General features: G+C 74.0%; 35 protein-coding genes, 1 rRNA gene and 2 pseudogenes. 8 read left to right on the forward strand and 30 right to left on the reverse strand.

Going from position 1 to position 42,080, the window contains the following annotated elements; translation table 11 throughout:
• Window positions 1-264: 264 nt before the first annotated feature.
• A complete protein-coding gene (locus tag AB0399_RS30960) occupies window positions 265-648 on the forward strand; it encodes a hypothetical protein (RefSeq protein WP_366413585.1) in 384 nt (127 codons plus the stop codon).
• A 184-nt stretch (window positions 649-832) separates the two neighbouring features.
• Here AB0399_RS30960 and der read toward each other — a convergent pair whose 3' ends face one another.
• The 4 genes from der to AB0399_RS30980 form a co-directional block, all read right to left on the reverse strand.
• Window positions 833-2,290, reverse strand: a complete 1,458-nt coding sequence (gene der / locus AB0399_RS30965; protein ID WP_329370820.1) for a ribosome biogenesis GTPase Der — start codon at window positions 2,288-2,290, stop codon at window positions 833-835.
• Window positions 2,291-2,390: 100 nt separating this feature from the next.
• The gene (locus AB0399_RS30970) at window positions 2,391-2,978 is read right to left on the reverse strand and encodes a lysophospholipid acyltransferase family protein (protein ID WP_328473928.1); all 588 of its coding nucleotides are present in this window, start codon (window positions 2,976-2,978) and stop codon (window positions 2,391-2,393) included.
• 113 nt (window positions 2,979-3,091) lie between these two features.
• On the reverse strand, window positions 3,092-3,769 hold the full coding sequence (gene cmk / locus AB0399_RS30975; RefSeq protein ID WP_328462481.1) for a (d)CMP kinase: 678 nt from the start codon (window positions 3,767-3,769) through the stop codon (window positions 3,092-3,094).
• A gap of 196 nt (window positions 3,770-3,965) precedes the next feature.
• Window positions 3,966-5,051, reverse strand: coding sequence for a prephenate dehydrogenase (locus AB0399_RS30980; RefSeq protein WP_366413586.1), 1,086 nt, complete (start codon window positions 5,049-5,051; stop codon window positions 3,966-3,968).
• 243 nt (window positions 5,052-5,294) lie between these two features.
• Between AB0399_RS30980 and AB0399_RS30985 the strand changes: the two genes are divergently transcribed.
• Window positions 5,295-6,038: a nucleotidyltransferase domain-containing protein gene (locus AB0399_RS30985; protein WP_366413587.1), complete on the forward strand. Its 744-nt coding sequence runs from the start codon at window positions 5,295-5,297 to the stop codon at window positions 6,036-6,038.
• 49 nt (window positions 6,039-6,087) lie between these two features.
• On the opposite strand, the gene AB0399_RS30990 is transcribed toward AB0399_RS30985, so the two are convergent.
• The 10 genes and pseudogenes from AB0399_RS30990 to AB0399_RS31035 all read right to left on the reverse strand — a co-directional run bounded on the left by AB0399_RS30990 (window position 6,088) and on the right by AB0399_RS31035 (window position 18,615).
• Entirely contained in the window at window positions 6,088-6,906 is an 819-nt protein-coding gene (locus tag AB0399_RS30990; protein WP_366413588.1) for a nucleotidyltransferase domain-containing protein, read from the reverse strand.
• Window positions 6,907-7,023: 117 nt separating this feature from the next.
• Window positions 7,024-8,097 (reverse strand): pseudouridine synthase, encoded by a 1,074-nt coding sequence (locus tag AB0399_RS30995; protein ID WP_366413589.1) that lies wholly within the window; start codon window positions 8,095-8,097, stop codon window positions 7,024-7,026.
• The gene (gene scpB / locus AB0399_RS31000) at window positions 8,097-8,813 is read right to left on the reverse strand and encodes an SMC-Scp complex subunit ScpB (RefSeq protein WP_366413590.1); all 717 of its coding nucleotides are present in this window, start codon (window positions 8,811-8,813) and stop codon (window positions 8,097-8,099) included. Before scpB ends, AB0399_RS30995 begins: the two co-directional genes overlap by 1 nt.
• 170 nt (window positions 8,814-8,983) lie before the next feature.
• Window positions 8,984-10,042 (reverse strand): annotated as a pseudogene (locus tag AB0399_RS31005) (segregation/condensation protein A); the annotation flags it as partial.
• A 199-nt stretch (window positions 10,043-10,241) separates the two neighbouring features.
• Window positions 10,242-10,898: a hypothetical protein gene (locus tag AB0399_RS31010; protein WP_329370809.1), complete on the reverse strand. Its 657-nt coding sequence runs from the start codon at window positions 10,896-10,898 to the stop codon at window positions 10,242-10,244.
• A complete protein-coding gene (locus AB0399_RS31015) occupies window positions 10,883-11,974 on the reverse strand; it encodes a ParA family protein (RefSeq protein WP_328462497.1) in 1,092 nt (363 codons plus the stop codon). Before AB0399_RS31015 ends, AB0399_RS31010 begins: the two co-directional genes overlap by 16 nt.
• Window positions 11,975-12,233: 259 nt before the next feature.
• Window positions 12,234-13,349 carry an alanine dehydrogenase gene (gene ald, locus AB0399_RS31020; RefSeq protein ID WP_328473930.1) on the reverse strand — a complete coding sequence of 372 codons (1,116 nt, stop codon included), beginning with the start codon at window positions 13,347-13,349 and terminating at the stop codon, window positions 12,234-12,236.
• A gap of 226 nt (window positions 13,350-13,575) precedes the next feature.
• Entirely contained in the window at window positions 13,576-16,029 is a 2,454-nt protein-coding gene (locus tag AB0399_RS31025; protein WP_366413591.1) for a tetratricopeptide repeat protein, read from the reverse strand.
• Between the two features lie 253 nt (window positions 16,030-16,282).
• Window positions 16,283-16,906: an NUDIX hydrolase gene (locus AB0399_RS31030; RefSeq protein ID WP_329370804.1), complete on the reverse strand. Its 624-nt coding sequence runs from the start codon at window positions 16,904-16,906 to the stop codon at window positions 16,283-16,285.
• A 53-nt stretch (window positions 16,907-16,959) separates the two neighbouring features.
• Entirely contained in the window at window positions 16,960-18,615 is a 1,656-nt protein-coding gene (locus AB0399_RS31035; RefSeq protein ID WP_329370802.1) for a CTP synthase, read from the reverse strand.
• A gap of 535 nt (window positions 18,616-19,150) precedes the next feature.
• On the opposite strand from AB0399_RS31035, the gene AB0399_RS31040 reads away from it, so the two are divergent.
• Window positions 19,151-20,977: a glycoside hydrolase family 15 protein gene (locus tag AB0399_RS31040; protein WP_329374395.1), complete on the forward strand. Its 1,827-nt coding sequence runs from the start codon at window positions 19,151-19,153 to the stop codon at window positions 20,975-20,977.
• A gap of 18 nt (window positions 20,978-20,995) precedes the next feature.
• On the opposite strand, the gene AB0399_RS31045 is transcribed toward AB0399_RS31040, so the two are convergent.
• From AB0399_RS31045 to AB0399_RS31075, 7 genes are all read right to left on the reverse strand, one after another.
• Window positions 20,996-22,081: a glycosyltransferase family 4 protein gene (locus AB0399_RS31045; RefSeq protein ID WP_329374394.1), complete on the reverse strand. Its 1,086-nt coding sequence runs from the start codon at window positions 22,079-22,081 to the stop codon at window positions 20,996-20,998.
• A 174-nt stretch (window positions 22,082-22,255) separates the two neighbouring features.
• Entirely contained in the window at window positions 22,256-23,086 is an 831-nt protein-coding gene (locus AB0399_RS31050) for a hypothetical protein (RefSeq protein ID WP_328462505.1), read from the reverse strand.
• A gap of 141 nt (window positions 23,087-23,227) precedes the next feature.
• On the reverse strand, window positions 23,228-25,006 hold the full coding sequence (recN, locus tag AB0399_RS31055) for a DNA repair protein RecN (protein ID WP_366413592.1): 1,779 nt from the start codon (window positions 25,004-25,006) through the stop codon (window positions 23,228-23,230).
• A gap of 142 nt (window positions 25,007-25,148) precedes the next feature.
• Window positions 25,149-26,033 (reverse strand): NAD kinase, encoded by an 885-nt coding sequence (locus tag AB0399_RS31060; RefSeq protein ID WP_366413605.1) that lies wholly within the window; start codon window positions 26,031-26,033, stop codon window positions 25,149-25,151.
• 77 nt (window positions 26,034-26,110) lie between these two features.
• Window positions 26,111-26,917 (reverse strand): TlyA family RNA methyltransferase, encoded by an 807-nt coding sequence (locus AB0399_RS31065; RefSeq protein WP_328462509.1) that lies wholly within the window; start codon window positions 26,915-26,917, stop codon window positions 26,111-26,113.
• A 7-nt stretch (window positions 26,918-26,924) separates the two neighbouring features.
• Window positions 26,925-27,230, reverse strand: a complete 306-nt coding sequence (locus AB0399_RS31070; RefSeq protein ID WP_366413593.1) for a hypothetical protein — start codon at window positions 27,228-27,230, stop codon at window positions 26,925-26,927.
• Window positions 27,223-28,395 carry a hypothetical protein gene (locus AB0399_RS31075; protein ID WP_366413594.1) on the reverse strand — a complete coding sequence of 391 codons (1,173 nt, stop codon included), beginning with the start codon at window positions 28,393-28,395 and terminating at the stop codon, window positions 27,223-27,225. Before AB0399_RS31075 ends, AB0399_RS31070 begins: the two co-directional genes overlap by 8 nt.
• A gap of 151 nt (window positions 28,396-28,546) precedes the next feature.
• Between AB0399_RS31075 and AB0399_RS31080 the strand changes: the two genes are divergently transcribed.
• Window positions 28,547-28,894 (forward strand): SCP2 sterol-binding domain-containing protein, encoded by a 348-nt coding sequence (locus AB0399_RS31080; RefSeq protein ID WP_329370792.1) that lies wholly within the window; start codon window positions 28,547-28,549, stop codon window positions 28,892-28,894.
• Here AB0399_RS31080 and AB0399_RS31085 read toward each other — a convergent pair.
• The 3 genes from AB0399_RS31085 to AB0399_RS31095 form a co-directional block, all read right to left on the reverse strand.
• On the reverse strand, window positions 28,842-29,873 hold the full coding sequence (locus AB0399_RS31085) for an ABC transporter ATP-binding protein (RefSeq protein ID WP_366413595.1): 1,032 nt from the start codon (window positions 29,871-29,873) through the stop codon (window positions 28,842-28,844). The genes AB0399_RS31080 and AB0399_RS31085 overlap by 53 nt on opposite strands.
• A gap of 146 nt (window positions 29,874-30,019) precedes the next feature.
• On the reverse strand, window positions 30,020-31,051 hold the full coding sequence (locus AB0399_RS31090) for an iron chelate uptake ABC transporter family permease subunit (RefSeq protein ID WP_366413596.1): 1,032 nt from the start codon (window positions 31,049-31,051) through the stop codon (window positions 30,020-30,022).
• Complete coding sequence (locus AB0399_RS31095; protein WP_366413597.1) at window positions 31,048-32,115, reverse strand: iron chelate uptake ABC transporter family permease subunit; 1,068 nt, start codon at window positions 32,113-32,115, stop codon at window positions 31,048-31,050. Before AB0399_RS31095 ends, AB0399_RS31090 begins: the two co-directional genes overlap by 4 nt.
• A gap of 55 nt (window positions 32,116-32,170) precedes the next feature.
• Here AB0399_RS31095 and AB0399_RS31100 point away from each other — a divergent pair, with 55 nt between their 5' ends.
• Window positions 32,171-33,226: an ABC transporter substrate-binding protein gene (locus AB0399_RS31100; RefSeq protein ID WP_366413598.1), complete on the forward strand. Its 1,056-nt coding sequence runs from the start codon at window positions 32,171-32,173 to the stop codon at window positions 33,224-33,226.
• A gap of 4 nt (window positions 33,227-33,230) precedes the next feature.
• Window positions 33,231-34,136: a siderophore-interacting protein gene (locus AB0399_RS31105; protein ID WP_366413599.1), complete on the forward strand. Its 906-nt coding sequence runs from the start codon at window positions 33,231-33,233 to the stop codon at window positions 34,134-34,136.
• A 49-nt stretch (window positions 34,137-34,185) separates the two neighbouring features.
• Here AB0399_RS31105 and AB0399_RS31110 read toward each other — a convergent pair whose 3' ends face one another.
• The 4 genes from AB0399_RS31110 to AB0399_RS31125 all read right to left on the reverse strand — a co-directional run bounded on the left by AB0399_RS31110 (window position 34,186) and on the right by AB0399_RS31125 (window position 37,943).
• Window positions 34,186-35,424, reverse strand: a complete 1,239-nt coding sequence (locus tag AB0399_RS31110; RefSeq protein ID WP_366413600.1) for a mannosyltransferase family protein — start codon at window positions 35,422-35,424, stop codon at window positions 34,186-34,188.
• Between the two features lie 250 nt (window positions 35,425-35,674).
• A complete protein-coding gene (locus AB0399_RS31115) occupies window positions 35,675-36,235 on the reverse strand; it encodes a hypothetical protein (protein WP_366413601.1) in 561 nt (186 codons plus the stop codon).
• Window positions 36,228-36,725: a SigE family RNA polymerase sigma factor gene (locus tag AB0399_RS31120; protein ID WP_329370776.1), complete on the reverse strand. Its 498-nt coding sequence runs from the start codon at window positions 36,723-36,725 to the stop codon at window positions 36,228-36,230. The genes AB0399_RS31115 and AB0399_RS31120 overlap by 8 nt, the downstream gene beginning before the upstream one ends.
• A 195-nt stretch (window positions 36,726-36,920) precedes the next feature.
• Window positions 36,921-37,943, reverse strand: a complete 1,023-nt coding sequence (locus tag AB0399_RS31125) for an HAD-IIA family hydrolase (protein WP_366413602.1) — start codon at window positions 37,941-37,943, stop codon at window positions 36,921-36,923.
• 75 nt (window positions 37,944-38,018) lie between these two features.
• Here AB0399_RS31125 and AB0399_RS31130 point away from each other — a divergent pair, with 75 nt between their 5' ends.
• On the forward strand, window positions 38,019-39,353 hold the full coding sequence (locus tag AB0399_RS31130) for a DUF1015 domain-containing protein (protein ID WP_366413603.1): 1,335 nt from the start codon (window positions 38,019-38,021) through the stop codon (window positions 39,351-39,353).
• Between the two features lie 505 nt (window positions 39,354-39,858).
• Here AB0399_RS31130 and AB0399_RS31135 read toward each other — a convergent pair.
• Window positions 39,859-40,494 (reverse strand): annotated as a pseudogene (locus tag AB0399_RS31135) (hypothetical protein); the annotation flags it as partial.
• A 150-nt stretch (window positions 40,495-40,644) separates the two neighbouring features.
• On the opposite strand from AB0399_RS31135, the gene AB0399_RS31140 reads away from it, so the two are divergent.
• On the forward strand, window positions 40,645-41,889 hold the full coding sequence (locus AB0399_RS31140; protein WP_366413604.1) for a hypothetical protein: 1,245 nt from the start codon (window positions 40,645-40,647) through the stop codon (window positions 41,887-41,889).
• A gap of 99 nt (window positions 41,890-41,988) precedes the next feature.
• Here the strand turns inward: AB0399_RS31140 and rrf are convergent.
• Window positions 41,989-42,080, reverse strand: a 5S ribosomal RNA gene (rrf, locus tag AB0399_RS31145); the annotation flags it as partial.

Here is a 42,080-nt window from a genome sequence, read left to right on the forward strand (position 1 = left end):
AGCGGCGCCGCCGGGCGCTGGCCGCGCTGTCCCTGGTCGGCCTCGCCGACCGCGTCGACCACCGGCCCAACGAACTGTCCAGCACGCTGTGCGCGCCCCTCGCACGTCCGCCCGCCGCCAATACCGCCAACACCCTGTTGACCTGGTCAAAGATCGGCAATTCAACCGCGCGGCCCGCATCCCGCCCGGCGCCGGGTCGTTGGCAGTTACGTGTACAGCTTCGACGCCTCCTCCCGAGCCCCTTACCAGCGCTACATCCCGTCCATGCGCACGGCGCAGGACGCGACCGGAGGCGGTGCGTCGAACACGCCGATCTACGATGCGCTGTACTCGGAATACCGCAGGCTGTTCCGGGCCCTCCCCGGCGATCGCAGCGGCGAGGAATCGCTGCAGTTCAAGGGGTTCGCGGCCTGGCACGCGGAGTACCCGCCCTTCGCGCCGGGCGGCCGCCACCGCGGTGACCCGGGCGGCGCGGCCGGGACCGGAAACGGCGGGGTGAGCGGGGCGAACGGCGGCCCGGGCGGCGGGGCGAACGGCTCGGGCGGCGCCGCGAACGGGTCCGGCGGCCGGACCGGGCGGCGCGGCGGCGCGAACGACGACGGCCCGGCGGCTCTGCCCCCGGGCCGCGGCGACAACCGGATGCGGTAGCGGGAGCCGGCGGGCGGCACGGGCACATCCGGCAGCGGCCCGGCGCGGCGACCGCCGACAACCAGCGCGACCGCCGCGACCGCCGCCGACAACCGCCGCGACCGCCGACAATCACCGGCGACCGCCGATACGCGCCGGGGAGGTCCGTGGGCCGCGGCTCGTACCGCCGCGGCCCGCGGCGCCGTTACTTCTTCCGGCCCCGCTTCTCCCGCACCCGCACCGACACCTGGATCGGCGTGCCCTCGAAGCCGAACTCCTCGCGCAGCCGGCGCTCGACGAACCGGCGGTAACCCGCCTCCAGGAAGCCGGACGCGAAGAGCACGAAACGCGGCGGCCGGGTGCCCGCCTGGGTGCCGAACAGGATGCGCGGCTGCTTGCCCCCGCGGATCGGGTGCGGGTGGCCGGAGACCAGCTCGCCGAGGAACGCGTTCAGCCGTCCGGTCGGCACCCGGGTCTCCCAGCCGGCCAGCGCGGTCTCGATCGCCGGGACCAGCTTCTCCATGTGCCGCCCGGTCCGCGCCGAGACGTTGACCCGGGGCGCCCACTGCACCTGGACGAGGTCGCGCTCGATCTCGCGTTCCAGGTAGTAGCGGCGCTCCTCCTCCATCAGGTCCCACTTGTTGTACGCGATGACGACGGCCCGGCCCGCCTCGACCGCCATCGAGATGATCCGGGTGTCCTGCTCGGTGAGCGTCTCGCTCGCGTCGACCAGGATCACCGCGACCTCGGCCTTCTCCAGCGCTGCCGCGGTGCGCAGGGAGGCGTAGTAGTCGGCGCCTTCGGTGAGGTGCACCCGCCGCCGGATGCCCGCCGTGTCGATGAACTTCCAGGTCACGCCGCCGAGCTGGATCAGCTCGTCGACCGGGTCGCGGGTGGTGCCCGCGACCTCGTTGACGACCACCCGGTCGCTGCCCGCCACCTTGTTCAGCAGCGACGACTTGCCGACGTTGGGGCGGCCGATCAGCGCGACCCGGCGCGGGCCGCCGAGGGCCTCGCCGAAGGTCATCGCGGGCGCCTCGGGCAGCGCCTCCATGATCGCGTCCAGCAGGTCGCCGGTGCCGCGGCCGTGCAGCGACGAGATCGGGTGGGGCTCGCCCAGGCCGAGGCTCCACAGCGCGTACGCGTCGGCCTCGCCGGAGGGGCCGTCCACCTTGTTGGCGGCCAGCACCACGGGCTTGCCGGCCCGGCGCAGCAGCTTCACGACCGCCTCGTCGGTGTCGGTGGCGCCCACGGTCGCGTCGACCACGAAGACCACCGCGTCGGCCGCCTCGATCGCGAACTCGGCCTGCGCGGCCACGGACGCGTCGATGCCGAGTACGTCCTGCTCCCAGCCGCCGGTGTCGACCAGCTTGAAGCGCCGGCCGTTCCAGTTCGCCTCGTAGCTGACGCGGTCGCGGGTGACGCCGGGGCGGTCCTCCACGACGGCCTCGCGGCGGCCGATGATCCGGTTCACCAGTGTCGACTTGCCGACATTGGGGCGGCCGACGACGGCGAGCACCGGAAGCGGGCCGTGGCCGGCCTCCGCGAGGTCGTCGGCGACCTCCTCCGGGTCGAAGCCCTCCTCCTCGGCGAGCTGCATGAACTCGGCGTATTCGGCGTCGCCGAGCGCGTCGGCGTCGCCGTGTTCGTATCCCTGGTCCATGAGGTCTCTCCGTCGATCAGCAAGAAGTACGTGGGCGCCGTTCCCGGTGCGGCCGGGCGGGCGCGCGGCCCGCGGGCCGGGTCGGCCGGCCGGGCCCGGGTCACGCCCGGCCGGTGGCCCGCCTGGCCTCGGCGAGGTGCGCGGACAGGTGCGCCTGGATGCGGGTGGTGGCTTCGTCGAGCGCGGTACGGGTCCGCCGCCCGCTGCCGTCGCCGGCCTCGAAGGGCTCGCCGTAGACGACGTCGATCCGGGCGCGCAGCGGCGGCAGCCCGCCGACCAGCCGGCCGCGGCGGGCGCTGCCGAGGACGGCGACCGGGACGACCGGGGCGCCCGAGCGCACCGCGAAGTACGCCAGTCCGGCCCGCAGCTGGGCGAAGTCGCCGTCGCCGCGGGTGCCCTCGGGGAAGATGCCCAGCACGCCGCCCTGCTCCAGCACGCCGAGCGCCGCGGTGATCGCACCGCGGTCGGCGCCGGAGCGGTCGACCTTGACCTGGCCGATGGAGCGCAGGAACAGGTCGAGCGGGCCGACGAACGCCTCCTTCTTCACCAGGAAGTGCAGGGGTCGCGGGCAGGTGCCGATCAGCATCGGCCCGTCGACGTTGTGGCTGTGGTTGCCCGCGAGGATGACCGGGCCGTGCGCCGGCAGCCGCCAGTCGCCGAGCACCCGGGGACGCCACAGGCCGTTCATCAGCCCGATGCCGATGCCGCGGGCCACCGCGGCGCCGCGCGCGCTCGGCAGCGGCGGCGCGGACGGCGCGCCCGCCGGTGCCGCGGGCGCCGCCAGGGTCTCGCGCTGCGTACTCACCGAGCCGCTCGCTTCTCCCCGACCAGTGCGACGACCTGCTCGACGACCTGCTCGAGGGTGAGCTCGCTGGTGTCGACCTCTATGGCGTCGTCGGCCTTGGCCAGCGGCGAGGTCTTGCGGCCGGAGTCGGCGGCGTCGCGCCGGACCAGGGCGGCCTGGGTGTCGGCGACGGACTGCGCGCCCTTCAGCTCGCCGCTGCGGCGGGCGGCGCGGACCTCGGCGGAGGCGGTGAGGAAGATCTTGACGGTGGCGTCGGGCAGCACGGTGGTGCCGATGTCACGGCCCTCGACCACGATGCCGGCGGGCGCGGCGGCGGCCGCGGCGCGCTGGATCTCCACCATCCGGGTGCGCACCTCGGGAACGGCGCTCACCGCGCTGACCGCGGCGGTGACCTCCTGGGTGCGGATCGGGCCGGAGGCGTCCAGGCCGTCCACGGTGATCGCGGGGGCGGCCGGGTCGGTGCCGGCCACGATCGCCGGCTTGCCCGCCTGGTCGGCGATGGCCAGCGGGTCGCCGACGTCCACGCCGTTGGTCAGCATCCACCAGGTGATCGCGCGGTACTGCGCGCCCGTGTCCAGGTAGCTGAGGCCCAGCCGGGACGCGACCGCCCTGGACGTGCTGGACTTGCCCGTGCCGGAGGGGCCGTCGATCGCGACGATCACCGGATTTGACACAGCGGGTGGCCTTCCTCGTGCACGGATGCGGGTGCGGGCGGGCCGGCGGGCGCCGGATGCCATCCCTCAAGGTTACCGGCCCCCCGGGTGGCCCAGCGCCACCCCGGCCGGGCGGGGCCGGGCCGAGCCGAGCCGCCGCGCCGGGGGCGGGGCGGCGCGGAACCGGTCGACGGGGCCGGGCGGGCCCCGACCGCGGCTACTGCCGCAGCGCCCAGCCGCGCTCCCGCAGCGCCGCCGACAGGACGGTGGCGCTGCGCGGCTCGACCGTCAGGTTCACCAGGCCCGCCTGCTGCCCGGTGGAGTGCTCGATCCGCACGTCCTCGATGTTGACGCCCGCGGCGCCCGCGTCCGCGAAGAGCCGGGCCAGCTCGCCGGGCTGGTCGCCGATGAGCACGGCGACGATCTCGTACGGCTTGGGGGCGGCGCCGTGCTTGCCGGGGACCTTGGCGCGGCCGGCGTTGCCGCGGCGCAGGATGTCCTCGATGCCGGCCGCGCCGCCGCGCCGCTTGCCGTCGTCGGCGGACTGCAGGGAGCGCAGCGCGGTGACGGTCTCGGTGAGGTCGGCGGCCAGGGCGTCGAGCACATCGGCGACCGGACCGGGGTTGGCGGCCAGGATGTCCATCCACATGCCCGGCTCGGACCCGGCGACGCGGGTGACGTCGAGGATGCCCTGCCCGCACAGGCGTACGGCGGCGTCCTCGGCGTGTTCCAGGCGGGCGGCGACCATGCTGGAGACGAGCTGCGGGGTGTGCGAGACGAGCGCGACGGCGCGGTCGTGCGCGTCGGCGTCCATCACGACGGGGACCGCGCGGCACAGGGCGACCAGTTCCAGGGCGAGGTTGAGCACCTCGGTGTCGGTGCCCGCGGTGGGGGTGAGCACCCAGGGGCGGCCCTCGAAGAGGTCGGCGCTCGCCGCCAGCGGGCCGGAGCGCTCCCGGCCTGCCATGGGGTGGGTGCCGATGTAGCGGGTCAGGTCGCAGCCCGCGGCGTCCAGCTCGCGGCGCGGGCCGCCCTTGACGCTGGCCACGTCCAGGTACCCGCGGCCCAGGCCCGCAGCGATCACCTCGGCGAGGGTGGTGGCCACATGGGCGGGCGGCACCGCCACGATCACCAGGTCCACGGGGTGCGGCGGCTGCCCCGAGGAGCCCGCGCCGAGCGCCTCCGCGGTACGCGCTACGGATTCGTCGTGGTCCCTCAGGTACACGTCGACACCGCGGTCGCTGAGGGCGAGCGCGGCCGAGGTGCCCATCAGGCCGGTTCCGATGACGAGGGCGGTCCTCACGAAGGTGTCCTTGCGGGGTGCGGCGGCGGGAGTACGGGCCGGCGGTACGGTCCGCGACCAGCGTAGCCAGGGCGCGGGGCCGGCGCGGGGCGGACCGCGGACCGAGACGGGGCGGAGCCGTACGGCGGGGCCCCGGGCTTCCCTGGCGTCCCACCGGTCCCGCCCGTTGCGGGTCGCCCGTGGTCACCGCGGGGAAGGTGAAAATCGCGCGCCCGGTCCGATGAGATGACCATAATCGCCCTCATGCGCGATTCGCTGGGGGACGACGTGGGGCACGAACTGGTCAGGGACCACACGGTCTACGCGTGCGTGATGGGCTCGCGCGCCTTCGGACTGGCCACGGACGCCAGCGACACGGACCGGCGCGGGGTGTTCGTGGCGCCGACCCCGCTGTTCTGGCGGCTGGACAAGCCGCCCACCCATGTCACCGGGCCGCGGGACGAGCAGTTCTCCTGGGAGCTGGAGCGCTTCTGCGTGCTCGCGCTGCGCGGCAACCCGAACGTGCTGGAGTGCATGCACTCCCCCATCGTCGAGCACGTCGACGCGACCGGCCGCGAACTGCTCGATCTGCGGGGCGCGTTCCTCTCCCGCCGCGCCGAGGCCTCCTTCCGCGGGTACGCCGCCCAGCAGCTCGGCAAGCTCGAAGCGGACCTGCGCACCCACGGCCGGCCCCGCTGGAAGCACGCGATGCACCTGCTGCGGCTGCTGCTGAGCTGCCGCGACCTGCTGCGCACCGGCCGGCTCGGCATCGACGCGGGCGAGCACCGCGACCGTCTCCTCGCGGTCAAGCGCGGCGAACTCGGCTGGGACGAGATCCGCGCCTGGACCCGCACCCTCCACGAGGAGATCGACGCCGCCTCCAGCCGCACCCCTCTCCCGCCCGAGCCGGACCGCACCCGCGTCGAGGACTTCCTGATCCGCGTCCGCGGCACCTCCGCCGTCCCCGCCCTGCCGCCGCTGGTGCCCGACGCCAGCCACTCCTCGTGACCGCTCGTCCTGGGCGCACCTCGTAACCGCTACTCCCGGCCGCTCGCGCTCACACGGCGGCCTCGCGGGTGCGGACCACCAGGTCGTGGAGAGCGTCCTGGGCGGTGGGGCGGTCCGGGAGCCGGGAGGTGTCCTGGGCAGCGGTCAGGGTGCCGTGCAGGGCTTCGACGTCGGCGCCGAGCCGGCCCGCGGGCAGTCCGGGGGTGGGCGCGTGCTCGGCCTCGGCCTTGGCCGCGATCAGGTCCGGGAGGTAGGCGGGCGCCTCGGGTACTTCCGCCAGGAGGGTGGGGAGGTGGGACAGCACGCGCCCGGTGCGCATCAGGTGGATGCCGGTGAGCAGCACCCGGAACGTGTAGAGGAGCGGCTTGAGTTCGCCGTTCTTGAGGTGCAGACGCCACTGGGTGGCGGCGAAGCCGCGGTAGTGGTGGGCGTGGCCGGCGGTGATCACGCCGGGCGCCAGCGCGGCGAGCTCGGCGTGGACACCGGTGGTGTGGACGACCAGCGGGGAGAGCAGCTGCTCCAGCACGTAGCCGTTGCGGCGCAGCATCAGCCGGACGAACTTCAGCATGTCGTGGGTGACCAGGTCCAGGTCGAGGCTCCCGCGCTGCCACATCCGGGTCCTGGTCGGCTCGCCCTCGTGCAGGCCGATCACCTCGCGCAGCGGCAGCAGGTGCACCCCGCGCAGGTCGACGTCGGAGTCCTGGGAGGGGAATCCGTACAGGTGCGCGCCGGAGACGGTGACGAACAGCAGCTCGGGGCCGCTGCCCAGCAGGTCGCTGACGGCGGGGGCGAGGTCGGGCACCTGTGCGGCGGAGAGCGTGGCCAGAGCGGCGACGGGGGCGGTGGCGGAGGAGGCGGGCGCGGTCATGCGCCCATCCAACCGCCAGACGCGGACGCGTGGCGAGGCGGCGGGCACGGGTAAGTGGCCGCCGCCTGGAGGGCGCCCCTTACCGGGGGGCGCCTGCCGTCGCGTTCCCGTCGCGTTCTACAGGTCGACCTCGCCCATGAGCATGCCGACCTCGGTGTTGGTGAGGCGGCGCAGCCAGCCGGACTTCTGGTCGCCGAGGGGAATCGGCCCGAAGCTGGTGCGCACCAGCTTGTCGACGGGGAAGCCGGCCTCGGAGAGCATGCGGCGGACGATGTGCTTGCGGCCCTCGTGGAGGGTGACCTCGACCAGGTAGTTCTTGCCGGTGTTCTGCACGATCCGGAAGTGGTCGGCGCGTGCCCAGCCGTCCTCCAGCTCGATGCCGTTCTTGAGCTGCTTGCCCAGGTCGCGGGGCAACGGGCCCTGGATGGCGGCGAGATAGGTCTTCTTCACGCCGTAGCGCGGGTGGGTCAGCCGGTGGGCCAGCTCGCCGTGGTTGGTGAGCAGGATCAGGCCCTCGGTCTCGGTGTCGAGCCGGCCGACGTGGAAGAGCCGGGTGTCGCGGTTGGTGACGTAGTCGCCGAGGCACTGCCGCCCGTCGGGGTCCTCCATGGTGGAGACCACACCGGCCGGCTTGTTGAGCGCGAAGAACAGGTACGACTGCGTGGCGACGGTGAGCCCGTCGACCTTCACCTCGTCGTGGTCGGGGTCGACCCGCATGCCCTGCTCGGTGACGATCTCGCCGTTCACCTCGACGCGGTGCTGCTCGATCAGTTCCTCGCAGGCCCGCCGCGAGCCCATGCCGGCCCTGGCCAGCACCTTCTGCAGCCGTTCGCCCTCCTGCTCGGCGCCGGGGAAGGTCTTGGGCGTCTTGACCTGCGGCTTGTTGTGCCGCTCGCGGTTGCGCTGCTCGATCTGGGCGTCGAGTTCGCGCGGCCGGGCCGGGACCGGCTTGCGGCCGCGGTTGCCGGTCGGCCGGGCACCGGGCTTGGCGCGGCCCGCGTCCTTGGTGCGGGGCATGCCGCCGGGCTTGTTCGCACCGGACTGGCCGGTGCCGCCGACGTCGTAGCGGCGCTCCTCCGGACGCGGCTTGCGGGGACGCCCCGGCTCCTCGCCGCGCCGGTCGGCGGAGCCGCCGCCGCTGCCGCCGCGGGGTTTCCGGTTGCCGCCGCTGTTCCTGTCGCTGCTTCGCATCAAGGTTCCGTAATCGAGGTGATCGAGTTCGAGTTCGTCGGTGGATCGTCCGGGGCGTCCGGATCGAAGGACGGGAGCCCTTCCGCGGACTCCGCCTCGACCGCTTCCGCCTCCGGCAGGAACGGGGCGAGCTCGGGCAGCTCGTCAAGGCTGCGCAGGCCCATACGTTCCAGGAAGTAGTTCGTCGTCCTGTACAGGATCGCACCTGTCTCGGGTTCCGTCCCACCTTCCTCCACCAGCCCGCGCTGGAGCAGGGTGCGCATCACGCCGTCGCAGTTCACTCCGCGCACCGCCGAGACCCGGGACCGGCTCACCGGCTGCCGGTACGCCACCACGGCCAGCGTCTCCAGCGCGGCCTGGGTCAGCCGGGCCTGCTGGCCGTCCAGCACGAAGCTCTCCACTGCCGGCGAGAAGGCCGGCCGGGTGTAGAAGCGCCAGCCGCCCGCGACCAACCGCAGGTCAAAGCCCCGGCCCTCGCGGGTGTAGTCGTCGGACAGCTCGCGGAGCGCCTTGCCGACCGCCCGCCGAGGCCGGCCCAGCACCTTCGCCAGGTGCTCCTCGGTCGCGGGCTCGTCCACCACCATCAGCACCGCCTCCAGCGCCGGCCTCAGCTCCAGCTCGGCGGTCGCGGCGGCGAGCAGCCCGGCCGGGGCGGCCTCACCGGCGGCGGCAGCGGCTTCGGCGGCGGCTCGCGTGAGGTCGGTCACGTCGGTCATCACTGCTCTCCCTTCCCGGCGGCGCCGGGCTCGGTGGTGTCGTCGGCAGCGGTGGCGGCCTGAGCGCCCGAGGCAGGGCCGCTCGCGCCAGGGCCGGCCCCGGGACGACCGGCCCCGGTACGGCTGGCCTCCGTACGACCGGCGTCCGTACGGCTGCCCGCCGGGGCGGCCTCCTGGTCGAACTCGTCCGTCACCAGGGGCGCCGCGTCCTCGGCCGTGCCCGTCCAGCGCACCTGGAGCGCGCCCAGCGCCTCCTCCTGGTCCAGCGCGACCGCCTTCTCCCGGTACAGCTCCAGCAGCGCCAGGAAGCGGGCCACGACCGTGAGCGTGTCCGCCGCGTCGGCGGTCAGCTCCCCGAAGCTCGCCGCGCCCCGCTCGCGCAGTATGGCGATCACGTGCTCGGCCTGCTCCCGCACGCTCACCAGCGGCGCGTGGATGTGGTCCACGTACACCTGGGGCTTCGGCTTGGGCTGCATCGCCTTCACCGCGAGGCGCGCGAACCGCTCGGGGCCGATGCTCAGCACCACCTCCGGCAGCAACTCCGCGTGCTGCGGCTCCAGTCCGACGGTACGGGGGTGGCGCAGCGCCTCCTGCTCCAGCCGCTCCGCGAAGATCGCCGCGATCTGCTTGTACGCGCGGTACTGGAGCAGCCGTGCGAACAGCAGGTCCCGCGCTTCCAGCAGCGCGAGGTCCGCCTCGTCCTCCACCTCCGCGGCGGGCAGCAGCCGGGCCGCCTTCAGGTCCAGCAGGGTGGCCGCGACCACGAGGAACTCCGTGGTCTGGTCGAGGTCCCAGTCCGGGCCCATCGCGTGGATGTGCGCCATGAACTCGTTGGTGACCCTCGACAGCGCGATCTCGGTCACGTCGAGCCGGTGCTTCGAGATGAGCTGGAGCAGCAGGTCGAACGGCCCCTCGAAGTTGGAGAGCCGCACGGTGAAACGGTCGCCGGCGGTTGGAGGTTCGGCTTCACCCGCTGCCTCGGGTACTTCCGGCACCACGGGTTCGGCTTCGCCCGTCCCCCCGGGTACTTCCGGCACCACAGGTTCGGCTTCTTCCGCCGCCTCGGCCACCTCCGGCACCACGGGCTCGGCTTCACCCGCTGCCTCGGGCACCTCCGGCACCACAGGCTCGGCTTCTTCCGGCGCCTGTTCCGGGGCAGCAGCCGGTTCCGGCTCGGCGGCGGCGCCGCGGCCGAGGCTGCGACGGGGGCTGGCGGGTGAGGTGGGCATCGAGGTCCTGATCGGCGACGTGGTGTAAGCAGGCTACTCGCCACAGCAGGTCGCGCCCCGTGCCCGAGCGCCGCGCCATCGTGTCTTGCCGCGCGGTTCCCCGCGCCCCTTCGGCGTGACCGCCTCCGCGCGGAGCAGCGGAGCAGCCGCACAGTCCCATGGGCGCCCCGGCGGGTCAGGGCGCCGCTGCCCGCAGGGACTAGCGTCCCCGCAGCCGACGGACCAGAATGCTCGCGTCCCCACGGGATTCGAGGTCGGCCAGCACGACGGCGACCGCCTCCCGGACGATCCGCCCGCGGTCGATCGCCAGTCCGTGCTCGCCGCGCAGCACCAGGCGGGCGTGCTCCAGGTCCATCAGCTCCTCCGCGGAGACGTAGACCGTGATCTTCTCGTCGTGGCGCTCGCGTCCGCTGGGCCTGCGGTTCTGCCGGGCCGCCTTGCGCCGGGCGGGCGCGGGCGGCTGGGGCGTCGCGGTGATCGGCGGCGGCGTGGGCTTCTGCGAGGTGACGGTCGCGGTGGCCACGGGGGTGGCCGTGGCGGCGGCCTGCACCGTGCCGTTGCGCTCGGTACTGCGGTCACCGACGCGCTCTCCGGCGCCCGGGCGGCGCTGGCCGGGCGGGACCGGGTGCGTGCCGTCGCGACCGGTGTGCTCGTCGCTCCGCGCGGGCGCGGACCCGTTCGCCGTGGGGACGGTGGAGGCGCCGGGCGCGCCGCCGTTGCCCTGCGAGCCCGGTCCGCCGGACCGCGCGTCGGCGTCCGCCTCGGCGCCATGGGACGGCGGGGGCGCCTGGAGCGCCGCACCACCGGTGGTCCGGAACAGCTCGTCGGCGCCCGGCAGACTCACTCGGCGTGGCACCGGGCGAGCACCTCCCTGGCGAGTTGGCGATAGGCGGCGGCACCGACGGAGTTGGACGCGTAGGTGGTGATCGGCTCGCCGGCCACGGTGGTCTCCGGGAAGCGCACGGTACGGCCGATGACGGTGTGGAAGACGTGGTCGTCGAACGCCTCGACCACCCGGGCCAGCACCTCGCGGCTGTGCACGGTGCGGGAGTCGTACATCGTGGCGAGGATGCCGTCGAGTTCGAGTTCGGGGTTGAGCCGCTCGCGGACCTTCTCGATCGTCTCGGTGAGCAGCGCGACCCCGCGGAGCGCGAAGAACTCGCACTCCAGCGGCACGATCACCGAGTGCGCCGCGGTCAGCGCGTTGACGGTGAGCAGGCCGAGCGAGGGCTGGCAGTCGATGACGATGTAGTCGTAGTCGGACATCAGCGGCTTGAGGGCGCGCTGGAGCGCGGACTCGCGGGCCACCTCGCTGACCAGCTGCACCTCGGCGGCGGACAGGTCGATGTTGCTCGGCAGCAGGTCCATGCCGGGCACCGCGGTCTTCAGCAGCACCTCGTCGGCGGCGAGGCCGCGTTCCATCAGCAGGTTGTAGACGGTGATGTCGAGTTCCATCGGGTTGACCCCGAGGCCTACCGACAGGGCGCCCTGCGGGTCGAAGTCGACGAGCAGCACGCGACGGCCGTACTCGGCGAGCGCGGCACCCAGGTTGATGGTCGAGGTGGTCTTGCCGACCCCGCCCTTCTGGTTGCACATCGCGATGATCTTCGCCGGGCCGTGGTCCGTGAGCGGGTTCGGGATCGGGAAGTACGGCAGCGGGCGGCCGGTGGGGCCGACGCGTTCGCGGCGCTGACGGGCGGCGTCGGGCGCGAGCGTGGCGGCGTACTCCGGGTCCGGCTCGTATTCGGCGTCCGGGTCGTAGAACTGACCGTCTTGCAGGTCGTGGTCGTCGTCGTAAGGAGCCATGGCGTAACCGGGGATTGTCTCCGTGGTCGTCGTCTCGGGCCGGCGGGACTCAAAGGTACGGACCGCAACGGAACCGACGGTCGTTCCTGGTTGACCACCTCCGGGAGCAAATGTCGACTCGTTCACAAGTCGTCTTACCTCCTTGGTGACCAGGAAACATCTAGATAGGTCAGCGTGACTACAGCCGACGTTTCGCGACTCTATGGCGTGTCGGTGGTCCGCAGCAACACAATCCGCCGGACACGGCATGATGTGTCGGGAACCGAACACCCCGCTGTCAAGGGCGTAACCACGCGAACGGCGGGGTCTCGATGGACAAGACCCCGCCGTGCAGGCGCAGTTGGCGCAACGTGCCGATGAGTGACGTTTTTTCTGCTGCCGGAGCTCAGCCCAGCACGGTGTGCAGGTCAGTGGCGTCGAGGTCGTGCGCCTCGGCGACAGGGCCGTAAACGACCTGCCCCTCATGGGTGTTGAGGCCGAGGGCGAGTGCCGCGTCGCGCCGCAGCGCCTCGCGCCAGCCGCGGTCGGCGAGTTCGACGATGTACGGCAGCGTCACGTTGGTGAGCGCGTAGGTCGAGGTGTTGGGCACCGCGCCGGGCATGTTGGCCACGCAGTAGAAGACCGAGTCGTGCACGGTGAAGGTCGGTTCGGCGTGCGTGGTGGGACGCGAGTCCTCGAAGCAGCCGCCCTGGTCGATCGCGATGTCGACAAGTACAGATCCCTGCTTCATCCGCGAGACCAGCTCGTTGGTGACCAGCTTGGGCGCCTTGGCGCCGGGCACCAGCACCGCGCCGACGACGAGGTCGGCGTCGAGGACGGCCTGCTCCAGCGCGAGCGCGTTGGAGGTGATGGTCTGCACGCGGTTGCCGAACACCTTGTCGGCCTCGCGCAGTTTGTCGACATCCTTGTCGAGCAGGGTGACGTGGAAGCCGAGACCGAGCGCGATGGTGGTGGCGTGCCAGCCGGAGACGCCCGCGCCGATCACCACGGCGCGGCCGGACTTCACCCCGGGCACCCCGCCGGGCAGCACACCGCGGCCGCCGGCCGAGCGCATCAGGTGGTAGGCGCCGACCTGCGGGGCGAGCCGCCCGGCGACCTCGGACATCGGGGCGAGCAGCGGCAGCCGGCGGCCGGGGGTCTCGACCGTCTCGTAAGCGATCGCGGTGGTGCCGGACTCCAGCAGCGCGTCGGTGCAGGCGCGGGAGGCGGCCAGGTGCAGGTAGGTGAAGAGGATCTGGTCCTTGCGCAGCCGGTGGTACTCCTCGGCGACCGGCTCCTTGACCTTCAACAGCAGGTCGGCGGCGCCCCACACCTCGTCGGCGGTGCCGAGGACGGCCGCGCCGGCGGCGAGGTACTCCTCGTCGGGGATGGACGAGCCGCCCCCTGCGCCCTGCTCGACGACGACCTCATGGCCGTGCCGGACCAGTTCGTGCACACCGGCCGGGGTGATGGCCACGCGGAACTCGTTGTTCTTGACCTCGCGGGGGATGCCCACCTTCACGTCGATCACGGTCCTTGCACTGAGGAGGTTCGGGAGGGGGTGGCCATGTATCCGGTATACGGACATGGCCCAGCATCGCATGACACACCGGACGTGCCCGGCTTGTATGCGGCGAAACTCAGTTTAGTGAAGGAGGAGCCGGTGTCCAGCCTTACAAAGTGGTGGGTTTGGCGGAGACCATTGGCAGTTTCGTAGGCTGACAGCCCCTGGGAACGAGAACGGCCGGTCAGAAAGCCGGGAGCTCGCCGGCCCGGAGCAGGCGGCGGGAGGCGGCGCGCTGGAGATCGGCGCCCCCGGTGTCGCCGAGGTGCTGGAGCGCGTCGGCCAGCCGCAGCAGCACCGCGGCCTCCAACCGGCGCTCGCCGACCTGGCGGGCGTAGTACAGCGCGTCCCGGCAGGTGCGCAGCGCGTCCTCGGGCAGCCCGGCGTACTCCTGGACCCGGGCCGCCTCGACCAGCGCCCGGGCCTGCGAGGCGAGGTCGCCGAGCCTGCGGTGCGTCCCGGCCGCCGCGCGCCACTCCCGCAGGGCCTGGGTGTGGCTGCCGAGGTACGTCAGGACCGCGCCGATCCGGGCGTGCAGCCGTGCCTGGTCGACGAGTTCGCCGCGGCCCTGGCGCAGCGCGAGCGCGCGGCCGAACCAGTCCCCGGCCCGCGACAGGTCACCCAGTTCGAGGTAGCAACCGCCGATCGCCTCCAGCACGCGGCCCTCGGCCCCGGTGTCGTCGGCGGCGCGGGCGGCTTCGAGCGCCTTGCGGTAGGCGGTGACGGCGTGGTCGGTCCGGCCCGCCTCCGCGTCCAGGTCGGCGAGGTTGATCAGCGCGGCGGCCTTCTCGCGCGGCAGGTGGCGGCGCTCGGCCACGGTGAGGGCCAGGGTGTGCAGTTCGTAGCGGTCCGCGCGCGCCAAGGGGCGGCGCGACCCGGCACCCGCACCGGGGCGGCCGGGCCGGCCCGTCGCTCCGGGGCCCGGCCCGCCCGCGGGCAGGGCGAGCAGGGCGCGGACCAGGGCGGCGATCAGCCGGCGGGCGAGGGTGTCGAGTTCGCCGTCGGCCACGGCGGCGCGGGCCGCGGCCATCAGCGCCGGGCGGCGGGCCAGCAGCCAGTCGGCCGCGGCGGCGGGCGAGGCGAACCGTACGGTGCCCGGAAGCGCGTCGGTGCCGCCCTCGCGGGCCAGCGCGACCCGGCACGACTCCAGCAGCCGTACGGTCCGCTCCAGCATCCGGGCCCGGGCCAGCGTGATGTCCTGCGGGCGGTCGGTGCCGGTCAGCAGCGCGCGCAGCAGCGGTTCGAGGCAGCCCGGCACCCGGTACAGGCCGTCGGCGGCGCCGCGGACCAGCAGCGCGGAGTCGGCGAGGCCGGCCAGGGCGCGGTCGGCGGCGTCCACCGCGCAGCCGGCCAGCGCGGAGGCGACATGGGCGTCGATGCTCCCGGCCGGGGCGAGCACGAGGCTGCGCAGGAGGCGGGCGACGGCGGGCGGAAGGGTGCCGTAGGCCGCCCGGAAGGCGCGCAGCAGTTCGGCCGGCGCGGCGGGGCGACGCACGGCGGCGGGCTGCTCGGGGGCCGCGCCACCGTCCGCGGCGTCACCCGTGGCGGGAGCGGAAGCGGGAGGCGCGGGGGCGGCCGGCACGAGCGGGGTGTCGGGAGTGGCCCGCAACTGGACGGCCGCCTCCGACAGGGGCATACGGGGCTGGGCCGCGAGCCAGGCGGCGGCGAGCCGCAGCGCGGTGGGGTGGCCGGTCAGCTCCTGCACGAGCGTCTCGGCGGCGCGCGGGTCGTTGGTGACCCGGGTGTCGCCGATGGTGTGGGCGAGCAGCGCGAGCGCGGCGGGGGTGTCCAGGCCGCCGAGGGTGCACGGGCGGACGTCGGGGATGCCGGACAGCGGGCCGTCGGCGGTCGCCACCACCAGGCTGCCGGGCGACTCGGGCAGCAGCCCGGAGAGTTGGTCGGCGCGCGCCACGTCGTCGAGGACGAGCAGCAGCCGGCGCCCGGTGGTGGCGGAGCGCAGGACGGCCACCGGGTCGGCGGCGGGCTCCGGCCCGGACGCGGTGCCGGCGCGGCCGGGAGCCGCCTGCCCGGGCACCGCGGGACGGCCGGCGGCGGGCCGCCGCGCGGCGAGGGCCCGCAGGAGCGCGCGGGCGGTGTCCTCGGCGGGCACGGGGGCGCCGTCGGTGTCGGTGAGCCGGAGGAAGTACTGCCCGTCCGGGTACGCCGCCGCGACCTCCCGGGCCAGCTTGACCGCCAGCTCGGTGCGCCCGGTGCCGGGGCGGCCGACCACCAGCAGCACTCGGCCGCGGTCCGGCTGCTTCCCGCCGGCCACGGCGAGCCCGGGCCGCACGATGTCGGCCCGCAACTGGGCGAGTTCCCGCTCGCGTCCCACGAAGTACGCGGCCGGCTCGGGCAGTTCGCGCGCGGCCACGGTGCCGACGGGTTCGACGGGTTCGACGGCGGGAGGAGGGGGCGGGCCGCCTGCGGGTGGGGAGGCGGGCGCGGCGGCCGGCGGGTGCGGCGGCCGGGGCGGCACCGAAGAGGCCGGTACGGGGACGGCCGTACGTACAGCTGCGGCCGCCGGTACGGGTGCCCCCACCGGCTCGGCTGCCTCCACCGGCTCGGGTTCCTGCGCCGACCGCTCGGGCTCCGCCGCGGCCGGGGCGCCCTCCGTCGCCGCCTGCTCCGGTTCCCGCACCGGTTCCGGGTCCGCCGGGGACCCCGGGGACCGCTCGGGCGCAGGGCTCCCCGTCTCGTCGGTGCTCCCCGCAGGGGACCGTCGCGGGTCGAGGGCCTGGTCCGGCACTGGCGCACTCCCGGAGGTGAGGTGGTGCCCCGGGAAGGGGGCGCGTCGAGCCTAGTTCACGCCCGGCACCGCGCCCCCGGGTCCGTGGCCGACAGGGGCGCCAATGATCACCCTTTCAGCTCTCCGCGCGCCCGCCTGACCGCCCTCACGCGGTGAACGGCCGGGCCGGCCACGGCGACTCCGCCGGGCGCAGCGTGTCCACCCCGCCCGAGGCGAGCGCGGCGTTGAGCGCGAGCACCCCGACCACCAGGCAGCTGTTGTGGAGTTCGCCGGCCAGCACCCCCTGGACCAGCTCGGCCAGCGGCACCCGGGCGTACTCCAGGTCGGCCTCCTCCTCGCTGACCTCGAAGCGCTCGCCCTCGGCCTCGGAGACACCGCGGGCCAGGAAGACCCGGACCGCCTCGTCGGAGCCGCCGGGGGTGGTGTAGACGTCGGCGAGCACGCTCCACTCCTCGGCCTTGACGTGCGCCTCCTCGTACAGCTCGCGCTGGGCGGCGTGCAGCGGGTTCTCGCCGGGGATGTCGAGCAGTCCGGCGGGGATCTCCCAGAGCTTCTGCCGGACCGGGTGCCGGTACTGCTTGAGCACCAGGACGCGGTCGGCGTCGTCGAGGGCGAGGACCGCCACGGAACCGGGGTGGACCTGGTAGTCACGGCTGACGGTGGAGCCGTCGGGCATCACCACCTGGTCGGTGCGCACACCGGTCTTCTTGCCGGTGAAGGGCGTGGAGGTGGCCGTGACCTGCCACTCCTGCGGAGTGTCCTGGAGCATGCTGCGCCTTCCGGGGTGTCAGGGGGTCGGATCGACGGGAGAGCAGCCGGCGATCAGCGGTTCGCCTGGGCCGCGACCGCTGCCTTCACCAGGCCCGCGAAGAGCGGGTGCGGCCTGGTCGGCCGGGACTTCAGCTCGGGGTGGGCCTGCGTCGCCACCAGGTAGGGGTGCACGTCGCGCGGGTACTCGACGTACTCCACCAGCTGGTTGTCGGGCGAGGTGCCGGAGAAGACCAGGCCGGTCTTCTGCTCCAGCTCGGCGCGGTAGGCGTTGTTGACCTCGTAGCGGTGGCGGTGCCGCTCCTCGACGTAGGGCTGGTCGCCGTAGACCTCGCGGACGATGGAGCCCTCGGCGAGCTTGGCCGGATAGGTGCCCAGCCGCATGGTGCCGCCGAGGTCGCCCTTGCCGTCCACGATGTCGAGCTGCTCGGCCATGGTGGAGATCACCGGGTGGGCGGTGGCGGGGTCGAACTCGGTGGAGTTCGCGTCGGCGATCCCGGCGAGGTTGCGGGCGGCCTCGATCACGATGCACTGCAGGCCCAGACACAGGCCGAGCAGCGGGAGGCGCTGCTCGCGCGCGTAGGTGATGGCGCCGACCTTGCCCTCCACGCCGCGGTCGCCGAAGCCGCCGGGCACGCACACCGCGTCGACGCCGGCGAGCTGTGCCGCGGCGCCGGCGGGGGTCTTGCAGTCGTCGGAGGCGACCCACTTCACGGTGACACGGGCGTTGTTCGCGAAGCCGCCGGCCCGGATCGCCTCCGTGACCGACAGGTAGGCGTCGGGCAGGTCGATGTACTTGCCGACCAGGGCGACGGTGACCTCGTGGGCGGGTTCGTGCACCCGCTTGAGCAGGTCGTCCCACTGGGCCCAGTCCACGTCGCGGAAGGGCAGGTCGAGCCGCCGCACCACGTAGGCGTCCAGGCCCTCGGTGTGCAGCACCTTGGGGATGTCGTAGATCGAGGGGGCGTCGATCGCGGCGACCACCGCGTCCTCGTCGACGTCGCACATCAGCGAGATCTTCCGCTTGATCGCGGTGGGCACCTCGCGGTCGGCGCGCAGCACGATCGCGTCGGGCTGGATGCCGATGTTGCGCAGGGCCGCCACCGAGTGCTGGGTCGGCTTGGTCTTCAGCTCCCCGGACGGGCCGATGTAGGGCAGCAGGGAGATGTGCACCACGAACACGTTGTCGCGGCCGACCTCGTGGCGGACCTGGCGGACCGACTCCAGGAACGGCAGCGACTCGATGTCGCCCACGGTGCCGCCGACCTCGGTGATGACCACGTCGACGTCGCCGCCGGCCATCCGCCGGATACGGGACTTGATCTCGTTGGTGATGTGCGGGATGACCTGGACGGTGTCGCCGAGGTACTCGCCGCGCCGCTCCTTGGCGATCACCGTGGAGTACACCTGGCCGGTGGTGACGTTCGCGGAGCCGGCCAGGTTCACGTCGAGGAAGCGCTCGTAGTGGCCGATGTCGAGGTCGGTCTCGGCGCCGTCGTCGGTGACGAAGACCTCACCGTGCTGGAACGGGTTCATCGTCCCCGGGTCCACGTTGAGGTACGGGTCGAGCTTCTGCATGGTGACGCGCAGGCCGCGGGCCTTGAGCAAGGCGCCGAGGCTGGAGGCGGTGAGCCCCTTGCCCAGCGAGGAGGCCACCCCACCGGTGACGAAGATGTGCTTGGTCGTCGAGGATTTCGGCGCAATTGCCAAGAGGGGGCTCCCGTGGTCGCGAGGTGAGGGTCGGGACGGCGCTCGGTTCGTTCGCGCCGTCGCGGCGGTTCAGTGGTTCACAGCCCACCGGCCCACGGGCTACCAGGGTATCAGCGCCTCCGGGCGCGAATGGCGGCAGGCGCGGGCCGCCGGGGAGTGGTCACCGCACGACGACGGCATGGCGATGATGTGAGGAATCCGTGGTGACCGCGCGGACGCCGGGTGCCGATCGCGTGCACGGCGGTCGGCGTGCGAGGCTGGACGGCGGGCACGTACCGTGTCTGCCTGCGGTGACGTCCGATCCACGCGTACCGGGGCGCGTGTCCACCCGACCGGCGGAGTGAAGATCAGGGAGAGGCGCGCACCGCTCGCTGTGAGGACGTATTCTGCTCGAACGCATTGCGCGAGCGACCGGCACGGCACCATCCCCGCCCCTCTCCGGATCACTAGCTCGTCCACAGTTCCAGAGCTGATTTGCCGTAGGAATTGCCCCCATACCGCAAGACCGTCCCAGCGGGGGCGGCGCCGTGTTCGACTGGAGTTTCACGTGGCCGGGCGTATCGAGGACTACGCACTCATCGGTGACATGCAGACCGCCGCACTGGTCTGCAGGGACGGCACCGTCGATTGGCTGTGCCTGCCGCGGTTCGACTCGCCGGCGGTCTTCGCCGGCCTGCTCGGCACCGACCAGCACGGCTTCTGGCGGATCGGCCCGGCCGTCGCCGAGGGCGCGAAGACGCCGGACGCGACACGCCGCCATTACCGCGGCGAGTCGCTGGTCCTGGAGTCGGAGTGGGACACCCGCACCGGCACGGTCCGGGTGACCGACTTCATGCCGCCGCGCGACGGCGCGCCGCAGGTGATCCGGATAGTGGAGGGCGTCAGCGGCCGGGTGCCGATGCGCTCCTCCCTGCGGATGCGCTTCTCCTACGGCCAGATCGTGCCGTGGGTGCAGCAGGTCGGGGACCGCACGGTCGCGGTGGCCGGCCCCGACTCGGTGTGGCTGGACACCGATGTCGAGACCTACGGTGAAGACCTGACCACGTACAGCGACTTCACCGTCTCGCCCGGTGACCGGGTCTGCTTCACCATCAGCTGGGAGCCGTCGCACAAGCCGCAGCCCTCTTTGCCCGACCCGCTCGGCTCGCTCGCCGCGACCGAGGACTTCTGGCGGGAGTGGGTGGAGCAGTGCACCTACACCGGCCCCTACCGGGAGGCCGTGATCCGCTCCCTGATCACGCTCAAGGCCCTCACCTACGGGCCGACCGGCGGGATCGTCGCCGCGCCCACCACCTCCCTGCCGGAGGACATCGGCGGGGTGCGCAACTGGGACTACCGCTTCACGTGGCTGCGGGACGCCGCGATCACGCTGTCCTCGCTGCTGCGCACCGGCTACCGCGACGAGGCCCGCGCCTGGCGCGAGTGGCTGCTGCGCGCGGTGGCCGGCGACCCGGAGAACCTCCAGATCATGTACGGCATCGCCGGCGAGCGTGAGCTGGGCGAGAACATGCTGCACTGGCTGCCCGGATACGAGGGCTCCTCCCCGGTCCGGGTCGGCAACGGCGCCGCCCACCAGCTCCAGCTCGACGTCTACGGCGAGGTCACCGAGGCGCTGCACCTGGGCCACATGACCGGCCTGGCCCGCAACGACTACGCGAGCGTGCTCCAGCTCCGGCTGATCCGCTACCTGGAGAAGCACTGGATGGAGCCCGACGAGGGCATCTGGGAGGTGCGCGGCCCGCGCCGCCACTTCGTGCACTCCAAGGTGATGGCCTGGGTGGCCGTCGACCGCACCGTCAAACTCATCGAGTCCGGCGAGATCGACGGCCCGCTGGAAGAGCTGAAGGAACTGCGGGACGAGATCCACTACGACGTGTGCGAGAAGGGCTACGACCGGGAACGCAACACCTTCACCCAGTCCTACGGCTCGCGCGAGCTGGACGCCTCGCTGCTGCTCATCCCGCAGATGGGCTTCCTTCCCCCGGACGACAAGCGGGTGATCGGCACCATCGAGGCGATCCAGCGGGAGCTGTCCACGGAGGACGGGTTCGTGCTGCGCTACCCGACCTCGCGCAGTGACGCCAGCGGCGACGAGAACCTCGACGGGCTGCCCGGCGACGAAGGGGCCTTCCTCGCCTGCTCGTTCTGGCTCGCCGACGACCTCGCGATGATCGGCCGCGTGCAGGAGGCCCGCCGCCTCTTCGAGAAGCTGCTCGCGCTCCGCAACGACCTCGGGCTGCTCGCGGAGGAGTGGGACCCGCGCCGCCAGCGCCAGGTCGGGAACTTCCCGCAGGCGTTCAGCCACGTGCCCCTCATCGACACCGCCCTCCGCCTCACCGCCTGCGGCGCCTTCCAGGCGTAAGGGGTCACCCCGGCGGGTTCAGGGGCCCGTCAGCTCGTCGTAGACGCTGAGGACTTGGGCCACGGTGTCGTCCTCGGTGGGCCAGGTGGCCGCCTGGGCGCGGCCGGCGATCGCGAGGGCGGTGCGCCGGTCCTGGTCGGCGAGGAGATCGGTGACCGCGCGGGCGAAGACGTACGGGTCGCCGTAGGGGACGAGCAGGGCCGCGTCGCCGACGAGTTCGGGGGTGCCGCCGACCGCGGTGGCGACCAGGGGGACGCCGGCGTACAACGCCTCCTGCGCGATCAGGGGGCGGCCCTCCCAGCGGCTGGGCAGCACCACGAGGTCGGCGGCGGAGAGCAGTTCGGGGACGTCGTCGCGCCGCCCGAGCAGCACCGCCGGCAACTTCTCGGCGTCGATGCGGTGTTCCAGCGCCGCCCGTTCCTGCCCCTCCCCCGCGATCACCAGCAGCGGCCGCAGTTCGGAGTCGGCCCAGTGCGCGGCCGCCGTCAGCAGGAAGTCGTACCCCTTGGAGGGTTCGAGGCGGCCCACCGCCAGCAGCAGCGGCCGCTCCTCGGCACCGAACTCGGCCCGGACCCGCTGCTTCCTGCGCTCCCCGTCGGCGGGCGGCAGCGGCGGGCGGGCCGGCGGTCTCGGTACGGCCGCGGGCGCCAGCCGCACGTCGTGGGCGCCGTGGCCGCGGGCCCGGTCGACCAGGTCGGAGGAGACCCCGAGCACCACGGTGGCCGCGCGTACCGCCCGGCGTTCCAGCCAGCGCGCCATCATCCCGGCCCGGCCCCGGGCGGGTGCCTCCCCGCCGTGCCAGGTCACCACCAGCGGCACCCGGCGACCGCCGAGCGCGAGGGCGGCGAGCAACCCGGCCCGCAGGCCGTGCGCGTGGACCACGCTCGCGCCGGCGCAGGCGGACCGCAGCGCCGCGACCGCGGGGGCGTCGGCGGCCGCGGAACGACCGAGCTCGATCGGGGAGAACCGCGCACCGGCCGCCGTGAAGCCGTACTCGGCGTCGATGCCGGCCGGACCGCAGACGGTGACGTCCACCCCGCGCGCGACGAGTCCGGCCGCCAGCGAGCGGACGTGCGCGCCCACCGCCGTGCTCAGCACGTGCACGGCGTTGAGCTGCCCCTGAACGGGGTGCGGGCTGCTGCTCACGCGGGCGGGGCTCCTGACTCGGCGGACGCTGCTGCGGCGGACGCGGATACGGGCGCCCGGTCCAGGATGCCAGGCCGTGGCCCTGGCCTGACCGCCGCGGAGGGCATCCTTGCCGCCCACCCCCGGCCGGGATCACCCATACGGGTGTGCCGTACGGCCCCAGGCGTCGAACCGCCGCACCACGGGGGCCTTCCAGAACCGTTCGCCCGCGCCGACCCGGTCGCCCACCGCGGCCAGCGCGACCACCACCGCCGCGTGGGTGACCAGCGCGGTACGGCCGTCGGCGAGGGCGAGCGCCGCGCCGAGTGCCGCGCCCAGCGCGTGCGCGCCCGCGTCACCGAGCATCGTCCGCTCGTGCAGGTCGTCGCCGAGCACCGCGGCGGCCGCGCCGAGCGGTGCGGAGGCGAGCACCGCGCCCGGGCCGCGCCGCAGCAGGTTCGGCAGCCCGGCGGTGATCACGGCCTTCGCGGCGCGGCCGGGCGCCACGTCCGCGAGGTTCACCGCGTGGGCGCTGCCCGCGATGACGACGCCGGCCAGCATCTGGTCGAGCGGCCTGGCCTTGAGCAGCACGCCCGCCGCCAGGCCCGCCGCGCCGATGCCGAGCAGCTTCACGCCGCCGGAGGTCAGCCGCCGTTCCCGCAGGGCGCCGAGGTGCGCCGCGAAGCCGCGCTCGCCCGGCACGCCCTTCTGGTCGTCGTACGCCCCGCAGGCGCCGGCCGCGAGCGCGGCGCCGACCGCGGCGATCCGGGCCCGCGCGCTCACCCCGCGGGCCGCGGCCATCGCGGTCGCGGCTCCCGCTGCCGCCGCGAGCCCGCCGTACAGCTCCACACCGCGGCCGGCGTGGTTCGTGCGCTGCCACATGCGTGCCTCGACGGGTGGCCGGCGGCGCAGTTGGCGGTAGGCCGCGCGGGTCGCCGCGGCAGCCGCGGCCCCCACCGAGAGGTGTCCGCTTCTCGGGTTCACCGTGTCCGGCTCCTCGCCGTAGTTGGTTGCGGTCGCGTCGCCGGGCCGAGTCGTGTACCCGGGCCGGGACGTGTCCCCGGGCAGCCGGCCATCGTCAGGTGGCCCCGGACCCGACCGGACGGGACGGCCCGGAGGACGCGTTCAGCGGGACGCCTTGGCCGCGGCGAGGAGTTCCTCGGCGTGGGCGCGGCCCAGCTCCGAGTCCTCCAGCCCCGCGAGCATGCGGGACAGCTCGCGCACGCGGTCCTCCCCTTCGAGCACGGAGACACCGCTGCGGGTGACGGACCCGTCGTTGGTCTTCTCGACCAGCAACTGCCGGTCGGCGAAGGCCGCGACCTGCGGAAGGTGGGTGACCACGACGACCTGGGCGGTGCGCGCCAGCCGGGCGAGCCGCCGGCCGACCTCGACCGCCGCCTTGCCGCCGACCCCGGCGTCGACCTCGTCGAACAGGTACGTGGGCACCGGGTCGGACCCGGCGAAGACCACTTCCACCGCGAGCATCACCCGGGACAGCTCACCGCCGGAGGCGCCCTTGGCGATGGGCCGCGCCGGAGAGCCGGGGTGCGGGGCGAGTTGGAGCTCGACCTCGTCGGCGCCGGTGGGGCCGTGCACGACCGCGCGGCCGCCGACCTCGATCCCGGTCGCCGGGTCGGCCGCCTCGGTCTGCCGGATCGCGACGGTCACGCGGGCGTGCGGCATGGCGAGTTCGGCGAGTTCCGCGGTGACGGCGACGGCGAACCGTTCGGCCGCCTCGGTACGGGCGTCGGTGAGGTGCTGGGCGAGGTCGCCGAGTTCGGTGCGCAGCCCGTCGCGTTCCGCGGTCAGCTCGGCGATCCGCTCGTCGTCGCCTTCGAGTTCGGTGAGCCGGGTGGCGCTGCGCTCGCCCCAGGCGAGCACCGCGTCGATGCCGCCGCCCTGCCCCGCGTCGGCGGCGTCGGTGCCGTACTTGCGCACGAGGTGCGCGAGGACGGAGCGGCGCTCCTCGACGGCGGCCAGCCGCAGCGGGTCGGCGTCCAGGTTGTCGGCGTATCCGGCGAGTTCGCCCGCGACGTCGCCGGCGAGGATGCCGATCTCGCCGAGCCGCACCGCGAGGTCGGCCAGGACCGGGTCATGGGCGCTGACCGCGTCCAGGGCGCGCTGGGCGGCCGCGATCACGGTGCCCGCGTCGACGCCCTCGGGGTCCTCCGGGTTCCCGGCGAGGCCCGCGTGCGCGAGGGTGGCCGCGGAGGCGAGCGCTTCGGCGTGGCCGAGGCGTTCGGCCTCGGCGGCGAGTTCGACGTCTTCGCCCGGCAGCGGCTCGGCCGCGGAGATCTCCTCGACGCCGAAGCGGAGCAGGTCCGCCTCCTGGGCGCGTTCCCGGGCGCGGGTGGTCAGTTCGTCGAGCTGCTCGGCCACGTCCCGCAGCCGGCGGTACGCGGAGCCGTACTTCACCAGCGGCCCGGCGACGGCGTCGCCCGCGTACCGGTCCAGGGCCTCGCGCTGCCGCGCCGGGCGCAGCAGGCCCTGCTGGTCGGTCTGGCCGTGCACCGCGACGAGCTCGTCGGCGAGTTCACCGAGCAGCCCGACCGGCACGCCCCGGCCGCCGACGTGCGCGCGAGAGCGCCCCTCGGCCGAAACGGTACGGCTGATCAGCAGCGCGCCGTCGTCCAGCTCGGCGCCCGCCTCCACGGCGCGCACCGCGGCCGGCGCCCCCGGGTCGAGGCCGATCCGGCCCTCGACCACCGCGTGCTTGGCGCCGATCCGCACCAGCGCGGGGTCGGCGCGGCCGCCGAGCAGCAGCCCCAGACTGGTGACGACCATGGTCTTGCCCGCGCCGGTCTCACCGGTCACCGCGGTGAAGCCGGGGGACAGCTCCACCACGGCATCCTCGATGACTCCGAGCGACCGAATCCGCATTTCCTCCAACACGGATACGACCATACGAGGTTTCGGCTGGCCGTGGGACCGCCCGGGGTACCCGTTCGCGTGAGTTCCCCGGACCTGGCGGCGGGAGAACGGCGGGCGAGTGACCGGCGGGGGGTGCTCCCGCCGGCTCTGCCTCGCTGCCCCGCGGCCCCGGGGGTCAGGGCGCCGCGACCCCGCGCCAGCCGGAGACGGGGAGCGCGAACTTGGCGACCAGACGGTCCGTGAAGGACGCGTGGTGCAGCCTCGCAAGCCGTACCGGGACGGCGCCGCGCCGCACTTCCACCCGGGCGCCCGGCAGGAGCTGGACGGTCCGCCGCCCGTCGCACCACAGCACGCCCTGCTGGGACTGCGGCTGCACCTCGACCGCGAGCACGGACCGCGGCGAGGTCACCAGCGGGCGGGCGAAGAGCGCGTGCGCGCTGATCGGCACCATGAGCAGCGCCTCGACCTCCGGCCAGACCACGGGCCCGCCGGCGGAGAACGCGTAGGCGGTGGAGCCGGTCGGGGTGGCGCAGACCACGCCGTCGCCGCCGAACCCGGAGACGGGACGGCCGTCGACCTCGGTGACGACCTCCAGCACGCGTTCGCGCGACGCCTTCTCCACGGACGCCTCGTTGAGCGCCCAGTCGGTGTGCACGACCCGGCCGTCGTTGCGGACCAGCACGTCGAGGGTCATCCGCTCCTCGACCTCGTACTCCTTGGTGACGACCCGGTCCACCACCTTGTCGAGGTCGTCCCGCTCGGCCTCGGCGAGGAAGCCGACCCGGCCGAGGTTGACGCCGAGCATCGGCACCCCCGAGGCGCGGGCGAACTCCGCGCCGCGCAGCAGGGTGCCGTCGCCGCCCAGCACGATGATCAGCTCGCAGCCCTGTACGGACCCCGGTCCGATCTCGCCGACCAGCTCGACGGCGGCCGGCAGCGGCAGATCCGCGGCCTCGTCCTCCAGCAGCCGCACCCCGATGCCGCAGCGCATCAGCCCGTGCACCACCCGCTCGGCACTGCGGATCGCCGACTCGCGGCCGGTGTGGGTGAGCAGGAACACGGTACGGATCGCGGTCCCGCCCGCCTCGTCAGGTGACCCCGCCGCATCAGGTGACGTGGACAGCTTGGACAGCTCGGTCATCGGGGCCCCTCCGCCACAGCACGGTCGACTTCGGCCGGGTCCAGCGCGGGGGCGCCGGAGCGCAGCCACAGAAAGTACTCCACGTTCCCGGACGGGCCGGGAAGCGGGCTGGCGGTGACGCCGAGCGCGCCCAGCCCGAGGGCGGCGGCCTGTTCGGCCACCTTCCGTACGCTCTCGGCCCGCAGTCCGGTGCTGCGGACCACTCCGCCGCTGCCCAGCCGTTCCCGGCCCACCTCGAACTGCGGCTTCACCATCAGCACCAGGTCCGCGTCGGGCGCGGCGCAGCGCACCAGCGCGGGCAGCACCAGGCCGAGCGGGATGAACGACAGGTCGCCGACGACCAGTTCGGCCGGCCGGCCGTCGATCGCCTCCAGCGTCAGCTCCCGCACGTTGGTGCGGTCCTTGACGATGACGCGGTCGTCGCTCTGCAGCGACCAGGCGAGCTGGCCGTAGCCGACGTCCACGGCGACCACCTCGGCGGCGCCCGCGCGCAGCAGGACGTCGGTGAACCCGCCGGTGGAGGCGCCCGCGTCCAGGGCGCGGCGGCCGGCCACGACCAGGCCGCGCGGGGTGAACGCGGCGAGCGCGCCGGCCAGTTTGTGGCCGCCGCGCGAGACGTAGTCGGGTTCGTCGTCGTTCTTGGCCACGACCAGGGCCACGCTGGTCTCCACCTGCGTGGCCGACTTGGTCGCGGTCGCCCCGGCCACGGTCACCCGGCCGGCGGCGATCAACTGGCTTGCGTGCTCACGGGAGCGCGCGAGATTCCGGCGCACCAGCTCGGCGTCGAGTCGGCGTCGTGCCACGTACGGTTCAGCCCCTGTTCTCGTCCAGCGCGGTCAGCGCGTTCCGCAGTCCGGCGTGCACATCTTCGTAGACCTCGATGTGCGCGTCCGTGGGGAGCGCGTCCGCGTCCCGCAGCCGCTCAACCGCGGCGTCCACCTCAGCATTCCCCGTCGCTTCGACCGTCACCCCCAACGGCTCGGCGCGCCGCTCGGCTTCGGCCACGGTGGGCGGCTGCTCGGCGGCGGTTCCGGGTGCGTCGGGGGGCGTTGGGTCCGGGTCCGTCGCGGGTCGCGGCTCGGGGGTCACGCCGGGCAGATCGTAGCTCTCACTCATCGCCGCCGCCGGGCCGGGTGGACTCGGACTCGGGCGCCTGCGTCGGAGCGGGCGCCGGGGTGGGCTTCGCGGCCGGGGTGGTCTTCTTGGCCGGCGCCTTCTTCGCGGTGGTGGTCTTCGTGGTGGCCGACTTCTTGGTGCCGGCGGCCTTGGTCGCGGTGGCCGACTTCTTCGCGGGGGTGGTCTTCTTCGCGGCCGTCGTCTTCTTCGCGGAGGCCGGGGCCGCCTTCTTGGCGGGGGTCTTCTTCGCCGTGGTGGTCTTCTTCGCCGTGGTGGTCTTCTTCGCGGCGGTCGTCGCCGGTGCCGTCCCGGCGGGCGGGTTCGGCGCGGCCGTCGAAGGGGTCGAAGACGTCGAAGCAGTGGAAGCCGTGGGAGCCGTGGAAGTCGTCTTCGCGGGGGCCTTCTTGGCGGTGGTCCTCTTCGCGGAGGCAGTCTTCTTCACGCCGGCCGGCTTCTTGGCCGCCGTCTTCCCGGCCGTGCTGGTCTTCTTCGCGGCTGTCGTCTTCGTCGCGGTCGCGGCCTTCTTGGCCGGGGCCCTGCGCGGGGTCGCCGGCCGGTCCGTCGCCGCGGTCCTGCGCGGGTTGGCCACCGACTTCCGCGCGGTGCCGCCCGGCCTCCCGGGCGCCGCCGCGGACTTGGCGGGCTGCACCGGCTCGGGCTCGACCCGCACGTGCTCGACCGGGGGCGTCGACGCCGGGCCGGCCGGCGGCTTCGGAGTGGTCGGGCGGGTGGGGGCGGTGCGCTGCGCCCGCTCCTTGGCGGTGGCCGCCCGGCCCGTGGACCCGCCGGCGGCCTGGGACCCGGCCGCCGTCCCGTCGTCGGGCTGCGGTGTCTCCAGGTTCCTGATCCGGCGTTCCAGCGTCTCCAGCACGACGCCGACCTTGGTGACCTCGTCGGCGAGCCGGCTGACCCGGCCCATCGTCTTGTCGACCTCTTCCCTGACGATGCCGAGCAGCAGGTCGCGGTTGGCCCGGCCGGAGGCGATCAGCTCGTCCGCGAGGGTCTGCACCTCCGGGGGGATCGCCGCACCGATCCGCTCCTGAAGGGCCGCGGGATCGATCCCCGCCTGGTCGAACATCTCCTTGGCCGCCTCCACCGCACGGCGCCGGGTGGCCTCTGTCAGGCCGCCCGCGATCTGCAGACAGGTACGCAGTGCGTCCCGCATCGCTCACACTCCTCGCCTCGCCGTCGGCGCATGCCGCCGCACGCTGATGCATGCGGTGACGACGCTACCTCTTTCCGTGGCCGTGCCCCGATCACGGGCCCTGCGGTACCGTCATCCGGACGTATCGCACCACCGGGAGACACCGCAGCCGATGGCCACCATCGAGGAGTGCCGCAGCGCGCTCGACACCTTGTCGGAGAACCTCGCGAAGGCCAATGGCGCGGTCCGTGACGCCACCGCGCTGGACCGCTCGCTGAGCTGCCGGATCACCGACCTGGACGTGACTTTCGTGGGCCGGCTGGCGGCCGGCAGCATCCAGGACGTGGTCACGCTGCCGGGCGCTCCGGAGCGGAAGGCGCAGATCCGGCTGGCGATGACCGGCGACGACCTGGTCCGGCTGGTCGGCGGCGAGCTGAACTTCGCGAAGGCGTGGGGCTCCGGCCGGGTCAGGGTGCAGGCGAGCCTGCGGGACGTGCTGAGGCTGCGCTCGCTCCTGTAGCGGCGCCGTCCTGCTCCGTGTCGACGTGTTCGGTGTCGGCCCGTTCCGCGTCACCCCGTTCCGCGTCGGCCCGTTCCGCGTCCGTCTTCCCCGGTGCGCGCCGGGCCGCCGGCACGACCAGCGGCGTACCGCTCTCCGGGTCGTCGATGATCCGGCACCGTACTCCGAAGACGCGTTCCACCAGTTCGGTGGTGATGATCTCGGCGGGCGGGCCCTGGGCCTCGATCCGGCCGTCCTTCATGGCGATGAGGTGGGTGGCGTAGCGGGCGGCCTGGTTGAGGTCGTGCAGGACGGCGACGAGGGTGCGGCCGCGCTGCTCGTGCAGGTCCGCGCACAGGTCGAGGACGTCGATCTGGTGCTGGATGTCGAGGAAGGTGGTCGGCTCGTCGAGCAGCAGCAGCGGGGTCTGCTGGGCGAGGGCCATCGCGATCCAGACGCGTTGCCGCTGGCCGCCGGAGAGTTCGTCGACATAGCGATCGGCGAGGGCGGCGACGCCGGTGGCGGCCATCGACTCGTCGACGATCCGCTCGTCCTCGGCGGACCACTGCCGCAGCAGGCCCTGGTGCGGGTAGCGGCCGCGGGCGACCAGCCCGGAGACGGTGATGCCGTCGGGCGCGACCGAACTCTGCGGGAGCAGGCCGAGCGTCCTGGCCACCGCCTTCGCGGGGAGCGCGCCGATCGCCCGCCCGTCGAGCAGCACCCGCCCCTCGGCGGGCTTCAGCAGCCGCGACAGGGCACGCAGCAATGTCGACTTGCCGCAGGCGTTCGGGCCGACGATGACGGTGAAGGAGCGGTCGGGTATCGCGACCGAGAGGTCCTCGGCGATGATCCGCTGGTCGTAGCCGAGGGTGACGGCCTCGGCGGCGAGGCGGGTGCCGCCGGCCGGGGCCGGGGCGACCGTTCCGTGGGCGCCGGCCACCTCGGCAGCCTCCGCCGCCTCCGCCGTCGTACGTGTCGACTTGTCGGTGCCGCGGAACATCCGGCGGAACCCCTTTCCTGGTCGTGCCGTTGCCTGGTCCTGGCCGTGCTCCGCCCCGGAGCGGTTCCGAGCCCTGTCGTCTGCCGCCGCTCCCTCCCGCGCCGTGACGTCCCCTGCCGCGCCCTCCCGCGCCGCGCCGTCCGCGCTCATATCCGCCCCGCCCTTCGTTCGCTGATCAGCAGCCACAGCAGGTAGCCGCCGCCGAGGACCCCGGTGGCCACGCCGACCGGCACCTCGCCCGAACCGAAGGCGCGCTGGGCGGCCCAGTCAGCGGCGACCAGCAGGGCCGCGCCCATGAGGGCGGACGGGACGAGCGCGACACCGGGTGAACGGGTGAGGCGGCGGGCGAGTTGGGGCGCGGTGAGGGCGACGAACGCGATCGGGCCGGCCGCCGCGGTCGCGGAGGCGGTGAGCAGCACGGCGACCAGGACGGTGATGAGCCTGATCCGCTCGACGTGTACACCCAGCGCGCTGGCCGCGTCATCGCCCATCTCGGTGATCCGCAGCGCGCGTCCGCTGATGAGCAGGATCGGCATCAGGACGACGGCCGCGCCGAGCAGCGGCCACGCCTGGGACCAGCTGCGGCCGTCGAGCGACCCGGTGATCCACACCACGGCCCGCGCCGCGTCCACGATGTCCGCCTTGACCAGCAGGTAGCTGTTGACGGCCGACAGCACCGCGGAGGCGCCGATGCCGACCAGCACCAGCCGGTAGCCGTGCACCCCGCGCTTCCAGGCCAGCAGGTAGACCGCGATCCCGGTCAGCAGGCCGCCCACCACCGCGCCGATCGACACCTGGTACGACGGGCCCTTGAACAGCACGATCACGACGAGGGCGCCGGCCGCCGAGCCCTGGCCGAAGCCGATGACGTCGGGGCTGCCGAGCGGGTTGCGGGAGACGGTCTGGAAGGCGGCGCCCGCCATGCCCAGGCTGGCGCCGACCAGCAGCGCCACCACGACCCGCGGCAGCCGCAGTTGGCGGACGATGAAGTCCTGGCCCGGGTTGCCGTGGCCGGTGAGGCTGCGCAGCACGTCGAGCGGGGCGATGTGGTAGTCGCCGGTGCCGATCAGCACCACCGACACGGCCAGCGCGATGACGGCCAGGCCGGCGCACACCAGCAGCGAGCGCCGGTCGACACGCACGGAGCGGCCGCCGCGGCGCAGTACGGTCTGGCTCACAGTTCGGCCATCCTTCGGCGTCGGACCAGCGCGATGAAGACCGGACCGCCGATGACGGCGGTGACGATGCCGACCTGGAGTTCCGCGGGCCGGGTGATGACCCGTCCGATGACGTCGGAGCCGAGCAGCAGCACCGGCGACAGCACGGCGGCGTACGGGAGTATCCACCGCATGTCGGGGCCGGTGATGCCGCGCACCACGTGCGGCACCATCAGCCCGACGAAGACGATCGGGCCGCACGCGGCGGTGGCCGCGCCGCACAGCAGGGTGATCGCGGCCATCACCATCACGCGGGTGCTGGTGAGTTTCGCGCCCAGCCCGCGCGCGGTGTCGTCGCCGAGGGCGACCGCGTTGAGCGGGCGGGCGGTGGCCAGGGCGAGCACCGCGCCCACCGCGAGGAAGGGCGCGATGTCCCGGACGGTGGCCATGTTCGCGGAGGCGAGCGAGCCGACCTGCCAGAAGCGCATCCGGTCCAGGGCGACCTTGTCGGTGAGTTCGACCGCGGTGGTCCAGCCCTGGAGCAGCGCGGTGATCGCGGTGCCGGCGAGCGCGAGCCGTACCGGGGTCGCGGAGCGGCTGCCGCCGATGGCGTAGACGAGCACGGAGACCACGGCGGCGCCGGCCAGCGCGAACCAGACGTAGCCGGTGGTCGAGGTGACGCCGAGGAAGCTGATCCCGGAGACCACGGCCGCGGCGGCGCCGGCGTTGACGCCGAGCAGTCCGGGGTCGGCGAGCGGGTTGCGGGTCAGCGCCTGCATGGCGGCCCCCGCCACACCGAGCGCCGCGCCGACCATCAGGCCGAGAACCGTACGCGGCAGCCGCAGTTCGCGGACCACGACGTCGTCGTCGGTGCCGGAGTAGTGGAACAGGCCGTGCCACACCTGGTCGACGGGGATGTTCCGCGCGCCGATCGCGACGCTCGCCACCACCACGAGGACGAGCAGTCCCAGGGCCAGCAGCAGCCCGGCGGCCCGGCGCGTGTCGGCGCGGGAGACGCTGCCGCGGGGCGGGGCGGACGGGGGTCCGGTGTCCGCCTGAGGCGGGGAGTGACGGTCGACCAGCACGGAACTTAGGTTAGCCTACCCTCGCCAGGTCACTTCGAGCAGAGCGGTAGCCGTCATGCATTCGTCCCGTTTCGCAACAACGTCCGGACTGTCGCGCCGAGGTGTCCTCGCCGCGGGCGGATCGGTCGGGCTCGGCGCGCTGCTGGCGGCGTGCGGTGGGTCATCGGACTCCGGCTCCTCCGGCTCCGCGAAATCGGACGGCAAGGAGACCAAGTCCGCCTCGGGCCCGTGGAGCTTCACCGACGACCGCAAGAAGACCGTAAAGGCCGCCCACGTCCCGGGCAACCTTGTGGCCTACATCGGTTCCGCGGCCGCCCTGCACGACTACGGCATCGAGTGCACCGGCGTCTTCGGCCCCACCACCCTCAAGGACGGCTCCGCCGACCCGATGGCCGGCGGCGTCGACGTCAAGAAGGTCACCGTACTCGGCAACACCTGGGGCGAGTTCAACATCGAGAAGTACGCCGCCCTCAGCCCCGGCCTGCTGATCAGCCACATGTACGAGGCCCCCACCCTCTGGTACGTCCCGGACGACAGCTCGAAGCAGATCCTCTCCCTGGCACCCAGCGTCGGCATCAACGTCGCCGGTGTCCCGCTGACCACGCCGCTCCAGCGCTACGCCGAACTCGCCCGGTCCCTCGGCGCGGACATGACCACCGGCGCCAACGCCGCCCAGAAGGCCCGCTTCGAGAAGTCGTCCGCGGACCTGCGCGCCGCCGCCAAGGCGCACCCGGGCGTCACGGTGCTGGCCGGCTCCGCGAGCACCGACTCCTTCTACGTCTCCACCCCCTCCTCCGCCGCCGACCTGAGCTACTACAAGAGCCTCGGGGTGGACTTCATCGTCCCGAACAAGGTCAAGGGCGGCTTCTTCGAGACGCTGAGCTGGGAGAACGCCGACAAGTACAAGTCGGACGTCATCATGCTCGACAACCGCACGGCCACCCTCCAGCCCAAGGACCTCACCAGCAAACCCACCTGGGCCCAACTCCCCGCGGTCAAGGCCGGCCAGGTGCTCGGCTGGCCGAGCGAGCCGATCTTCTCCTACGCCAAGTGCGCCGACCGGATCGACGCCCTGACCAAGGCCATCACGTCCGCGAAGAAGGTGATCTGACACCATGTCCGACCTGACCTACGACTTCTTCCACCCGCGCGTGGTGCGCACCCATCAGCTCTCGCCGACCCTGCTGCGGGTCGTGCTCGGCGGCGCGGACCTCGCCCGGGTCGTCAGCGGCGGCCACGACCAGCGCTTCAAGCTGTTCCTGCCGCACCCCGGCCAGCCGGCCCCCGTCCTGCCCGATGTCCTCGACAGCGACTGGTACGGCCACTGGCGCGCGCTCGACCCGGCCGTACGCGGCATCATGCGCACCTACACCATCAGCGGCGTACGGCAGGACCCGCCGCAGGTCGACGTCGACTTCGCGCTGCACGGCGACCTCGGCCCCGCCTCCCGCTGGGCCGCGCGGGCCCGCCCCGGAGACAGCGTCTCGATCCTCGCGCCCGTCGCCGAGGACAACGGCGGCGTCGAGTTCCAGCCGCCGGCCGGCACCGGCTGGGTGCTGCTCACCGCCGACGAGACCGCGCTGCCCGCGCTCGCGAACATCCTCGCCGCGCTCCCCGCCGGCCTGCCGGTGCGCGCCTTCGTGGAGGTCGGTCACCCCGACGACCGCGTCCCGCTGCCCACCGAGGCCGACGCCGAGATCACCTGGCTGGTCCGCGGCGGCCACGACCGCACCGCTCCCCTGCTCGACGCGGTCCGCGCCGCCCGCGTCCCCGAAGGCACCGTCCGCTACGCCTGGTTGGCCGGCGAGTCCGGCTGCGTCCGCGCGCTGCGCCGCCACCTGGTCGCCGAGCGCGGCCTGGACCGCAAGTCCGTCTCCTTCACCGGCTACTGGCGCCAGGGCCGCACCGAGGACGACCTGCTCACCGCCGCGATCGCCGCGGCCGAGGACGAAGCCACCGCCGAGGCGGAGAACGAGGAGTCGGCCGAGGCGCAGCCGGCGGCGGTGGGAGCCGCGGGATAGCGCGCGGGGCAGGGCCCCGGGCACTGCCCCGGGACGGGCCGGCGCCGCCTCACCCGGCCCAGCGGCCGGTGAAGAAGGCCAGCGCGACGACGGTGGCCAGCGGCCCGGCCACCGCGAAGTAGGCGGTGCGCAGCCGCGGCCGGACCGTGGTCGCCGCGCACAGCGACGTCCACAGCGGCCACCACAGCAGCGCCGCCCGCGGGATCGACATGTACCAGTACGACGTGCCCAGCGCCCACAGGCTCAGCGCGATGTACACCGCCTCGGCCCAGCGGTGCCGCCACAGCAGGTACACCAGCACGCCCACACCCGCCAGCATCGCGAGCAGTTCGGCCTGGAACATCGCCGCGTAGCCGGTGCTCTGGGTGTGCCCGAACGCCGCGGTCCAGGTGTGGTGCCACGCGGTCCAGGGGCTGTGGAAGTCCCGGGCCCAGCCGCGCTCCTCCGCGTCCTTCCACGCCATCCAGTCGCCGGTGCGGCCCTTCAGGTAGGCGCTGTACAGCAGCGGCGGCAGCGCGGGCAACGCCAGCCAGGGCAGCGCGCGCAGGTCGCGCGGGCGGCGCACCGAGGCCAGGAACTGGACGGCGAGCGCCGCCGCCAGGAAGAGCCCGCTCACCCGCACCGCGCAGGCCAGGCAGGTCAGCACCGCCGCCTGGCCCCAGGCCGCCCGGCGCGCCGCGAGCCACGCGGGCAGCGCCAGCGCCAGGAACAGCGCCTCGGTGTAGCCGGCCGCGAGGAACACCGCACACGGCGACAGCAGGAAGAGCCGTACGGTGTGCCGCCCCGCGTCGGCGCCCGGCAGGTCCCGCCCGGCTATTCGGCCGAGCGCCAGCACCGCGACCGCGCCCGCCACGAACGAGATGGTCAGCCCCGCCGCGGTCCAGTCCCGGATCACCGTGTGGACCGCGCGCAGCACCATCGGGAAGCCGGGGAAGAACGCGTCGCGGTTGTCCCAGCCCTGCTCGCCGGGGCCGGGCCCGCCCGAGGGGAAGTAGCCGTCCCGCGCGATGTGCAGGTAGTACGCCCAGTCCCACTGCTGCCACGGCGCGAGGACCGACACCGGGCGGTGGCTGTCCGTGTCGGCCGGGAAGATCCAGCGGGCACAGTACTCGGTGACCCACAGCCCCGCCCGGGTCAGGACGTACAGCCACAGCACATCGCGGTCGGCGGGCGTCAGCCGGGCGGCGAACCGCCGTGCCGGGGACGGGCGTCGGCGCCGCGCGCCGGAGGGTTCGCGGGGTACGGCCGGAGCCGCCTCGGTGGCCGGCGGGGCGGAGGAGAGCGTCATGAACGGACCTTCCGGGCTGCGTCAGGACGTACGGCACCGCGCCCTGGCGGGTGGGACGCGCGGGCGGGGGCGGTGCGGGATATCGGGATCAGGGTGCGAAGTCAGCGATCGGGTGCGGGTGTCGGGGGTAAGGCGGCCGGTGGTCGGCGCGCGGGGGGCAGGGCGTCCAGCTCAGGACCCTTGCCGTCCACAGCGCTTGCCGTCGGCCGTGCCTTGCCGTCCACGGGACGTGTCGTCGGGGCTCATGAGGTCAGGGCTGGTGGTCAGGGCCCTGCGTTCCGGGCTCCGTGGTCCGCGGATAGGTCGGCAGGCCGCCGGCCGAGGTGGCGGACGCCGGAGGTCCGACGCCCGTCGGCGGGGTGGTGCCGGTCAGGCCGGACGGGTCCGGACTGCGGGTCGGGTCCTCCGCGGTCGACGACGCGCTGCTGGTCGCGGTGCCGGATCTGCCGTCGCCGCTGGGCGTGCCGCGGCTGCTGGTGACACCGCTGGGCGACACCGGATCGTCGCCGCGCGGCAGCGTCGCGACGAGCCCCGCGGCCGTACCGGCGAGCGCCACGCACGCGGCCGCCGCGGCAATCGCCGTACGCCGTCTGCGCCGGGCCGCGCCGCGCGCCCGGACCTCGGCCGGGGGCGCGGACCGGGTCCTGGCCTGACCGCTCGCGGCGGCCGCCTTGAACAGTCCGCGCAGCGGGTCGTCCCCGTCCCGCTCCCGGGACCGGCCGGGGCCGGCGGCACCGAAGGCGGGACCGGGGAAGTCGCCGACGTCGTCGAAGTCGCCGAAGCCGCCGTGCATGTCGTGGTGTTCAGGCACCGGGAGCCTCCTCGTTCCGCGGATCGTGCAGGAGGTGGGCGAGCGCCGAGCGGCCGCGTACCAGGTGCGTCTTGACGGTGCTCACCGACACCCCGGTCTCAGCGGCGATCTGGTCGACGCTGAGATCGCAGACGTAGTGCAGGGTCAGCGTGCGGCGCTGCTTCGGCGGCAGCTCGCGCAACGCCTCCACCAGCACCACCGGTTCCGGGCCCGGCCCTTCCGCGGGCATGGGCGGCCCGGTCCGGTGCCAGGCGTCGGCGGTGCGCCGCCGACCACGCCACCGGCTCACCGCCAGCCGCCACGCGACCGTACGCACCCATGCCTCCGGGCGTGCGTCGGACCGCAGTTGGCGCCGCCGGCTCCAGCCCCGGACGAACGCCTCCTGCACGACGTCCTGCGCCTCTTGGTGATCGCCGAGCATCACGTACAACTGGCCGGTCAGCCGACCGACCGTCTGCGCGTAGAACTCCTCGAACTCCTCGACGGTCAACGATCGCTCCCGGTCTGCTCGGTCTCACCGGGCATACGCTCGTCGGGCCCGATCCGGTCTACACCGCGCACCACTTCGCGACGTGACCTGCGTCATACTCCGGATGCGCGGGGCTCCCCCACGGCTCCCGGTTCCCCGTTCCCGCCCCGACCCTCCCCCGGTCTCCGCTCCTCCCGTTCCCGGCCCTCCCCCGGGCTACAACCCCAGGCGCGCGACCGCCTTCGCCGCGTCGAGCTCGCAACTCCCCTCACCCGCGCTGCTCCAGGCCGCCCCGCACAACGCGCGCAGCCCGTCGAGCGGCTCGCCCCCGCCCTCGACCGTGAGCGCGCCGCCCGACACCGACGCGGTCCAGCCGCCGCACACCGCGGCCCCCTCGCCGGAGACCTCCACTCCCGGCTGCGCCGCGAGCAGATCCCGCAGGTCACGGCCGACATACGTGGGCCGGTGCTTCGGCGGGGCCGCGAGCAGCGCCGCCGGGTCGGTGATCCCGGTCAGCACCAGCAGCGAGTCGACACCGCCCGCGAACGCGCCCTCGATGTCCGTGTCCAGCCGGTCCCCGACCACCAACGGCCGCTTCGCGCCGGTGCGCAGCACCGTCTCCCGGTGCATCGGCGGCAGCGGCTTCCCCGCGGCCTGCGGGGCACCGCCGGTCGCGAAGCGCACCGCCTCCACGGCGGCGCCGTTGCCCGGCGCGATCCCCCGCCCGCTCGGGATGGTCCGGTCGGTGTTCGACGCGAACCACGGCACCCCGCGGTTGACCGCGTACGCCATCTCCGCCAGCTGCGACCACCGCAGATCCGCTCCGTACCCCTGCACCGCGGCCACCGGGTCGTCGTCCGCGGAGTCCACCGGCACCAGCCCGCGCTCCCGCAGCGCGGTCATCAGCCCCTCGCCGCCCACCGCGAGCACCTTCGAACCCGCCGGCACCTGGTCGGCGATCAGCCGTGCCACCGCCTGCGCCGAGGTGATCACGTCGGCCGCGCCCGCCGGCACCCCCAGCCGCGTCAGGTGCTCCGCGACCGTATCCGGCGTGCGCGAGGCGTTGTTGGTGACATAGGCGAGGTGCATGCCGTGCTCACGCGCCGTGCCGAGCGACTCCACCGCGTGCGCGATCGCCTCCCCACCCGCGTAGACGACACCGTCGAGGTCGAGGAGCGCGGTGTCGTACGCGGTGTCCAGCGACTCTTCGCTGCCGTGCGGGCTGGTGCGGTACGTCATGGCGGGGCTCGCTCCTTCGAGTGCGGACTACCCGTCGATCATCCCCCATGCCCGAGGGCGTCGTAGCATGCGCGGATGAGTGAGACCGATCAGGACCACCCGCGGGGCCCTCACCTGGCGCCCTTCCGCGGGCTGCGCTTCGTACGGGAGCGCGTCGGCAGCCTCGCCGCCGTCACGTCGCCGCCGTACGACGTCGTGGTACGCCCCGACGGACAGCGCCACTTGGAGACCGCCGACCCGTACAACGTGGTCCGGCTGATCCTCCCGGACGCCGCCACCCCTGACGCCCGCCACCGCAAGGCCGCCCGCACCCTGGCGGCCTGGCTCGACCGGGGCGTCCTCGCCCCCGACCCGGTCCCCGCCCTCTACGTCTACGAGCAGCGCGACGGCGACCACCTCCAGCGCGGGGTGATCGGCGCCCTGCGGCTGAGCGGCCCCGAGGAGGGGGCCGTGCTGCCGCACGAGGACGTCATGCCGGGACCGGTCGCCGACCGCGCCGCCCTGATGCGCGCGACCGCGGCCAACCTCGAACCCCTGCTGCTCGCCTACCGGGACGGCCCCGCCACCGCCCGCGTCGTCGAGCGCACCGCCACCGCCGCGGACCCCCTGCTCGCCACCACCACCGAGGACGGCGTACGGCACCGGCTGTGGGCGCTCACCGATCCCGCCGACCTCACCGCGATCGACGCCGAACTCGCCGACCGCCAGGCCCTCATCGCCGACGGGCACCACCGCTGGGCCACCTACCGCCGGCTCCAGACCGCCCACCCGCCCGGCACCGGCTGGGACTACGGCCTCGTGCTGCTCGTGGACACCACCCGCTACCCCCTGCGGGTACGCGCCATCCACCGCGTGCTGCCGGAACTCCCGTCCGCCGCCGCCCTCGCGGCCGCGCGCCACGTCTTCCGGGTACGGCGGCTGGCCGGCGGCGACCTGGCGGGGGCGCTGGAGGCGCTGGAAGAGGCGAGCGCGGAAGCGGAGGGGGCGCTTCCGGACGCGAGCGCGGGTAGGGGCACCAGTACGGGTGCCGGCGGCAACGCCTTCGTACTGGCGGGCGACGGCTCCTTCCACCTGCTGGACCGGCCAGACCCCGTGCTGCTGCGGGAGGCCGTGCCGGAGGACCGGCCGGAGCCGTGGCGGCGGCTGGACGCCACCGTCCTGCACAGCCTGCTGCTCGACCGCGTCTGGCAGGTGCCGGACTCCCCCGACCACATCCGCTACATCCACGACACCGAGGCGGCGGTCCGCCTCGCCGGGCAGCTCGGCGGCACCGCCGTGCTGATGCACCCGGTGCGCGAGCACATCGTGCTCGACCTGGCCCGCCAGGGCGTGATGATGCCCCGCAAGTCCACGTCCTTCGGGCCGAAGCCGGCGAGCGGGCTGGTGATGCGGAGCGTCGAGCTGGGTTGACCGGCCGGCGCCATTCCGCCGCCTGCGAAACGGCGAGGGCGGCACCCGCGTGGTCGCGGATGCCGCCCTCAACTCACCGGATGGTGAAGGACGTTCAGTCGTCCTCGCGCTCCGGGTGCGCCGGGGCGCGGAACGGGGAGTCGAGGAAGGACGATGGCTCGGCCGATCCGGCGTCGCCGCCGGTCACCTGGTCCTCGTCGCTCGCCGGGTCCTTGACGTCCTCGGTGCTGTCCTCGGCGTCGCCCGTGTCCTCGGCGTCCTCGGTGTCCTCGGTGTCCTCCGAGATGCCAGCCGCCTTGGCATCGGCCTTCACGTCGGACGAGGCGTCCGCGTCGTCGCGGTCCTCGTCGTCCGAGTCGGCGTCGGCGTCGGCGTCGGCGTCGTCCTCGTCGTCGACCACGACCTCGTCGGTCAGGCCGTCGTCGATCACCTCGACCACCACGTCGGCGCCGGCGGGCGCGTCCGTCGCGGCGTCCGTGCCCGCGTCCGACGCGTGGCCGGCCTCGTCGTCGTCCTCGTCACCCTCGAAAGCGTCCACGAACGCGACACCGTCGAGCTGGGCGAGCCGGTCGGAGGCGTCGGTCGTCCCGTTGTGGTCGGCCTCCACCGCCTTCGCGAACCACTCGCGGGCCTCGGTCTCCCGGCCGACCGCGAGCAGCGCGTCGGCGTAGGCGTAACGCAGCCGGGCCGTCCACGGGTGGATGGCGTTCGCCGCCAGCTCCGAGCTCTGGAGGGTGACCACCGCGGCCTCGGCCTGGCCGAGGTCCTGCCGGGCGCCGGCCGCGACCAGCCGCATCTCGACCTGCCCGGCCTTGTCCAGCTTGTGCACCTCGGGCGCACCCGCCATCTCCAGGGCGCGCTCGGGCCGCCCGAGCCCGCGCTCGCAGTCGGCCATCACCGGCCACAGGTCCACCGTGCCGGTCATCCGCCGGGTGGTGCGGAACTCCGCCAGCGCCTCCGAGTACCGCTCGGTCGCGTACGACGCGAAGCCGGCCGCCTCCCGGACCGCCGCGACGCGCGAGGCGAGCCGCAGCGCGACACGTGAGTACGCGTACGCCTGCTCCGGCTCCTCGTCGAGGAGCCGCGCGACCATCACCAGGTTGCGTGCCACGTCTTCCGCGAGCGTCTTCGGCAGGCTCATCAGCTCCTGCCGCACGCTCGGGTCGATCTCCTGGCCGGTGACCTCCTCCGGGATAGGCAGCCGCCTGACCGGCTCGCGGTCGTCCCTGCGCTCGTCCCGGCCGCCGCGGCTCTCGAACCTGCCCCGGCCCTGCACCGCCGGACGCCGGCCATGGCCGCGGTCGTCGTCGCGCCGCGGGCCGCGCGGACGGTCGTCCCTGCGGTCGTCGCGCCGGTCATCACGCGGGCGGTCGTCACGGCGGAAGCCGCCGCGGTCGTCATCACGACGCGGACCACGCGGACGGTCGTCCCTGCGGTCGTCACGACGGTCATCACGCGGGCGATCGTCACGATGGAACCCGCCGCCGGGACGGTCGTCCCTGCGGTCATCACGGGGGCGGTCGTATCGAGGACGGTCGTCGCGGGGACGGTCGTCGCGCGGGCGGTCGTAGCGGGGCCGGTCCGAACGGTCGTCACGGCGGAAGCCACCACCGCCACCACCGGGGCGGTCGTCACGACGGAACCCGCCACGGTCGTCATCACGACGCGGACCACGCGGACGGTCATCCCTGCGGTCATCACGAGGACGGTCATCACGCCGGAAGCCGCCACCACCGCCACCCGGACGGTCATCACGCGGGCGGTCATAGCGGGGCCGGTCCGAACGGTCATCGCGGCGGAAGCCACCGCCACCACCACCGGGGCGGTCGTCACGACGGAACCCGCCACGGTCGTCATCACGACGCGGACCACGCGGACGGTCATCCCTGCGGTCATCACGAGGACGGTCATCACGCCGGAAGCCGCCACCACCGCCACCCGGACGGTCATCACGCGGGCGGTCATAGCGGGGCCGGTCCGAACGGTCGTCACGGCGGAAGCCACCGCCACCACCACCGGGGCGATCGTCACGACGGAACCCACCACGGTCGTCATCACGACGCGGACCACGCGGACGGTCGTCCCTGCGGTCATCACGAGGACGGTCATCACGGGGACGGTCAAAGCGCGGCCGGTCCGAACGGTCGTCACGGCGGAAGCCACCGCCACCACCACCGGGGCGATCGTCACGACGGAACCCACCACGGTCGTCATCACGACGCGGACCACGCGGACGGTCATCCCTGCGGTCATCACGAGGACGGTCATCACGCCGGAAACCACCGCCACCGCCACCCGGGCGGTCATCGCGACGGAAACCGCCGCCACCGCCCTGACGGTCGTCACGGGGGCGGTCATAGCGCGGCCGGTCGGAACGGTCGTCGCGACGGTTGCCGGCACCACCACGGTGGTCATCGCGACGCGGGCCACCGGGACGGTCGTCACGCCGATCCTCGCGGCGGTGATCGCCGCGCTCGGGCCTGTCTTCGGGCGAGTTGGACATCGACGTGACTCCTGTCGGATCGTACTGCTGTAGTTCAAGTCTCCCGTAGCGGCCGGGAGGACGCGCTTCGAGCACAACAAAAAGGACCCCTGGTCCCAGCGCTCAGGCCAGGACCAAGGGTCCAGAAAGATTGTTCGGCGGTGTCCTACTCTCCCACAGGGTCCCCCCTGCAGTACCATCGGCGCTGAAAGGCTTAGCTTCCGGGTTCGGAATGTAACCGGGCG

This window comes from Streptomyces sp. NPDC088194 (genome assembly GCF_040702025.1).
Lineage (GTDB): Bacteria > Actinomycetota > Actinomycetes > Streptomycetales > Streptomycetaceae > Actinacidiphila.

Coding starts and splice junctions, on each gene's coding strand:
- AB0399_RS30960 (WP_366413585.1), top strand. CDS start 265: ATGCGCACGGCGCAGGACGCGACCGGAGGCGGTGCGTCGAACACGCCG.
- der (WP_329370820.1), bottom strand. CDS start 2,290: ATGGACCAGGGATACGAACACGGCGACGCCGACGCGCTCGGCGACGCC.
- AB0399_RS30970 (WP_328473928.1), bottom strand. CDS start 2,978: ATGAACGGCCTGTGGCGTCCCCGGGTGCTCGGCGACTGGCGGCTGCCG.
- AB0399_RS30985 (WP_366413587.1), top strand. CDS start 5,295: ATGCGCGATTCGCTGGGGGACGACGTGGGGCACGAACTGGTCAGGGAC.
- AB0399_RS30990 (WP_366413588.1), bottom strand. CDS start 6,906: ATGACCGCGCCCGCCTCCTCCGCCACCGCCCCCGTCGCCGCTCTGGCC.
- AB0399_RS30995 (WP_366413589.1), bottom strand. CDS start 8,097: ATGCGAAGCAGCGACAGGAACAGCGGCGGCAACCGGAAACCCCGCGGC.
- scpB (WP_366413590.1), bottom strand. CDS start 8,813: ATGACCGACGTGACCGACCTCACGCGAGCCGCCGCCGAAGCCGCTGCC.
- AB0399_RS31030 (WP_329370804.1), bottom strand. CDS start 16,906: ATGCTCCAGGACACTCCGCAGGAGTGGCAGGTCACGGCCACCTCCACG.
- recN (WP_366413592.1), bottom strand. CDS start 25,006: ATGGTCGTATCCGTGTTGGAGGAAATGCGGATTCGGTCGCTCGGAGTC.
- AB0399_RS31070 (WP_366413593.1), bottom strand. CDS start 27,230: ATGAGTGAGAGCTACGATCTGCCCGGCGTGACCCCCGAGCCGCGACCC.
- AB0399_RS31075 (WP_366413594.1), bottom strand. CDS start 28,395: ATGCGGGACGCACTGCGTACCTGTCTGCAGATCGCGGGCGGCCTGACA.
- AB0399_RS31080 (WP_329370792.1), top strand. CDS start 28,547: ATGGCCACCATCGAGGAGTGCCGCAGCGCGCTCGACACCTTGTCGGAG.
- AB0399_RS31085 (WP_366413595.1), bottom strand. CDS start 29,873: ATGTTCCGCGGCACCGACAAGTCGACACGTACGACGGCGGAGGCGGCG.
- AB0399_RS31100 (WP_366413598.1), top strand. CDS start 32,171: ATGCATTCGTCCCGTTTCGCAACAACGTCCGGACTGTCGCGCCGAGGT.
- AB0399_RS31105 (WP_366413599.1), top strand. CDS start 33,231: ATGTCCGACCTGACCTACGACTTCTTCCACCCGCGCGTGGTGCGCACC.
- AB0399_RS31110 (WP_366413600.1), bottom strand. CDS start 35,424: ATGACGCTCTCCTCCGCCCCGCCGGCCACCGAGGCGGCTCCGGCCGTA.
- AB0399_RS31125 (WP_366413602.1), bottom strand. CDS start 37,943: ATGACGTACCGCACCAGCCCGCACGGCAGCGAAGAGTCGCTGGACACC.
- AB0399_RS31130 (WP_366413603.1), top strand. CDS start 38,019: ATGAGTGAGACCGATCAGGACCACCCGCGGGGCCCTCACCTGGCGCCC.
- AB0399_RS31140 (WP_366413604.1), top strand. CDS start 40,645: ATGGCCGCGGTCGTCGTCGCGCCGCGGGCCGCGCGGACGGTCGTCCCT.